62 protein-coding genes and 2 pseudogenes are annotated in these 56,218 nt (G+C 44.9%); 29 read left to right on the top strand and 35 right to left on the bottom strand.

Translation table 11 applies throughout. From position 1 onward, the window contains the following. The first annotated feature begins 608 nt into the window (after positions 1-608). The 4 genes from HPY31_RS21465 to HPY31_RS21450 all read left to right on the top strand — a co-directional run bounded on the left by HPY31_RS21465 (position 609) and on the right by HPY31_RS21450 (position 3,434). Complete coding sequence (locus HPY31_RS21465; RefSeq protein WP_172142379.1) at positions 609-1,325, top strand: peptidylprolyl isomerase; 717 nt, start codon at positions 609-611, stop codon at positions 1,323-1,325. Positions 1,326-1,553: 228 nt separating this feature from the next. Next, positions 1,554-2,177: a cell wall hydrolase gene (locus HPY31_RS21460; protein ID WP_172142378.1), complete on the top strand. Its 624-nt coding sequence runs from the start codon at positions 1,554-1,556 to the stop codon at positions 2,175-2,177. A gap of 382 nt (positions 2,178-2,559) precedes the next feature. After that, the gene (locus HPY31_RS21455; protein ID WP_015891565.1) at positions 2,560-2,871 is read left to right on the top strand and encodes a YfhH family protein; all 312 of its coding nucleotides are present in this window, start codon (positions 2,560-2,562) and stop codon (positions 2,869-2,871) included. A gap of 113 nt (positions 2,872-2,984) precedes the next feature. Next, positions 2,985-3,434: a DUF441 domain-containing protein gene (locus HPY31_RS21450; protein ID WP_142496719.1), complete on the top strand. Its 450-nt coding sequence runs from the start codon at positions 2,985-2,987 to the stop codon at positions 3,432-3,434. On the opposite strand, the gene HPY31_RS21445 is transcribed toward HPY31_RS21450, so the two are convergent. Further along, on the bottom strand, positions 3,435-3,743 hold the full coding sequence (locus HPY31_RS21445) for an iron-sulfur cluster biosynthesis family protein (RefSeq protein ID WP_242466673.1): 309 nt from the start codon (positions 3,741-3,743) through the stop codon (positions 3,435-3,437). A gap of 101 nt (positions 3,744-3,844) precedes the next feature. Here HPY31_RS21445 and HPY31_RS21440 point away from each other — a divergent pair, with 101 nt between their 5' ends. The 3 genes from HPY31_RS21440 to HPY31_RS21430 all read left to right on the top strand — a co-directional run bounded on the left by HPY31_RS21440 (position 3,845) and on the right by HPY31_RS21430 (position 6,072). After that, on the top strand, positions 3,845-3,985 hold the full coding sequence (locus tag HPY31_RS21440; protein ID WP_016743472.1) for a hypothetical protein: 141 nt from the start codon (positions 3,845-3,847) through the stop codon (positions 3,983-3,985). A 65-nt stretch (positions 3,986-4,050) separates the two neighbouring features. Continuing rightward, positions 4,051-5,106 (top strand): DUF2515 family protein, encoded by a 1,056-nt coding sequence (locus tag HPY31_RS21435; protein ID WP_172142376.1) that lies wholly within the window; start codon positions 4,051-4,053, stop codon positions 5,104-5,106. A gap of 21 nt (positions 5,107-5,127) precedes the next feature. Next, positions 5,128-6,072 (top strand): hypothetical protein, encoded by a 945-nt coding sequence (locus HPY31_RS21430; protein WP_172142375.1) that lies wholly within the window; start codon positions 5,128-5,130, stop codon positions 6,070-6,072. Here the strand turns inward: HPY31_RS21430 and HPY31_RS21425 are convergent. The 3 genes from HPY31_RS21425 to HPY31_RS21415 form a co-directional block, all read right to left on the bottom strand. Continuing rightward, the gene (locus HPY31_RS21425; RefSeq protein ID WP_172142374.1) at positions 6,039-6,929 is read right to left on the bottom strand and encodes a sugar phosphate isomerase/epimerase family protein; all 891 of its coding nucleotides are present in this window, start codon (positions 6,927-6,929) and stop codon (positions 6,039-6,041) included. The two genes, HPY31_RS21430 and HPY31_RS21425, sit on opposite strands and share 34 nt — an antisense overlap. Positions 6,930-6,992: 63 nt before the next feature. Then, positions 6,993-7,589 (bottom strand): DUF1444 family protein, encoded by a 597-nt coding sequence (locus HPY31_RS21420; RefSeq protein WP_172142373.1) that lies wholly within the window; start codon positions 7,587-7,589, stop codon positions 6,993-6,995. Between the two features lie 15 nt (positions 7,590-7,604). Beyond that, entirely contained in the window at positions 7,605-8,720 is a 1,116-nt protein-coding gene (locus tag HPY31_RS21415) for a DUF3900 domain-containing protein (RefSeq protein ID WP_172142372.1), read from the bottom strand. Between the two features lie 122 nt (positions 8,721-8,842). Between HPY31_RS21415 and HPY31_RS21410 the strand changes: the two genes are divergently transcribed. Beyond that, on the top strand, positions 8,843-9,673 hold the full coding sequence (locus tag HPY31_RS21410; RefSeq protein WP_253901892.1) for a serine/threonine protein kinase: 831 nt from the start codon (positions 8,843-8,845) through the stop codon (positions 9,671-9,673). A gap of 33 nt (positions 9,674-9,706) precedes the next feature. Here HPY31_RS21410 and HPY31_RS21405 read toward each other — a convergent pair whose 3' ends face one another. From HPY31_RS21405 to HPY31_RS21395, 3 genes are all read right to left on the bottom strand, one after another. Continuing rightward, positions 9,707-9,862, bottom strand: a complete 156-nt coding sequence (locus tag HPY31_RS21405) for a hypothetical protein (protein ID WP_007718860.1) — start codon at positions 9,860-9,862, stop codon at positions 9,707-9,709. A 36-nt stretch (positions 9,863-9,898) separates the two neighbouring features. Then, entirely contained in the window at positions 9,899-11,143 is a 1,245-nt protein-coding gene (locus tag HPY31_RS21400; RefSeq protein WP_172142370.1) for a DEAD/DEAH box helicase, read from the bottom strand. Between the two features lie 151 nt (positions 11,144-11,294). Next, positions 11,295-11,438, bottom strand: a complete 144-nt coding sequence (locus HPY31_RS21395; RefSeq protein WP_016743464.1) for a hypothetical protein — start codon at positions 11,436-11,438, stop codon at positions 11,295-11,297. Positions 11,439-11,572: 134 nt separating this feature from the next. Here HPY31_RS21395 and HPY31_RS21390 point away from each other — a divergent pair, with 134 nt between their 5' ends. Then, positions 11,573-12,643, top strand: a complete 1,071-nt coding sequence (locus HPY31_RS21390) for a phosphodiester glycosidase family protein (protein WP_172142369.1) — start codon at positions 11,573-11,575, stop codon at positions 12,641-12,643. Between the two features lie 37 nt (positions 12,644-12,680). Then, entirely contained in the window at positions 12,681-13,196 is a 516-nt protein-coding gene (locus tag HPY31_RS21385) for a DUF6886 family protein (RefSeq protein WP_172142478.1), read from the top strand. A gap of 44 nt (positions 13,197-13,240) precedes the next feature. Here the strand turns inward: HPY31_RS21385 and HPY31_RS21380 are convergent, their stop codons facing one another. Next, positions 13,241-14,812: an ABC-F family ATP-binding cassette domain-containing protein gene (locus tag HPY31_RS21380; RefSeq protein ID WP_172142368.1), complete on the bottom strand. Its 1,572-nt coding sequence runs from the start codon at positions 14,810-14,812 to the stop codon at positions 13,241-13,243. A 38-nt stretch (positions 14,813-14,850) separates the two neighbouring features. After that, entirely contained in the window at positions 14,851-15,708 is an 858-nt protein-coding gene (locus HPY31_RS21375) for a HEPN domain-containing protein (protein WP_142496709.1), read from the bottom strand. A 234-nt stretch (positions 15,709-15,942) separates the two neighbouring features. Here HPY31_RS21375 and HPY31_RS21370 point away from each other — a divergent pair, with 234 nt between their 5' ends. Beyond that, positions 15,943-16,092 carry a hypothetical protein gene (locus HPY31_RS21370; protein ID WP_015891582.1) on the top strand — a complete coding sequence of 50 codons (150 nt, stop codon included), beginning with the start codon at positions 15,943-15,945 and terminating at the stop codon, positions 16,090-16,092. A 129-nt stretch (positions 16,093-16,221) separates the two neighbouring features. Further along, entirely contained in the window at positions 16,222-16,977 is a 756-nt protein-coding gene (locus HPY31_RS21365; protein WP_172142367.1) for a hypothetical protein, read from the top strand. On the opposite strand, the gene HPY31_RS21360 is transcribed toward HPY31_RS21365, so the two are convergent. From HPY31_RS21360 to pdhA, 5 genes are all read right to left on the bottom strand, one after another. Further along, the gene (locus tag HPY31_RS21360; RefSeq protein ID WP_015891584.1) at positions 16,972-17,133 is read right to left on the bottom strand and encodes an aspartyl-phosphate phosphatase Spo0E family protein; all 162 of its coding nucleotides are present in this window, start codon (positions 17,131-17,133) and stop codon (positions 16,972-16,974) included. The two genes, HPY31_RS21365 and HPY31_RS21360, sit on opposite strands and share 6 nt — an antisense overlap. 122 nt (positions 17,134-17,255) lie before the next feature. After that, the gene (gene lpdA, locus HPY31_RS21355) at positions 17,256-18,665 is read right to left on the bottom strand and encodes a dihydrolipoyl dehydrogenase (protein WP_016743458.1); all 1,410 of its coding nucleotides are present in this window, start codon (positions 18,663-18,665) and stop codon (positions 17,256-17,258) included. Positions 18,666-18,671: 6 nt separating this feature from the next. After that, a complete protein-coding gene (locus tag HPY31_RS21350; RefSeq protein WP_172142366.1) occupies positions 18,672-20,060 on the bottom strand; it encodes a dihydrolipoamide acetyltransferase family protein in 1,389 nt (462 codons plus the stop codon). A 101-nt stretch (positions 20,061-20,161) separates the two neighbouring features. After that, positions 20,162-21,142 carry an alpha-ketoacid dehydrogenase subunit beta gene (locus tag HPY31_RS21345; RefSeq protein ID WP_016743456.1) on the bottom strand — a complete coding sequence of 327 codons (981 nt, stop codon included), beginning with the start codon at positions 21,140-21,142 and terminating at the stop codon, positions 20,162-20,164. Positions 21,143-21,145: 3 nt separating this feature from the next. Next, positions 21,146-22,231 (bottom strand): pyruvate dehydrogenase (acetyl-transferring) E1 component subunit alpha, encoded by a 1,086-nt coding sequence (gene pdhA / locus HPY31_RS21340; protein WP_016743455.1) that lies wholly within the window; start codon positions 22,229-22,231, stop codon positions 21,146-21,148. A gap of 325 nt (positions 22,232-22,556) precedes the next feature. On the opposite strand from pdhA, the gene HPY31_RS21335 reads away from it, so the two are divergent. Further along, positions 22,557-23,291 (top strand): alpha/beta hydrolase, encoded by a 735-nt coding sequence (locus HPY31_RS21335; RefSeq protein WP_172142365.1) that lies wholly within the window; start codon positions 22,557-22,559, stop codon positions 23,289-23,291. Between the two features lie 3 nt (positions 23,292-23,294). Here HPY31_RS21335 and HPY31_RS21330 read toward each other — a convergent pair whose 3' ends face one another. The 3 genes from HPY31_RS21330 to ltaE form a co-directional block, all read right to left on the bottom strand. Then, positions 23,295-23,492: a hypothetical protein gene (locus HPY31_RS21330; protein ID WP_015891590.1), complete on the bottom strand. Its 198-nt coding sequence runs from the start codon at positions 23,490-23,492 to the stop codon at positions 23,295-23,297. 133 nt (positions 23,493-23,625) lie between these two features. Beyond that, a complete protein-coding gene (locus HPY31_RS21325; protein ID WP_172142364.1) occupies positions 23,626-25,269 on the bottom strand; it encodes a peptide ABC transporter substrate-binding protein in 1,644 nt (547 codons plus the stop codon). 231 nt (positions 25,270-25,500) lie between these two features. Then, the gene (gene ltaE, locus HPY31_RS21320; RefSeq protein ID WP_172142363.1) at positions 25,501-26,526 is read right to left on the bottom strand and encodes a low-specificity L-threonine aldolase; all 1,026 of its coding nucleotides are present in this window, start codon (positions 26,524-26,526) and stop codon (positions 25,501-25,503) included. A 124-nt stretch (positions 26,527-26,650) separates the two neighbouring features. Here ltaE and HPY31_RS21315 point away from each other — a divergent pair, with 124 nt between their 5' ends. Next, positions 26,651-26,953 (top strand): HesB/IscA family protein, encoded by a 303-nt coding sequence (locus HPY31_RS21315; protein ID WP_015891593.1) that lies wholly within the window; start codon positions 26,651-26,653, stop codon positions 26,951-26,953. Positions 26,954-27,016: 63 nt separating this feature from the next. Here HPY31_RS21315 and HPY31_RS21310 read toward each other — a convergent pair whose 3' ends face one another. The 4 genes from HPY31_RS21310 to yneA form a co-directional block, all read right to left on the bottom strand. Next, complete coding sequence (locus HPY31_RS21310) at positions 27,017-29,266, bottom strand: HelD family protein (protein ID WP_172142362.1); 2,250 nt, start codon at positions 29,264-29,266, stop codon at positions 27,017-27,019. A gap of 38 nt (positions 29,267-29,304) precedes the next feature. After that, positions 29,305-29,670, bottom strand: a complete 366-nt coding sequence (crcB, locus tag HPY31_RS21305) for a fluoride efflux transporter CrcB (protein ID WP_172142361.1) — start codon at positions 29,668-29,670, stop codon at positions 29,305-29,307. 95 nt (positions 29,671-29,765) lie between these two features. Beyond that, entirely contained in the window at positions 29,766-29,963 is a 198-nt protein-coding gene (locus tag HPY31_RS21300) for a DUF896 domain-containing protein (RefSeq protein ID WP_007718933.1), read from the bottom strand. 76 nt (positions 29,964-30,039) lie between these two features. After that, the gene (gene yneA / locus HPY31_RS21295; RefSeq protein ID WP_172142360.1) at positions 30,040-30,375 is read right to left on the bottom strand and encodes a cell division suppressor protein YneA; all 336 of its coding nucleotides are present in this window, start codon (positions 30,373-30,375) and stop codon (positions 30,040-30,042) included. A 162-nt stretch (positions 30,376-30,537) separates the two neighbouring features. Here yneA and lexA point away from each other — a divergent pair, with 162 nt between their 5' ends. After that, positions 30,538-31,161: a transcriptional repressor LexA gene (lexA, locus tag HPY31_RS21290; protein WP_007718939.1), complete on the top strand. Its 624-nt coding sequence runs from the start codon at positions 30,538-30,540 to the stop codon at positions 31,159-31,161. A 50-nt stretch (positions 31,162-31,211) separates the two neighbouring features. Here the strand turns inward: lexA and HPY31_RS21285 are convergent, their stop codons facing one another. After that, positions 31,212-31,697, bottom strand: a complete 486-nt coding sequence (locus HPY31_RS21285; protein ID WP_172142359.1) for a DUF456 domain-containing protein — start codon at positions 31,695-31,697, stop codon at positions 31,212-31,214. Between the two features lie 108 nt (positions 31,698-31,805). Between HPY31_RS21285 and HPY31_RS21280 the strand changes: the two genes are divergently transcribed. Both HPY31_RS21280 and HPY31_RS21275 read left to right on the top strand, forming a co-directional pair. After that, complete coding sequence (locus HPY31_RS21280) at positions 31,806-32,381, top strand: DUF4269 domain-containing protein (RefSeq protein WP_172142358.1); 576 nt, start codon at positions 31,806-31,808, stop codon at positions 32,379-32,381. 87 nt (positions 32,382-32,468) lie between these two features. Next, complete coding sequence (locus HPY31_RS21275) at positions 32,469-33,149, top strand: hypothetical protein (RefSeq protein WP_172142357.1); 681 nt, start codon at positions 32,469-32,471, stop codon at positions 33,147-33,149. 88 nt (positions 33,150-33,237) lie between these two features. Here HPY31_RS21275 and HPY31_RS21270 read toward each other — a convergent pair whose 3' ends face one another. Next, positions 33,238-33,711: a GNAT family N-acetyltransferase gene (locus HPY31_RS21270; RefSeq protein ID WP_172142356.1), complete on the bottom strand. Its 474-nt coding sequence runs from the start codon at positions 33,709-33,711 to the stop codon at positions 33,238-33,240. A gap of 217 nt (positions 33,712-33,928) precedes the next feature. Then, positions 33,929-35,101 (bottom strand): MFS transporter, encoded by a 1,173-nt coding sequence (locus HPY31_RS21265; protein WP_172142477.1) that lies wholly within the window; start codon positions 35,099-35,101, stop codon positions 33,929-33,931. Positions 35,102-35,441: 340 nt separating this feature from the next. Here HPY31_RS21265 and HPY31_RS21260 point away from each other — a divergent pair, with 340 nt between their 5' ends. Then, the gene (locus tag HPY31_RS21260) at positions 35,442-36,032 is read left to right on the top strand and encodes a TetR/AcrR family transcriptional regulator (RefSeq protein ID WP_172142355.1); all 591 of its coding nucleotides are present in this window, start codon (positions 35,442-35,444) and stop codon (positions 36,030-36,032) included. A 274-nt stretch (positions 36,033-36,306) separates the two neighbouring features. Here the strand turns inward: HPY31_RS21260 and HPY31_RS21255 are convergent, their stop codons facing one another. Further along, positions 36,307-37,197: a GNAT family N-acetyltransferase gene (locus HPY31_RS21255; protein ID WP_172142354.1), complete on the bottom strand. Its 891-nt coding sequence runs from the start codon at positions 37,195-37,197 to the stop codon at positions 36,307-36,309. Positions 37,198-37,892: 695 nt separating this feature from the next. Between HPY31_RS21255 and HPY31_RS21250 the strand changes: the two genes are divergently transcribed. Both HPY31_RS21250 and HPY31_RS21245 read left to right on the top strand, forming a co-directional pair. After that, complete coding sequence (locus HPY31_RS21250; protein WP_007718970.1) at positions 37,893-38,156, top strand: CD3324 family protein; 264 nt, start codon at positions 37,893-37,895, stop codon at positions 38,154-38,156. A 156-nt stretch (positions 38,157-38,312) separates the two neighbouring features. After that, entirely contained in the window at positions 38,313-38,951 is a 639-nt protein-coding gene (locus HPY31_RS21245) for a FusB/FusC family EF-G-binding protein (protein WP_172142353.1), read from the top strand. A 62-nt stretch (positions 38,952-39,013) separates the two neighbouring features. Here HPY31_RS21245 and HPY31_RS21240 read toward each other — a convergent pair whose 3' ends face one another. The 4 genes from HPY31_RS21240 to HPY31_RS21225 form a co-directional block, all read right to left on the bottom strand. After that, complete coding sequence (locus HPY31_RS21240) at positions 39,014-39,529, bottom strand: SRPBCC domain-containing protein (RefSeq protein ID WP_172142352.1); 516 nt, start codon at positions 39,527-39,529, stop codon at positions 39,014-39,016. Between the two features lie 31 nt (positions 39,530-39,560). Beyond that, a complete protein-coding gene (locus HPY31_RS21235) occupies positions 39,561-39,905 on the bottom strand; it encodes an ArsR/SmtB family transcription factor (RefSeq protein WP_172142476.1) in 345 nt (114 codons plus the stop codon). A gap of 170 nt (positions 39,906-40,075) precedes the next feature. Beyond that, the gene (locus tag HPY31_RS21230; RefSeq protein ID WP_172142351.1) at positions 40,076-41,041 is read right to left on the bottom strand and encodes an SDR family NAD(P)-dependent oxidoreductase; all 966 of its coding nucleotides are present in this window, start codon (positions 41,039-41,041) and stop codon (positions 40,076-40,078) included. A 112-nt stretch (positions 41,042-41,153) separates the two neighbouring features. Further along, positions 41,154-41,660 carry a TetR/AcrR family transcriptional regulator gene (locus HPY31_RS21225; RefSeq protein WP_172142350.1) on the bottom strand — a complete coding sequence of 169 codons (507 nt, stop codon included), beginning with the start codon at positions 41,658-41,660 and terminating at the stop codon, positions 41,154-41,156. Positions 41,661-42,324: 664 nt separating this feature from the next. On the opposite strand from HPY31_RS21225, the gene HPY31_RS21220 reads away from it, so the two are divergent. From HPY31_RS21220 to HPY31_RS21210, 3 genes are all read left to right on the top strand, one after another. Further along, complete coding sequence (locus HPY31_RS21220) at positions 42,325-42,462, top strand: hypothetical protein (protein WP_155801098.1); 138 nt, start codon at positions 42,325-42,327, stop codon at positions 42,460-42,462. 742 nt (positions 42,463-43,204) lie between these two features. After that, positions 43,205-43,291: a YjcZ family sporulation protein gene (locus tag HPY31_RS21215; protein ID WP_016743434.1), complete on the top strand. Its 87-nt coding sequence runs from the start codon at positions 43,205-43,207 to the stop codon at positions 43,289-43,291. A 434-nt stretch (positions 43,292-43,725) separates the two neighbouring features. Then, positions 43,726-44,127: a hypothetical protein gene (locus tag HPY31_RS21210; RefSeq protein WP_172142349.1), complete on the top strand. Its 402-nt coding sequence runs from the start codon at positions 43,726-43,728 to the stop codon at positions 44,125-44,127. Positions 44,128-44,240: 113 nt separating this feature from the next. Here HPY31_RS21210 and HPY31_RS21205 read toward each other — a convergent pair whose 3' ends face one another. Further along, positions 44,241-45,188 carry an ABC transporter substrate-binding protein gene (locus tag HPY31_RS21205; RefSeq protein ID WP_172142348.1) on the bottom strand — a complete coding sequence of 316 codons (948 nt, stop codon included), beginning with the start codon at positions 45,186-45,188 and terminating at the stop codon, positions 44,241-44,243. Positions 45,189-45,664: 476 nt separating this feature from the next. Between HPY31_RS21205 and HPY31_RS21200 the strand changes: the two genes are divergently transcribed. Continuing rightward, a complete protein-coding gene (locus tag HPY31_RS21200; protein WP_172142347.1) occupies positions 45,665-46,303 on the top strand; it encodes a flavin reductase family protein in 639 nt (212 codons plus the stop codon). Between the two features lie 507 nt (positions 46,304-46,810). Here the strand turns inward: HPY31_RS21200 and HPY31_RS21195 are convergent. From HPY31_RS21195 to HPY31_RS21185, 3 genes and pseudogenes are all read right to left on the bottom strand, one after another. Beyond that, positions 46,811-47,728: pseudogene (locus HPY31_RS21195) on the bottom strand (SDR family NAD(P)-dependent oxidoreductase). Between the two features lie 70 nt (positions 47,729-47,798). Further along, entirely contained in the window at positions 47,799-48,197 is a 399-nt protein-coding gene (locus tag HPY31_RS21190; protein WP_172142346.1) for a MerR family transcriptional regulator, read from the bottom strand. Between the two features lie 656 nt (positions 48,198-48,853). Continuing rightward, complete coding sequence (locus tag HPY31_RS21185) at positions 48,854-49,231, bottom strand: PH domain-containing protein (RefSeq protein WP_172142345.1); 378 nt, start codon at positions 49,229-49,231, stop codon at positions 48,854-48,856. Positions 49,232-49,514: 283 nt separating this feature from the next. On the opposite strand from HPY31_RS21185, the gene HPY31_RS21180 reads away from it, so the two are divergent. After that, complete coding sequence (locus tag HPY31_RS21180) at positions 49,515-49,955, top strand: hypothetical protein (protein ID WP_172142344.1); 441 nt, start codon at positions 49,515-49,517, stop codon at positions 49,953-49,955. A 235-nt stretch (positions 49,956-50,190) separates the two neighbouring features. Here the strand turns inward: HPY31_RS21180 and HPY31_RS21175 are convergent. Beyond that, positions 50,191-50,434: pseudogene (locus HPY31_RS21175) on the bottom strand (helix-turn-helix domain-containing protein). Between the two features lie 431 nt (positions 50,435-50,865). On the opposite strand from HPY31_RS21175, the gene HPY31_RS21170 reads away from it, so the two are divergent. Both HPY31_RS21170 and HPY31_RS21165 read left to right on the top strand, forming a co-directional pair. Then, positions 50,866-51,030 (top strand): hypothetical protein, encoded by a 165-nt coding sequence (locus HPY31_RS21170; RefSeq protein ID WP_016743420.1) that lies wholly within the window; start codon positions 50,866-50,868, stop codon positions 51,028-51,030. Between the two features lie 715 nt (positions 51,031-51,745). After that, positions 51,746-52,570: a DUF6492 family protein gene (locus HPY31_RS21165; RefSeq protein WP_172142343.1), complete on the top strand. Its 825-nt coding sequence runs from the start codon at positions 51,746-51,748 to the stop codon at positions 52,568-52,570. A gap of 622 nt (positions 52,571-53,192) precedes the next feature. Here HPY31_RS21165 and HPY31_RS21160 read toward each other — a convergent pair. Further along, positions 53,193-53,759, bottom strand: a complete 567-nt coding sequence (locus HPY31_RS21160) for a DUF4062 domain-containing protein (protein ID WP_172142342.1) — start codon at positions 53,757-53,759, stop codon at positions 53,193-53,195. A 617-nt stretch (positions 53,760-54,376) separates the two neighbouring features. On the opposite strand from HPY31_RS21160, the gene HPY31_RS21155 reads away from it, so the two are divergent. Beyond that, positions 54,377-54,691: a hypothetical protein gene (locus tag HPY31_RS21155; protein WP_172142341.1), complete on the top strand. Its 315-nt coding sequence runs from the start codon at positions 54,377-54,379 to the stop codon at positions 54,689-54,691. 140 nt (positions 54,692-54,831) lie between these two features. Next, entirely contained in the window at positions 54,832-55,347 is a 516-nt protein-coding gene (locus tag HPY31_RS21150) for a hypothetical protein (protein ID WP_172142340.1), read from the top strand. The last annotated feature ends 871 nt before the right edge of the window (positions 55,348-56,218 follow it).

Raw genomic sequence — 56,218 nt, 5'->3', positions numbered from 1 at the left:
CCTCTATTCCAGCTGCTGAGTAAAATTAAGAAATCAACACCCTAAAAAGAAAAGCCTCTCCGAAGAGTGGCTTTGCTGATCTAGGGCTGTACAAGTTTGTCCATTTATCAAACGATAAGAGCGTGACATATTTATCACCTCTATGTTGCTTGGCATTAGAGATCGTATGTGCAATATTTAATCCCAAATACCAAATTAGAACCATATTTTCGACTTCATTTCTTCTGCATTTGCTCTCCTTTGTTCTTTGGCAGATTGCTTCATGCAAGTACTGCAATATGGATCTTTGCTAAAATGTCTTAAACGCTGAAAAGTATTCTTTAAAGGTTCAAATCATTGTTGAACTTCTTCAGCAGAGAATATTTGTCCCCTGCCTGTGCATATGTTGGTATTTATGCCCCTGTGGGCATTCTGTTTCTAATTTTGGTTTTTGATTTCTATATTCCTCAGTTAGTAACTTGTACCCATTTTCTCTAAAAAAATTGTATATGTTCTATATCCGTTCTCTTACTCAACATTTACACATCCTTGCCAAAGTTTGACCATACGTATCATTTTATTATAATGTGGTGTGGGGTATAAAACGAGCATCGAAAGGATGAAGATCAATGAAACGCATTTTATTAACAGTAAGTTCAATTTTACTTTCAATAAGCCTACTGGTAGGATGTAGCAACACCGCTGCACCCGAATCTCAATCTCCTGAAGCACAGCCTACTCAACCACAAAAGCCTGCTGACACAACACCAGCACATCCAGCAACTCCAGGAAAATATACTGCTTACCCTGCAATGGCAATTGATCAAAGTAAGAAGTATGAAGCTACGATCAGCACTAACATGGGAGACATAAAAGTTGAATTGTTTGCCAAGGATGCCCCTAAAGCAGTCAATAACTTTGTTTTCCTCGCAAAGGAAAAGTTCTATGACGGCATCAAGTTCCACCGCGTCATCAAAGACTTCATGATTCAAACAGGCGATCCAACAAGTAAGGGCAGCGACGATACTATGGCATCTGGCATGGGTGGTCCTGGTTACACGTTTGAAGACGAATTGAAAAATGGTCATAAATATGAACCAGGAGTGGTTGCCATGGCGAATTCCGGTAAAAACACGAATGGTAGCCAATTCTTCATTGGTTCTGGACCTGACGTGAAAGGATTGGACAACTCTCCGAACTACACGATTTTCGGAAAAGTCACGGGTGGTATGGATATCGTTCAAAAAATTGCCGGAACAAAAGTAAAGAAAAACCCACAAACGGGTGAACCAAGTGTTCCAGAGCAAACGATTACCATTAAATCCATTGCCATTACGGAAAAATAAGAGCAGCCTCAAACTGCACATGAAAGCCACTTTCTCAATGGGAAAGTGGCTTTTTTTATCGAGGAAACCACTGTTTATGAAAACACTTTCACGAACTACTTTGTTTTGTAAATAGTTCTATGGCACCATTTCCCTCTTGAACCACTCCATTAAGATCGATAGACTTGCAAAAGACCTGATTCGCTTCCGCAATCAAAACGCAAAAAGCGAAAAGGAGTGGTTCACACTATGTTGTCACGAGAAGCGCCAACGCGCTTTTTCTTCTTTTTGAACAGTTTTGGATTGATGCTGCTATGCTTATTTGTCACACCGACAAGTGCAATGGCACCACAACCAGTACAAATCCTCCCTGTTCTCGATCGTACAACGTTGCCATCGGAACAAGTTTCGAAGAAGGAAAAGAAACCAATCACATCTGTTACAGCAGGAAAACGCGAGTCTGTGCAGGTTAGTCGTGATAGTCGCCCAAGAGTAGTTCGCAATGGGAAAGTGAAAGTTTCGGAGAGGGATATGGAACTGCTCGCCCGGTTAGTGTATGCGGAAGGCCGGGGAGAACCGTATGAAGGACAGGTAGCGATTGCTGCCGTTGTATTGAATCGGGTTGCTTCAGATGATTTTCCACATACGGTACGGGAGGTTATTTATGCTCCCAATGCATTTTCGCCTGTCCATGACGGCAATTTGACACATAAGTTAAATGATAGTACGAGAAAAGCGGTCCAGGACGCGATGAATGGGAAGGATCCGAGCAACGGTTCCCTGTACTTCTTTAACCCAGATACCGCTACATCCAAGTGGATTTGGTCACGTCCTGTAACGGTTGAGATCGGTAACCATCGTTTTGCTCGTTAACGCGCTACTTACAGAAAAAGATTTAATAATACTTTATTTTTATTTAATTGATGTTTTACTTTTGCTTGCTATGTTGTAGGAGTAAGCACTTTTTCAACGCATTGAGAAAAGGTTCGATTATCTTCTTTGGATGACTTTTTAACGTAAGCATGTTTAGATCGATCATTCAATCTGAGTATGCCTACGCTAATAGCTTTGATTGATTGACTGTTTTGGGTGAGAGCAAACCAGTCATAGAACAATCAGTCGTTCTTTTTCTCAATCGCCCCCAATAATTAGGCATTCCCAACTGGGAGTGCCCCTTTTTTATTCTCAAACCCGTATACAGACATAACACCTTGTCTTTTGCTACAATATACCTGTATGGAAAGGGGGCAGTCCGTTGCGTTTGTACAGTCAAATGACACTCGCAGAGCTGCAGGAGGAAATGGAGCGCCTGCACGTAGAAGCGAAAGAGAAAAAGAAGCTTGGTGATCACTCACAGCTTGCGATCATTACACAAAAGTACTTTATGGCGAAATCGTACTATTTAGGAACAAGTGAGTTCAGAATCGGCAGCAAATACAGCGTGCCTGATTACGATCAGCCATTTACAATCGATTATTTCAACGGCGTCTTTGCTTGGGGACGTTTCCCTGATTCGGACGAGCAGACAGGTTTTCCAGTAGGAATGCTGGAACTATGGTTCGACTAGAAAAAAGAGATCGGCACTCGCACACTTGTGCATGCCGATCTCTTTTTTCTTGCCCGGGCACATGCCACAGCAGATGGATATACTAAGAAAAACGAAAGGGAGCCAACCCGCATATGGACTGGATTTCTATCATCCTTTTGGTACTCCTAGCGCTCGGTGTTATCGGCAACAACGCAACCGTATCCATTGCCGTAGCGATTCTTCTCTTAATGAGGCTCCTGTCATTGGAACGATATTTCCCTCTACTCGAGCAGCACGGATTACAGCTCGGGATTATTATACTGACGATTGGCATTATGACACCGCTGGCAAGCGGCAAGATTAATCCTTCGTCCATCTTGGAGATTTTTACAAATTGGCATTCGTTACTGGCCGTCGCCGTCGGTATGTTTGTGGCTTACCTGGCGGGAAAAGGAACGTACTTGATGTCCCAAAATCCATTGATCGTTACTGGCCTCTTGCTAGGTACAATCGCTGGTGTCACTTTTTTCCGTGGTGTTGCAGTCGGTCCTTTAATTGCAGCAGGAATTCTCGCCTTTATCTTGCAATTTCTCCCGAAGTGATTAACTCCAGCGCTCTTTTAGCTGAAGACCGTAGGCCAAAATTTGTTGTGGTGTAACCATGCGGAAGCCTTGCTGTGCACGGTAATCAATCGTAAGCAGATCAGATCCGATATAGGCAATTGTTTCGCGATCTAGCAGAAACGTCAAAGAATCGACCTGGTAGACTTCATCCTCTGGACCTTGGCTATCCCACCACAGCGCATACTCTACATTCATCCCGCAGCCACCGACTAGCTCACCGTTGATCCGAATGGGCTTATCTGTACTGGCCATGCGTTCTTCGGCCTCTTTTGTCACTTTTACTATCATGTTTGATGCCACCCTTCTCATGATTTTCCAGCATGCTGAATGCATCATCTCTTTCATGATAGCATACAATGCTTGAAAGGCAGCTGAAAGGACGATCATCTATGAACATCTACGAACAAGATGGGATTTTTGTCGCGGAAACGGAGTTCCAATCGGAGCTCGTTGTCATTTTTGCGAATACGTGGGAGGAAGCCAAGGAAAAACTACTCGTTCGGCTTCTCGTACTAGAAATGATTGGTTGAATAAAAAGCGGGTCGCCCAGTGGACCTGCTTTTTTCCATGTGAAAAAACAAGGAGCTACCCATACATGACAGATACGACCGTAACGGAAATTTCCGAGCAACACCTGGTTGCTCACATCAGACAAGCAACAACCAAAGCCAATCGTAACAATGTCACCCGCACACAAGCATACCTCGCCTTTTATCTCGAGCACCAAGAGGTTCACTGGGCGTTATTGGCCCATCTGGTCTCACGAAATGGCGGGTGGAACATGACCGATTTAAAAGGAGAATGGCTCCCGCTTATTATGGACGCACAAGCAATCGAGCCGTTTTTTTGGTTTTTGGAAAGATCCAACTGGCTGATTTTTCACGATGCCTATCCGCAATTGCTTCTGTATGCGGAGATGAAACGAACGGGAACAGATTTAACAAAGCTTTTAGCACCACTTGGTGTTTCAGTCTTTATGCAATCGTATTGGAAAGAGTTCCTCGCAACCAAAGACAGCGCGCGCCTAACACATGCTCTCATCGTCAATGAACAGCAATATATCGAACAACGCGTCGTACAGAAGCCGTTTACACTAAATCGCATTTTCAGTTCGTTTGCATTCGTTGCTCAATCTGCTCTTTCTATGAATCAAGTGCTCATTCCCTATAAAGCGCATTCTACTGATCGCCGGCTTAGTTTGGTCGGGTTACATGTTCATCATTTTCCCGACATCAGAAACCGCATTCAGATCGGAAAAACGTTATATCAGCAATTGTTTGGGGATTCTTTTCGCTTCGAAAAAATGGTCTCCTACTGCTCTCGTATTCCTCATACAGGCTCCCGAGCAGATTATTGGCCGCATTTGTTCACACCTCATCCTACTCCTTCCACCGCAGATGATGAGTACCAACTACGCTTGGATGGACATGAGTTGCTAGAAGGAAGCCCGAAGATATACAGTCCCCGTCTTCAGGATGCATGGGCTGATTATGGACACGATCCGGCAGATGGGGTAGATTGGTTTCGAGATGAAAAATGGCACAAGGTCGTGAAAGAACCCGCTTCACTGCCTTCCATTGACAGTGATTCTTATGTGCGCTCGCTGCAATGGATCGAATACGGAGTCAAACTCGTCTCAGCAATCACGTAGCTTCGAGAGGAGGTCAGCCTCATGGAAAAATGGTTGCAAGAAATGGCATTGGATCAAACAAGTTTTTTGCTATCCTGCCAATTGCCGAGTGGTACCTTTCGCCTTGGCCCCCAACGTGACCAAATCAATCCGTACTTTACTAACCTCGGAATTGTTTCCCTCATCCGTATGAAGGAGGTAGAGGCTGTTCGCGGTCATCTCGATTGGTATTTGCAAAACCTGAATGCGGACGGCTATATCAATGATTTTCGTCTGGAACAGGACAGAGAAGTCGATACTGGCACAAATGATAGCGAGGATAGCTACCACACCACCTATTTTAGCCTGCTAGCAGAATGGATACGAGCAACGGGGCGTATGGACTGGCTGTATGCCAACCACATTGCACTCTTGTCACTTCTCCAAGCAGTGGCCCGTCTTCAACAGAAGGACGGTCTGACCTGGGCGAAGCATTCGTATCGGGTCAAATATTTGATGGACAATTGCGAGGTGGCAAAAGGACTGGCAGATGCTTCGTATTTATTTTCGTTGATCGGAGATGTGGAAGCTGCCGAGGAAGCGGCTTCACGAGCGAGAGCCTGTGAGCTCGGCATCCGTGGAATGTACAGTCGGATTCGCAAGTCGTATGCCATGTATGATCGTACGTATCCCGGCTGGCGAAAATGGTACCCTGACGTCACTTCCCAAGCGTTTCCCATTGTCTACAGCATGACAGATGCCAAAACGGCTTCGCTACTCTACCAAAGGATCACAGACGCTTTCCCGCATTTTGATACGTTTCAGACTGGTGATGTATACCCTTGGATGACGATGGGGGTATGCGCGCAGTTGATGGGTGATAAAACACGGGTGAGAACCATGCTCGTGACAGCTACAGATTTGTACATACACGGTCCCAGGTACCCGTACTGGCTCATTCAAGATGCCGGACGCTATATTGAGTTACTACTTGAAGTGGATTCATGAGGTTCAGATAGGAGGTCCTTTACCCAACGATAGCAACGCTCGAGCTGTTCGTCTGTTACTTGGTCGGAACGATGCTCGAACATGATCTTTACGTGCGGGTTTTCCTTCCGGATGATTGTCAGGTAGTCCTCAATCGGTGCCCACCCCTCTTCTGGTTTCGATTCGGGAAGAACGGGAAAGTGAACGAATTCTACCCCACTCGCGGTCACCTTCATACTTTTCAAATGAATGCTAAACGCATATTTCGTATACGTTTGGATGACCTTGCGCGCATCGAAACACGGGTCGATTTTTTCTTGCAAGAACAATCGGCCCGTATCGAGACAGAGCTTGATCGTTGGATATTTCTGCAGCAAGTCCTCTAAAAATTTTGTCTCATACACATATCGGTTGAGTGCATCGAATTCAAGGACTGGTGTGAAGTGAAACTCCTTGCCTTTCTCAGCCAACCACGCAAACACTTGCTCCCAAACATAGTCTCGCGTATCATGAAAACGCCAAACATTCCAGTCGACACGATCATCCAAAATGACAGGCTTTGGATAGTGGAATAAGACATAGGTTGGCGAAAGGAATGCCATATACGCCAGTTCCCTCTCTATCCTTTCAAACGCCTCTGCTCTCGTCTGATCATGAGCATCCATGAATAGAGCATCCCGCAGCTTGGATTGACCTGCACGCAGCGGAAAATGAACACCGACCGCAAATCCTTTTGCTTGTGATTCGCGCTGCAAAATTCGGATATCCATCTCCGACTCAAATAAGCATGCCTCTATTCCGTAAAAGCCCTCTTTAAAATCTCGTGCGTATTTTGCCTGATCAAAACCTCCGTATTGACCAATCATGAAATTTTTCATTCGAGGGTTTCCTCCGATTTTCCACCGTATAGAAAACGCGGGAAGTCTATCCCCGCGCTTGTTCTACTTTCTTTCAATTTTTGTACCCGAGTCGTGCGTCACTACGAGAAATGGGGTCAATTCCCCTTCCTCCCAATAAAAAGGCAAGACAGAAATCGGCACTTGCCCTTTGGATGCAAAATCATAAGTAAGACGAGCTAACAGATGGGCTCCAGCTTCCCCTGCCATATCCGCCACAATCAGCACATCCTGATGCGGAATCGCGACACCAAGCGAGTCTCCTTGCTTTTTCTGATCCATTTCCGCCAGAAATGAATCCAGCAAAATTCGGCTTGCCGCGTAACCGTCTGTCGGACTAATAAAATGGATGCGCTGGCCCCCTACCTCTTGTGACTTCACTGAAAAGGGGAGCTTTCGCAAGTTTTCCATCGCGTATGAATGAAGCTGCTCGCTCGTCCAGCCTGCTTCCTGCAACACCCTCTTCTCAATCAATGCGTAGCCTTCCCCTTGATCTAGGGCGTACAGGACGTACGTGTCTGCTGTATGTTCCTTCACAACCCACCGCTCCGGGTACTTGTTGATCATCGAGGCATGGCGCAAAACCGGATAAATGTTATGCTCTTGACCGATTACTTTCAGTTGTCGATCCAACTCAATCACTCCCTTCCTCGTTTATTACCAAGGTGGATTATCGTCGTCCTCCGTTGGCGTGCTCATTGGGGTATACGCAACGTTTTGGCTTCGCTCTTCGATTTCTTTCACGATGTCCGTCAATGCCTTTGGCTTTAAAAACTCAACAGGGGACATGCCACGCTCGAATTGTAGCTGCTCGCCTTCTAACAATACCAGGTAACGCCCGTTTACTTTGGCGATATGCAGGTTGGTACCGTAATCGGCCAATAATGTGCGAATCTGCATATGATCCAGCTTGAACTTCAACTCGACCTCTGGTTGGCGATCTGTAATGATTTGCATCGCTTCCATCACAGTCTCATGCTCCCATTTTTCTGCGAGCTCCCGCTTAGGACTTGCGGCAATGAGTTCGATGGCTTCCTCTTCCCGTACCCGCTCTTCGGACGCTTCGGGATACGTATATTCAATGTGCTGTCTCGCCAATGAAATGACTTCTTCAGAAACGATCTGTGTCATCGTTTGCGGATACTCGATAAAACGAAGAAATTCCTCGAAATACCGTGCATGGGAGAACTGATGAATTTTCACGTGATAAGGATCATTCATTCCCGATTCGATCATATACGGATACATCAGCGATTTCATGTTTTTGGCGTTAATCGCCATGCGCACATTCGATATGAGGCTCTTCTCGTCTGTGATGACTGCTGTTTTTTGTTCGAAATCGCATTTTAAAATAAAGACATAGCGCTCATCAATCAGATCGAGCCTCGTCCGCACCACAATCATGACCCCGCCTCTCACCTGAGAGGTTCGCAAATACGACTGAATCAACTCCTGGCAGGGCTCCTTGCTCTCCCCTGGTGTCTCCGCTGCCAACAATCGATTCAAGAGGGCATAGTTGGGGTTCGAGTCCAATGGATGTCCAGGCTCCAGCACAAATTGACCCAGTTTTGTCGGCGTGCCTTCTGTCTTTGGATTCATCTCGACTTTTCTTTTCGCAATTCGGGCGAATTCCCCATCGAGAAAATCTTTCAGCTCGCTTTTCTGATATTCATCATGGCCCAAATAGCGCGTCATCCGCACTTGTTTTATGCCATCCTCTTCTTCAGGCTGTTCCATCAGATAAAAGGATAACCAGTCAATTGTAAAATTCATACCCTTCGCTCCTGTCTGCATGTAACGAACTGATTATAGCAAACCTATTGAAAAAAAGGTCAGCTTTTTCAAATCATGATAAGATGAAGGGAGGAGGGGAAAATCAGACAATGTGGACTCGTATGAAGTCATGGTGGAACGAAAAAATACGCGATAAACCATATCGGCCCGGCCACCTGGCAGGACACTATGAAATAACAAAAGTACTGGGGATGGGAAGCTACGGGATTGCCTATCTCGCAACGCACAACCCTACAGGTAATCAGGTTGTGCTAAAGCAAGTGAAACCAAGCCTGCGTCACACACCAAAAGGAGAAGCCATGCAGGCGTATGAAAAAAAGGTGCTGATGTCCCTCTCGCATCCGCAAATCCCTCGCTGTCTGGATTCCTTTACTTACCGGCAAGACTCGTTTATAGTCATGACTTATCTAGCAGGCCCAACACTCGAAGACATGTTGTTTGATCAAAACATCGTGGCTGATGAGCAAACATGCGCCCAATGGATCCGCCAAATCGGGGAGCTCGTGGCCTACCTCCATAAACAAAATGTGATTCACCGCGACGTACGGATTCCCAACGTCATCTGGAAAGGGGACAAGCCGTACTTGATTGATTTTGGCCTCGCCAGGTTCGTTGGTGATCGACCGACTTACACAGCTGATACCCTGTTTGCCTACCCATCTGAAAAACAATTGAAGCGTGAAGTCGCTCCTTCCAGTGATTTGTATGCATTAGGACATTTCTTTTTATTTTTGCTCTATTCAGGATACGAATCGGAACCAGACGCACCAGAAAAAAGCTGGGAAGAGGAGCTTTCTTTATCTCCTCCGATTCGCATAATGATTCGGCGTTTGTTACAAATGGACGCCCCTTATGAGAGCGTTCAGGACTGGCTAGAAGAGCTAAATCGCTATTTGATCCACTCCCATAAAAAAAGAACAGGGCATCCGTAGACCTCACGGATTCTCCCTGCTCTTCTTCGTCCTTCATTCGGCAATCGGCTCTTGTTTCGCCTGTTCCATCTTTTCCTTCAGTTCCCCTGCTTCCTGGCGTAGCACTTGTCGTTCGTGTTTCGTCAGAACTTCTCCACCAACTGTGCCATTTACCAGCAAATCCTCTTCATATAACCGATCTTTGCGCATGGAAACCTCCTGCAGACAAGTTGTGTGCTTCTTGTCCTACTTTGTTCCAAAGCTGCCCTTCTTATGTGCACGATTTTGATTCCGTTTGGCAGGGCTCGCATTTTTGGCTGGAGCTCCTGACTTTTGTGCTGGCGCGGGCTTTCGTACAGGACGCGGATCTTCCAGCGCTCCGTGGGTCATGAATTTTTCAGCGATAGGCAAGCCTGTTTGCTTGGAAAATTTTTGGACGATGAACTGTTCCTGTGGCGTAACGATCGAAAATACCAGTCCGGCACGTCCCATTCGCCCAGTTCGGCCACTGCGATGAATGTACGTATCCGCATCTGATGCAGGATCATAATGCACAATACATTCCACACCTGGAATATCAATGCCACGTGCCGATACATCCGTCGTAATCAACACGGGGAATGCTCCGTCCCGGAATTGTTGCAGGGTGCGGGCACGCTCTTCTTTCGTAGCATCACGGTGCAAGAGTCTGCACGGCAAATGATGGTAATTGAGCTTCGATACAATCTCGTCCACTTTTTCGATTTGGTTGACAAAAACAATGGAGGAGCGAACATTGACGAGGCGCAGCAAACGCCGGAGAGTATCCACCTTTTTGCGTGGATCGGTGACCAAATACATGTGCGCTACTCCAGCGGCGCCTTCTGGTGCTGCTGCGCGAATAACTGCAGCGTCTTTTGTAAATATCTCAGCCGTATGTACGACTTCCTCTGCGATTGTCGCTGAGAATAACAGTCGTTGCGTATCACGCAGTGTTTTTTTCATAACCTCTTGGACTGGCTTGCCAAAGCCTGCATCCAGCATACGGTCTGCCTCGTCGACAACAACTGTCTTCACTTCATGGACCTTTAGCTTGCGCTGCTCAATCAGCTCCAAGAGCCTTCCTGGTGTTGCTACGATCAATACAGGCTTCTTTTTCAGTTTCTCGATTTGGCGTTTCACATCGACACCGCCAATAATGGACAACACGGCCGTGTCCTTCCCTGGCAGAAGGCTTTCTGCTTCCCGCGCAATCTGAACAACGAGCTCATGCGTCGGTGCAAGCACAATGGCCTGTACATCTTTTTGCTCCATATTGACTTTCGATAAAATCGGCAGTAGATAAGCAAACGTCTTGCCTGTCCCTGTCGGAGACTCCACCAAGGCATCTCGACCAGCCAAAATCAACGGGATGGCTTCACTCTGTACTGGTGTCGGTGTTTCCATTTTTCGCTCTCGCAATATAGTCAACAGCGGTGCGCTAATTTGTAAATCTGCAAACGTGGTGCTCACAAAAACCCTCCTGGCATAAAGTCGTGCATTGGGTAAGCTTACCACACTTTGCAGGTAGAATACAGAGGTAAGCCAGTCCTCGTGAGTCAAGGTCCTTTTCCAGATAAAAAAAATAGGCGAAATCCGCATTGGACTTCGCCTGACCTTCCTTCTACCCGTTATTGGAATCGAAACGGGTTTCCTGCTTCTCACCCTGGTCTTGACGGTCCCGGCTGGTGGTTTGGTTACGTGTCCCTTTTGGACTTTCCATGTACTCCTCTACTTCCTTTTGAAACGCCGCATCATAGTCACGCACACCTATCACCCCCTGCTCTTATTTTGACCAGGCTGATCACATATTATTTTCCTGAAACCTTTTTCCCGGTCATGCGTCTCTTCATATAGGAATGATAACTCTAGTACAATTTGTTAGATGGATGTGAATCATGAATGGAGACGTTGTCTCGGACTCGCTCACGTAAGCGAGCCAACCGCAAAAGACCATGGCGTTGGGTTAAGAAATGGATGCTTGGCACAGCCTTAACCTTTACAACCTTGGCTCTTCTGGGAATTATTTTTTTATTTGGAACGAAAAACGGCGTAGAATTACGCGAGTGGGCGGCAGGTACTTTGCTGACAACCCAGCACGATTACTGGGCCCCTTATACATTTTTACCCGATGAAAAACTGAAAGAACTAAAGGAGCAAATTACACATCCGACCGTTATCAATTCTGAGGATACAGGCTCAGCCATGGCAGGACCTGCTATTCCAAGAGGATCGAATCTGGTAACCGTTACACTTCCCGAGAAACCAAAAGAGCTAATCGAGATCGAGGATATTGAAGTCTCGAAAGGCAGTTATTACTTTAAAGGAAAAGTCATGTACATTAGCGACCCGAGCAGAGTACGGCTCGTCGTCACGAATCGCAAGGACCGTGGAGATTTGCTCGATGAGTTTGTAAAGAAAACAGGAGCCATCGGGATTGTCAATGCGAGTGGATTCGCCGACCCAGACGGCTACGGCAAAGGAGCACGAGCTTACGGCGTCGTCATCCACGACGGAAAGATTTTGCAGAGCTACAACCCGAGAAGCGGAGAAACTGCGTTAGGGCTTACCTATGACGGTAAACTGATTACGGGCAGCTATTCGGCCGAACAACTCGTGAATATGGGCGTGCGTGACGCTGTGAGCTTCCGTCCGCAGTTAATTGTAAACGGGAAAAATATGTTTGAAGGAAAGCCTGCCAAGAGTTGGGGCATTCAACCGCGTACCGCGATTGGACAAAAAGAAGACGGGACGATTGTATTTGCAGTCATTGACGGTCGCCAACCCGGGCATTCCATCGGGGCAAGTATGAACGACATGGCGGAGCTATTGGCTGAGCGAGGTGTGGTTACGGCAATGGCTATGGACGGAGGTTCCAGCTCCATGATGCTGCACAATGGTGAGGCCATCACGAAGACGTCTTCTCCCTATCATCGAGGCCGCTATTTGCCAAATGCGTGGGCAGTTTTTTAGAAAATGGCTAAGGTGATTTTAAGGAGGTTTCAGATTGATGGTCAAATTGTTTCACTATAGTGAAGACCCGGCCATTACGATTTTTCAGCCACGTGCGCACCCCTCTCACCCCGCACTTCCACCGGCTGTATGGGCGATTGATGAAAAACGAGCTCCAATGTATTATTTACCGCGAGATTGCCCGAGGATTTGCTTTTACAAAAAAGCAAATTCTGAACCGGCAGACGTGGAGCGCTTTCTTGGCTTGACGAGCGCCAAAATGGTTATTGCGATCGAAAGCAAATGGTATCCCGCGCTTACACAAACAGCGCTGTATGAATATACCTTCTCTCCAGAATCTTTTTATAGCTGGGACGAAGGTGCAGGCTACTATTTGTCAGAGGAAACTGTTTTGCCACTAGACGTAAGGCCATTAGGTGACCTCGTACACTGTCTTAGCCAATCGGATATTGAATTGCGAATTACCCCTTCGTTGATGCCGCTCCGAGATTCATTGCTACAAAGCAGTCTGCACTTTTCCATGATCCGTATGCGGAATGCGTCGCTCACATAAAAAAACAGGCAGTCTCACCCGATGGTGGCTGCCTGTTTTTGCTTTTACAATTTAATTGGTGTTTTTGCCTGCTCCAAGCTCCATTTCTCAACATCCCACGTCTGTGTAACCCAATCCTCATAAAATTCAGGTTCGTGGCATACGAGAAGGACAGTCCCCTTGAACTCCTTCAAGGAGCGTTTGAGCTCTTCCTTGGCGACGACATCCAAGTGGTTCGTCGGCTCGTCAAATACCAGCCAGTTGCTTTCGCGTTGCAGTAATTTACAGAGACGAACTTTTGCTTGCTCGCCCCCGGACAGAGCGTTCATGTTACGATTAATATGCTCATTTTTCAAGCCACAACGTGCCAGCGCTCCGCGAACCTCATGGTTATTCATGGAAGGGAATTCATTCCATACATCATCAAGTGCAGTAATTGGCTTCGCCTTAACTTCTTGCTCGAAGTAAGCAGGATGGAGGAAATCACCTTTCTCCAGCTTTCCACCCAGCGGAGGAATCACACCCAGCAACGTTTTCAGCAGAGTAGACTTACCGACACCGTTCATGCCGACAATCGCTACTTTTTCACCGCGCTCCAGCTTCACACTAAGCTTTGGCAGCAATGCATGCGAATATCCGATCTCCAGGTTTTCAGCCTCGATGACAAAACGGCTACTTGCCCGGGATTCCTTAAAGATAAACGAAGGTTTCGCAGCCGTCTCCGGCTTGTCGATGCGATCCATTTTATCGAGCTGCTTTTGACGGCTCTTCGCGCGGCCGGTAGTAGACGCACGTGCCTTATTGCGCGCAATAAAGTCTTCCATTTTAGCGATTTCTTCCTGCTGCTTCTCAAATGCGTCAAAGTGCTGACTGCGTTTTGTCTCAGACTGTGCCAGGAAGGATTCGTAGTTCCCTGTGTAGCGATTCAACTTGGTAAATTCCAAATGATAAATCACATTCACGACTTCGTTCATGAAGGACGTGTCATGGGAAATCAGCATGAAAGCGTAAGGATATTCCTTCAAGTAGTTTTTCAGCCACACGATATGCTCTTCGTCCAAGTAGTTTGTCGGCTCATCCAGCAACAGAACAGTTGGTTTTTCCAGCAGCAATTTTGCCAAAAGAACCTTGGTACGCTGACCACCGGAGAGGGATGCAACATCGCGCTCCAAACCGATTGCACTCAAACCCAAAGCGTTGGCGATTTCATCTACTTTTGCATCGATCAAATAAAAGCCGCTCGTTTCCAGCTTGTCTTGAATTTCGCCCATGCGCTCCAGCAATTCTTCCAGTTCCTCTGGAGATGCCTCAGCCATCTTTTCACCAATCGTCATCAGTTCAGCCTCTTGCTCCAACAACGGCAGGAAGGCATCCTTGAGTACGTCACGAATCGTTTTACCAGCTTGCAGCTTGGTATGCTGGTCCAAATACCCGTATTCGATTTTGGGCATCCATTCAATGCGACCGTTATCAGGCAAGTTTTGACCTGTCAAAATCCCCATCATCGTTGATTTTCCGGTACCATTTGCGCCTACGAGTCCTACACGGTCATTCGGTTGCAAACGGAAAGATACATCGCGAAACAAAACACGGTCCCCAAAACCATGGGACAAATTCTCTACAATCAAAACACTCATGCTCTATTCTTCCTCCTGATCTGTTTCCTCTATGAGGCTTACAACAAAATTCTTTCAAAAAAAGTAGGAGCGTACCTTGCCACATAAGATTCGCCTGTAAATGCCAATTCGTCCAGCCTGACACGCATATCCTGAAGGTTGATGCTTTCCCCGGCGATATTCAAAATCGCGGCTCTTGTCATCGCCCTCAGAATCGTGACTTCTTTTGCCAGCTTGTCACCAAACAGCTTTCCGCTGTGCACAATCTCTGAGCGATGATTGTACGATTTTTTTACAAACTGTGCAATCTGTTCACGCTGCAAAGCAGTTTCTCCAAAATAGTACGCCATTCGGACACGCAATTTATAGGTAATCTCGCCTTTTTTGCCATCGGGAACGAATAAAGATTCTAATGCAATCCACAGATCCAACAACTGATCCTCGTAGTTTTTCTTCTCCAGTGAGAGCGCATAGCGACGAAAAGCAAGGGATGGCAGCTTCTGTTCCACTAATGAAGTAAAAATACCCGCTGTTTCATCATCAAATGAGTACTTGTCACCATCAAGCGATCGCTTTAAATACGTAATACCATACATATTGCCATTGACGGTGATGATGTAAGGAATCGAACAAGTCCCCGTTGTGCACGCTAGATTCAGCTTATTTTCGATTTCTTCAATCCAAACCCGATCATCCGTTACTTTCATCTCTTCGTGATCCCCAACTAAAAATAAACTGCTGGGATCTACACGCAAATCAAAGGTTCGCTTGTTCTCGTCCATCTCATTGCGTAAAAAACGAGATGCGATCTCATATGGCCTCTTCGCGCCAGATATGAGCGTGTACGAATTAGGCAAATCGATCCGAACGGGCTGTGCTGTTGTTGAATTGAATACGGGGGCGATTAAGACTGGCATAGTTCTCGCTCCTTCCAGACCAGCAGAGCTCGTTTATTGTTTACATAATAAATATTATGTTCTATAAACAGTATCGTGCCATTCTGTAATTTTGACAACATATCAATTCCTTCTAAATGTGGACATGCTTCCTTACCATACCTGTTTGCAACAACCTCATTATAGAATACCAGCATTTCCTATGATTCGTCATCATGTGTTTACGCCAAACTAGGTAAAGAAGGAGTTGATTTTATGGAAAAGGACCATATTCTAGATGAAAATCCGCATCAAACTTACAATAATGTAGCCCGCCCGCTAGAACAGACTGGCGAACCCCAGCCCGGCTCGAAAAAAGTGAAGCAGCAAAATCATTCTCGCTCCATTCAAACACGAGAAGGATAAGGAATGGCACCTGGCTCCATAGCAGTCAGGTGCCTCTACCCTTCCTTTTTTTTACATCAAAAATGATTGAATTGTCCCACAAGGATGCACTATGATAAATTTAGTATCCTTGATGGAGGTTAAGTGAAGATGATCACCATTCCACTTCCGGGCAACCATAGCCCTCTTTCCAATTTGATCAGCTATAGTGTTTCTCCGCTGTACGAGATGGCTGCTAGTTTGTATACACTTGCCCAAGAGACACCTCCCGAGCGATTTGCGTATTGGACGGAAGAAAAAGTAGAGCAGTTTGAGTCTGCCCGTCTTTTAAAAGAATGGGGCTATTTTGTCCCCCTCTTTCGATATGGGATCCCTGACTCTTTTGACCCCTTACATACAAAAGGTGTAATGGCTGTCGATGATCAATATGAGTACTTCGTAACACTTCCCACCGATCATTTTGTGCGTAGTATAAAACCGATCTTGGAGGAGTGGATATTGCATCATGATGCGCCTGTAGTTGCCTTCGATTTAGAAGAAGATGCTGATTATGTGAAAGGCCGTTTCAGCCTATTCGTTTCATCTTATTGGCAGCTATTTTTTGAGGCGAATTGGGAGGCGATTGCTCCAAAATTTGTTCGTGAAGCGGAACGGATTTATTACTCTTTACAAGGAATTAAATCCCTTACTACCTATCTGCAATCCATTTCTCCCACCATTGCCTATGATACAGAAACTCATCGGCTTACCTGTCCGAGTACTGGTCCTAGCTATGATGCGCAGCACCTGATTTTATATCCTAGCTATTATTATGCCCAAGAACCCACGCTTACGAAAAAGGGCTGGAATGCCCATTTGCTTTATTCCATCTCAGAAGTACCCACTCAACCAAAAACGCCCTCATGAAGGGCGTTTTTCATGTTGCATATGTGCGACAATTAATTTATCTAATTGTTGGCTGATTCTCACGATTTCAGGGTCAAGAAAATTGTAACCTGCATCTTTTGCTGCGCGCTCTAGTTTTAATCGCAAGTCATCAATCATCCGACTCGTAATTTCCATGCTGCAGACCTCCACCTAACGTTGTCTCCCACTATTTTACATTATTTATGATCAGGTGGAAAGGGGAAGATGTGGAAGAAAAAGCCTTGCACCCATTCCCGGCACAAGGCTTTTCCGACTTCTTATTTCATGACGTGGATCGGACGACCCAGAGCCAATTCAGCAGCTTCCATTGTTACTTCACCCAGTGTTGGATGTGCGTGGATGGTCAGCTCGATGTCTTCGAGTGTTGCACCCATTTCAATCGCCAATCCGATCTCTGCGATGATGTTGGATGCTTCTGGACCAACGATTTGTGCACCCAATACGAGATTCGTTTCTTTTTCTGCAATCAGCTTCACATAACCTTCGCCTGCATTTACAGACAGAGCGCGACCGTTTGCTGCGAATGGGAAACGACCTACAATGTAGTCGATGCCTTTTTCTTTTGCTTCTTTCTCATTGATTCCAACGCTTGCGATTTCTGGATCGCAGAATACAACCGCTGGAATCGCCTTGTAGTCAACTTCAGCAGGATGGCCAGCAATCGCCTCAGCAGCAACTTTACCTTCGTAGGAAGCTTTGTGAGCCAATGCAGGACCTGCTACGATATCCCCAATCGCGTACACGTTAGGAATGCTCGTGCGTCCTTGCTTGTCGACAACGATCAGCCCACGGTCAGTCATGTTCATGCCGATATCGCGAATACCGAGTTCATCTGTATTCGGACGACGTCCAACAGTAACGAGTACGTATTCCGCCTCGATTTTTTGTTGCTCGCCTTTTACTTCTGCAGTTACGATCACGCCGTTTTCTGTCTCTTCCATTCCTTGTGCCAATGCTTTTGTATGAATGGTAACGTCGAGCTTTTTCAGCTTGCGTTCCACCAAACGTGGCATGTCTGGCTCAAACCCTGGCAAGATTTGATCGGAACCTTCCAAAATCGTAACTTTTGTACCAAACTTCGCGAACACAGTACCAAGCTCGATACCGATGTATCCGCCGCCGATTACCACAAGGCTCTTCGGCAATTCAGTCAAGGACAGCGCTTCAGTAGAAGACATTACGCGTTTGCCAAACGGGAATGCAGGCAACTCGATTGGACGCGAACCAGTAGCAATGATGCAATGCTGGAAGCGATAACGGTTGACATCATAACCGTGGAATACACGTACTTCATTTTCACTGACGAACAGCGCTTCACCAGGGATTACCTGGATTTTGTGGCCTTTGAAGAGGGAGCCTACGCCACCAGTCAGTTGCTTCACGATGCCGCTCTTCCACTCTTGTACTTTAGCAAAATCCACTTTTACATTTTCCATGGTGATACCCATGGATTCTGTATGTTGTGTGTGCTCATATGTGTGTGCAGCGTGGATCATCGCTTTGGAAGGGATGCAACCTACGTTCAGGCACACGCCACCCAGCTCAGCTTTTTCCACGACAGCTACTGTTTTACCAAGTTGAGCTGCACGAATCGCTGCAACATATCCACCTGGACCAGCACCGATTACGAGTACGTCAACCTCTGTAGTAAATTCACCTACTACCATTGTCTCTTATCCCTCCATGACGAGCAGCGTTGGGTTTTCGAGGAGCTGCTTCACGTAGTTGACGAAACGCTGTGCAGGTTCGCCATCAACCAAGCGGTGGTCAAAGCTCAAGGACAGGTGCAACATTTGACCTACCGCGATTTCTCCATTTTTCACAACCGGTTTTTCGCTAATGCGGCCAACACCCAGAATAGCTACTTCTGGATAGTTAATGATCGGCGTGAAGAACATACCACCCGCAGAACCGATGTTTGTGATGCTGAAAGTAGAACCTTTCAGCTCGTCAGCAGTCGCTTTGCGGTCGCGTGCTTTCTTCGCCAGCTCGCCGATTTCGCCTGCGATTTGGAAGATAGATTTGCTGTCAGCGGATTTCACAACTGGAACAAGCAAGCCTTCTTCTGTCGAGGTAGCAATACCGATGTTATAGTATTTTTTAAAGATGATTTCTTGTTTTTCATCGTCGATAGAAGCGTTGAGTTCTGGGAATTTCTTCAGACCAGCTACAACTGCTTTCACGATCATAGGCAGGTAAGTCAGCTTCACACCACGCTCTTCAGCAAGTGGCTTCGCATCTTTACGCATAGCGACAAGCGCTGTAACATCCACTTCGTCGAAGATCGTTACGTGTGGTGCTGTGTAAGCAGATTTCACCATTGCTTTGGCGATTGCTTTACGCATACCTTTCAGCGGAACGCGCTCTTCCAGCTCGCCTGCTTGAGGTGTGTGGTGAACAGTTGGAGCCGCTGCTGCTTGTGCTACACCTGTTGCAGCTGCAGGAGCCTCAGTTGCTACTGGAGCTGCCACTGCTTGTGCAGCTGGTGCTGCTGCTCCGCCAGATACGAAGCGATCTACGTCTTCGCGTGTGATGCGACCCAATTTGCCTGTACCAGGTACGTTAGCCAATTGAACGCCTTTTTCGCGAGCGTATTTACGAACGGAAGGTGTAGCCAACACATGCTTACGGTCAATTGGTGCCGCTACTGCTGTTGCAGTTGCTTGTGCCATTGGCGTTTCCAGAGTTTGGTTCGCATTTGCACTCACTTGGGAACCGATGTCGCAGCCTGGCTCCATTTTGTCTGCAGCTTGAGGCGCTGGTGCCGCTTCAGCAGCGTGGGAATCGCCATGACCATGGTCTGGCAGGTTCGGAATTTCTCCTTCTACGTCAAACTCGATCAGTGGATCGCCGACTACGGAAACCGTACCCTCAGTTACTTTCAGCTCAATAACTTTCCCTTTAACAGGCGATGGTACTTCTACAACCGCCTTGTCATTTTGTACTTCCATGATGACTTGGTCTTCTTCTACGGAATCTCCGGGCTGTACGTGCCATTTGACGATTTCGCCTTCATGGATACCCTCACCGAGCTCCGGGAGTCTGAATGTAAAACGACTCACAGTATCTCCTCCTTATAACACTTCGCCATAGTAGTAAGCCTATATTTCCCAAAAGAAGGCGGAAAGCTTTCAACTTTTCCGCCATTATGTCCGTTTCTCAATTAAAAATCGAGGACTTGAGTCAGACCATCTACTACGCGTTTTACGTCAGGCAGCCATACATCTTCTGCTTGTGCAAACGGGTAAACGGTATCTGGTGCTGTAATACGCAGTACTGGTGCTTCGAGGTGCAGGATCGCACGCTCGTTGATTTGCGTAATGATTTCTGCCGCAACACCAGACGTTTTTTGTGCTTCTTGAACCACAATCGCACGATTTGTTTTCTTCACAGAAGCTACGATTGTATCGATATCGAGTGGGCTGATGGTGCGCAGGTCGATTACTTCTACCTTTGCTCCACGCGCTTTCTCGATTTCTTCTGCTGCTTTCAGGCTGGTATGCACCATCGCACCATAGGTGATGATGGTAACATCGCTACCTTCTTTTACTACGTTTGCTTTGCCGAGTGGAATCGTGTACTCGCCTTCTGGAACTTCTTGACGGAAGGAACGGTACAGCTTCATGTGCTCGAGGAATACAACTGGATCGTTGTCGCGAATCGCGGAGATCAACAGTCCTTTTGCATCATACGGGTTGGAAGGGATAACCACTTTCAGACCCGGAGTTTGCAGCATCAAGCCTTCCAAAGAATCAGCATGCAGCTCAGGCGTTTTCACACCACCACCAAATGGGGAGCGGAATGTAACTGGGCTCGTGAAGCGACCGCCGGAACGGTAACGCATACGAGTAGCTTGCGATGCAATAGCATCGAACGTTTCAAATACGAAACCAAAGAACTGAATTTCTGCTACTGGACGGAAGCCGTTTACGGAAAGACCAACAGCCAAACCGCCGATTCCGGACTCAGCGAGTGGCGTATCGAAAACGCGTTTCTCTCCGAACTCAGCTTGCAGACCTTCTGTTGCACGGAACACCCCGCCGTTGTTACCTACGTCTTCACCGAAGACAAGAACGGTTTCATCGCGTTTCAGCTCTACGCGCATTGCATCCGTAATGGCTTGAACCATTGTCATTTGTGCCATGGCTTATTTCGACTCCTTCGCCAGGAATTCTGCCTTTTGCTCTTCGAGTGCAGGCGGCAGTGTCTCAAACATTACATCGATCAGTTCGGAAACTTTCATCTTAGGCGTTTCGTCCGCTTTTTTGATTGCGTCCGCAACAGCTGCTTTCGCTTCTTCGATGACAGCTTCTTCGTCTTTTTCGCTCCAGAGGCCTTTTGCTTCGAGGAACTTGCGGAAACGGATCAGTGGATCGCGCAGTTCCCACTCGCTTTGCTCTTCACCTGTACGGTAACGAGTTGGGTCGTCACCAGCCATGGTATGAGGACCATAGCGGTACGTCATTGCTTCGATCAGAGTCGCACCTTCGCCATTCACGCCGCGCTCTTTTGCTTGTTGAACCGCGTAGTAAACCGCGAGAATGTCCATACCGTCAATGCGTTCGCTAGCAATACCAGCCGCTACTGCTTTGACTGCGATATTTTCAGAAGCCGTTTGTTTTTCGAACGGCAGGGAGATCGCATAACCGTTGTTTTGGGAGAAGAAGATAACAGGCAGCTTGTATACACCTGCAAAGTTCATACCCTCGTAGAAGTCACCTTGGGAAGTTGCACCGTCACCGAAGTAGTTGATTGCCACTTTCTTTTCACCGCGCAGCTTGTAACCCATTGCAACACCTGTTGCTTGTGTACATTGAGCCGCGATGATGATTTGTGGCATCAATACGTTTACACCCTCAGGAATTTTGCCACCCTCGATGTGTCCGCGGGAGTACAGGAATGCCTTGTGCATAGGGTAGCCATGCCATACCATTTGTGGAATATCACGGTAGCTAGGCAGGACAAAGTCTTCTTTGGAAAGAGCAGCCTCGGAACCGATCATGCTTGCTTCTTGACCAGCTACTGGTGCATAGAAACCAAGACGACCTTGGCGGTTCAAGCTGATTGCGCGTTGGTCCCATACGCGGGTAAATACCATTTTACGCATCAGTTCACGCAATTCATCATCGGAGAGCTTAGGCATCAAGTCAGGACGAACAACCGTACCATCCGGGGCAAGAATTTGCAGCGGGGCGTTGTTCTCTGTTTGTTCAACAGCAGTGGATACGCTCATCACATTCACCTCGTCACTAGAATAAGGGACATCCTTTTCCGCGTTGCCCTTTGTCATCTATCTGAGCATCTGCTCGATAAGCGACGAATGCCATTCGCGGCGGAAGTGACCCTGATAAAATCCAGAAGAAAGTTGCATGGTGCAAGAAAGGGCTTACAGCGCCGTTTGCAACACCCTGTTATATTGCAGTCAAAATACCTGTTTAATGTGTTACAGTATTGATATTACAGGGTTTATTTCCTCTCTGTTATCATTTACTATATAAGCTGTATCAGTTTTTTTCAAGGCTAAGTTTTTTATTTGAGCAATCAGGGAGTGTGAATCGATGTCTGATTATGTAAAGCGAACCATCATGAAAGAAGAAGTGCCTAGCATCCACGTGGACACTCCCCGCTCGGTCAAAGTATACCTACCGCCGGGGTACAATGAGCTTCTTTCTTACCCTGTTGTGTATTGCCAGGATGGGAACGACTTTTTTACGATGGGACGAATCGCGACCATCTCTAATCAATTGATTCTGGAGGAAGGTATCGAACCCTACATCGTCGTCGGTGTCTCCGTCGATCGCAACAAGCGCACGAGCGAGTATTCTCCATCGGGGTCGAGAAATGCAGCCTATCAGCGCTTTTTCACCGAAGCTCTGATTCCTTACATAGAGGAGCGTTATCCTGTGCGCCGTGATCCTGGTTCACGTATACTGGCAGGAGATTCTTTGGGTGGAACTGTTTCTTTGCATCTCGCATTGGAACGTCCCGATCTCTTTCCACAAGTACTCGCGTTGTCCGGGGCGTTTTTCCAAACAACACTCGATCCACTTTTGGATCAGGATAGTCTATCTTGGCTGCGAATCTGGATGGTCGTTGGCCTCGATGAGACCGCTGTAGAAACTAGCACGGGTACTTTCGATTTCGTGCACTGGAATCGCGAGGCAAAACAGATTCTTACGGCCAAACAAGCAACCTTGTCCTATCGAGAAAAACCAGGGAATCACGTCTGGGGTTTGTGGCAAAAAGAGTTGCCTGACGCCTTGCGCTATTTCTTCCCACCTCCCCGTCTGTAACCATTACGAGCCATTGATTTCTTTGATGTCCTCGTATCCGTAGTACCGGCCATCCACCAGGAAAATGCCTTGGTGGTTGGCTTTTTCAATTTCGCCCGCAACCTGATTGGCGTCGTTTAGGACGATGTTGACAATCTTGCTCTCGTCCCGTTTCATTTGATTGAGAATGCGTTCTCGCTCTTTAGCCGAGATCATATCCATCCCTCTTTTCCCCTATGTTGGATAGCTATAGTATTTCATTGGCGGCTCTGAATTACACACAAGTGAGTTAGCCGAATGGAACCAAAAAAAGCCTCGCCGCTCTCCAAGTTTCCGGATACGGCAAGACTCTTTTTTATTGTTCGATAGTTGTATATTTAAAATCCCTACCTCCAAACGGGTTGATCAAAAATCCTTTGACTTTGTCATTTTTTATATACGGTCTTGCGCCATAATACACAGGGGCAATCGGCATTTCCTCCATTAAAATGGTCTCCGCCTCACGCATGATCGCATTACGCTTCGTCGAATCTTTTTCCAAGTAGCTTTGGACGATTAACTCCCGGTATCTGTCGTTTTCCCAAGCAGCGTCGTTCGTCCCCACCGTTTTGTCCTTGAAAATTTCCAGGAAATTGATGGGGTCGTTAAAATCAGCACCCCAATTTCGGTAGGCAAACTGATAGTTTTTGGAGCGCTTGTTTTGTAAAAATACTTTTTCCTCCAAGCCACTGATTTTTACATCAACACCCAAGCTTCTTTTCCATTGATCTTGAAGCACTTCAGCCAGCTTTTTCTGACGATCGTCACCTGAACCATACGTGAATGTCACGGTAGGCATCGTCGAGAGCCCCAGCTCCTTTAACCCTTCAGCCAATAACTGTTTCGCCTTCTCTACATCCTCTTGAAAATAGTCATTTCCGCTAAGTTGCATGGAGGGCGGAACCCATGCAAAAGCCGCAGGTACCCCTGACTGCACAATTCCGTCTACCAAAGGCTGCCGTTGGATCGAATACGAGAAGGCTTGTCGAATCTTTTTATTCGTAAATGGGGACACGGTTGTATTAAAGGTAACGGCAACTGTGTTCGGATACGGAGCCATTACGATTTTTCCTTCGTCCTGCAAGGCGGGAATCACGTCGACGGGCAGCACGTAGCTTGGATGCCCTCCCCAATCCAAATCACCAGAATCAAACAACGCTTGAGCTGTGTTGGTATCGGTAATCATGCTCCAGACGATTTTGTCGAGTTTCACAGCATCTTTGTCATGATAATTCTCGTTTTTCACAAGAACCAATTTGTTTTTATGCTCCCACAGCTCCATTTTGAATGGGCCGTTGCCTACGTAGTTGTCTGGAGACGCTGCCCAATCCGGATGTGCCTCCAAGGTCTTTTTATGTAAAGGAAACAATGTCGGGAAAGCCGTCAATTCATAAAAAAACGGAGCTGGCGAATTGAGCTTGACCTCTAATGTAAAATCATCTAATGCTTTAACCCCTACACCTTCATGCGATCCTTTCCCTGTGTTAAACTCCTCTGCCCCTTTAATGAAATAAAGCATATAGGCATATTCGGACGCTGTCTTCGGGTCGAGATTTCTTTTCCAGGCGAACTCAAAGTCATGGGCGGTTACCGAATCTCCGTTGCTCCATAACGCATTCGTTTTTAATTTGAATGTGTACGTCGTCAAATCCTCGGATACCGTATAACTGTCGGCAATTGCGTTAGCTATTTTCCCATCTGGTCCATAGCGAGTCAGTCCTTCAAAACAGGCAGTAATGACATCAAAGGAGGTACCATCGGAAGCAAGTCCGGGATCTGCTGTCGGAGGCTCTCCGCCGTCTGCGTTCCAATTCAAAACCATCTCTTTTCCCGTTGGCTGCGCTGTTTGAGATGCCTGATCATTCGGTTTGTTCGTTACCCCCGTTTCACTTGTACTACATCCTGTTAAAACTTGAAGCAGCAAGAAACAGCTCAAAATGAAGCTCTTCCTCTTTCTCATCGAGACCATCCCCCTTGATTCGATTCCATACACCGGTAAGTACTTTCGCTTTATCACACTACCATGATAACGCAGGTGTAGACGAAACAAATCAGACGGTATGGCGAAAAACTGATCGCGTATAGACGTTTATTTTGTACAAATTGTCTAATTATTTAGAATTAAATATTACAACAAAGCAAAAAGCCAGTCCTTCTTTTCGACTGGCTACAAGTGGTTGAAACAAAACGATTACACCGTTACCAATAATTCCTCTACTGCTTCCACAACGGTCTTGATACATTGATCGCTAATGTGTCGATGCGTCGTAAAGCGAATGACATACTCGTCAAAATCGACCGCGAGCACTCCTTTTTCCTCCAAACGTTCCAAGAAGGCGACAGCTGTCTGTCCAATCGAGCCCGTATTCACCAGCACGATATTCGTCTCGACTTGCTCCACCTGAAGCGATAGCTGGCGCAAGCCTTTTGCCAATTGCTGTGCCCGTTCATGGTCTCCTGCCAACCGTTCGGTCATTTGTGTCAGAGCAATGATGCCCGGCGCTGCCAAATATCCGGCCTGACGTAACCCGCCACCTAATTTTTTTCTCCACCATCTCGCTTCTTCGATAAACGCACGATCACCAGCCAAAATGGAACCAACTGGAGCACTCAGGCCCTTGGACAAGCAAATCTGAACGGTATCGGCAAAAGCACTTAGCTCACTGACTGCAACCCCTTGTGCCACAGCCGCATTGAAGAGGCGAGCACCGTCTAAATGAACGGGAATCCCGTGTTTTTGCGCGCTATCATAGACGCTCTTCATTTGCGCAACAGAGATTACCGCCCCGCCCGCGCGATTATGTGTATTTTCGAGACAGATCAATTTTGTCCGAGGAAAATGGATATTGTTGCCCCGAATTGCTCTCTCTACCTCTTCTGCACGCAGAGCACCGCGTTCGCCAACTAGCGTCCGTGTTTGCACGCCAGCCAATGCCGACATTGCGCCGCCTTCATAGTAAAAAATGTGTGAATCCGCTTCCGCAATGACTTCATCTCCGTTGACACAATGCGTCAAAACTGCGACCTGATTACCTTGCGTGCCACTTGTTACAAACAGGGCAGCTTCCTTTCCGAGTATTTCAGCTGCGATCGCTTCCAAACGATTGACAGTTGGGTCCTCCCGGTAAACATCATCCCCAACCTCTGCTTCCGCCATTGCCCGAAGCATCTCCTCGGTTGGCCTTGTAACGGTATCACTGCGCAAATCGATTTTCATAGATGACTCTCCTTCCACCCTGTTGTCATTCTCTAGACATATCGTAACACTTTCAACATTGCATCCTGATTTCCCTCTTGCTAAGATGGAGGGGTAACTTATATACAGTTAGGGGATTTGACCTGTGAAACTAAAAATCACTCGTAACGCTGCCAAGCAATTGGCTCCAATCATCGAGCAAGAAGAAGACAAAGAGTTGAAACTGCGCGTTTATATTACACACGCTCACGGTGACCATGCACATTACGGACTCGCTCTGGACAAGCCAACAGAAGAAGATGTAGTGATCTCCACAGATAAAGAGATCGATGTGATCGTGAAAAAGGATGAGCCATTGCTGGATGGCGTCGTCATTGATTACCTCTTCTTGCCACAAGAAGGTTTTGTGATTACGAATCCTTCTAAAGGTAACACAGGCGACCACTAAGCATGATACAGATAAACCCTCTGCTTTTGTACAGGCAGAGGGTTTTCTTTGATGAGTCGATTCTTATTCGTCAGTAGCCATGGTGTACAGCACTGCCGGTAAATCTTTTAGCAACGGTGAAGAAACGTCATCAGCCTGTGTCATAACAAGCCGATGGACTGGACGTGTCATCGCGACATACAACAGTTTTGCATCCCATTCATTATTTTGATAAGCGTCCACATCCAGCAAAATGACCACATCGAACTGCAAGCCTTTTGTTAAAAAAGCAGGCATGACGGTTACGCCACCCGGAAATTGGTTATCCTTGCTGCCTAACAGAGTCAGATCAGCTATCTTGTCTTGCAGGCCTTTATGTGCTTTTTTACTCGCTTGGATCGTTTTCGCTACGATTGCAATCGTTTTGAAGCCTTCCGACTGGTAGTCTGCCACACGCGAAGAGATGTCCTCCCACAGTTGCGCTCGTGAACGAGCCTTGACCATGATTGGTTTTTCACCATGACGCAAAACCGGTTTTGCCAATACCGTCTCGGGCAATTCAATTTGCCGCAACACTTCATTGGCACAGCGCATAATCTCAATTGTCGAACGATAGCTTTGCGACAACGTATAATAGGAAGGAAACAGCTGTGCAAATATCCCCTTCGTCAACTCTTCCCAGGCATGAATTCCCCTGTAGCTATGAATGCCTTGCGCAATATCTCCCACGATCGTGAGCGAGTTTCGCTTGGTTGCCAATGCAATGACAGCTATTTCTAACGCACTCAAGTCTTGTGCTTCATCCACGACCGTATGATCAAAATGCTCCGCCTTATTCATTCCTTCCACAATATGCTGCAAGTATAGCAATGGCGCGATATCTTCGGGCTCTAATCGCTCCTCTGCAAACAGCGCAGCACTTGACTCAGTCACATCACGAATAACTTCGTCTGAAATGTCAGCAGGTGCGAGTTTGCGCAGCAATTCCTTGTCAGCAATCAGCTCGCGATAAGCTGCGAAGATTTCCAGTCTTGGAAACGAAGTCAGGTACGTATCCAGGATTTGCTCCAGCATTTTCTCGAATTTGTACAAGCCTTCTTTATCCAAATCGACTTTTCGTTCTCGTAAATGGGCAAATAATTGCTTGTTCATTTCTTGCTTCAAATGCTTGCGAAGCGCTTCTACCCGTCGATGATACGGCATATTGGCGAATTGCTCCAGGAAGCATTGGCGAATAAAATCACCTGGAATGGAAAAGACTTGCTTTGTTTTGTTGTATAAAAAGCTTAGTTTCTTAAAAGGGATTCTCGTTTCGACGATATGCCGAATGTATTGCTCCAGCGCCTCCCGACAAGCGAGCGATCCTTTGAAGCGAAGCCTGTTTCGCGTCATTTCTTGCTGGCGCTCATCCTGTCCCTCTTCGAAGAACAATTGAAGAGGCTTATCAGGACTCACGATTCTCCATCCTTTTGGCAGCAGAGGCTTCACAAGACGCGCTGCCCAATCTACAAAGGTAGACTGTTGAACGTCTTCGACTCCCAGCTCAGGTAAAACCTCGGATATATAGGTAAGAAACATCCGGTTTGGTGCAAACACCATGAATTTTTTGGACATCATGGAATCCTGGAAGTTATAAATCAAATAGGAGAGTCGGTGCAGGGCAATGGTCGTTTTTCCGCTCCCCGCGACGCCTTGCACGACAATCGGCCGTTCTTTTTCCGCCCGAATAATATCATTTTGCTCGGATTGAATGGTAGCGACGATGTCTTTTAGCCTGCTATCGTTCGCCTGATTCAGATTGGCTGCCAAAAATTCATCGATGAAGCCCTCCTGCAAAAACTCGTCAGGATGTCCCATTTCGCGGTTAATCGTTTCCTTTACCGCTCCATCATAGATGCCGACGATCTTTCCGTCTTCAATTGCAAAATTACGCTTTAATCGAACTTCACCACGAACGATCTCGCGCCCCATCCGATAAAACGCGTCTTTGCTCTCACCGGAATAATAAAGACTGGCGATAGGCGCACGCCAATCCACGACGACAGAATCAAATGTATCGCTGCGTACAATTCCCCGTTTTCCTATGTAGACCTGATCCAGCTCGTAGATTTCATCCTTCAAGAAGTCCACTCTGCCGAAATAAGGCTTCTCTCGCCCCTGATCTTCCAGGTAGCGCAAATCCTTTGCCTTTTTAGAGTTAACGACCTGTTTCACATAGTCATCAGTTGCCTCGCGAATTTCATTGCGAATCTGCTCCATTTCTTCATCAATAGCTGAAATGGTTTCATCCAGCTTTTTTTGTTCCAACTCATAATCACGATGCTGTGTACTCACCTTCATTCCCCCTCACATGTATCGTGTCTTTGAACGTATCAGGCCCATTGCCTGGCCAGCCATATTCCAACAGCACATGAAAGTAGACCGACTCCCAAACTGAGAAGGGCATATAAAGTGCCCCGCAACAGATGTCCTTCTCCCCAAAAAGTGACCACTTCCAAGGAGAAGCTAGAGAAAGTCGTAAATCCTCCCATGACACCCGTTGCAAATAAGAGATAGAGTGTTGGAGATAAAATGCCCCGTTCTTTCCCTAGCACGAACAAGATGCCAATGATCAAGGATCCACAAACATTGACGATCCAGGTTCCCCACGGCCATTCCGGCTGATTTGCGAGTAAAGACAATAGGTAGCGCACTAGAGAGCCAACTGCTCCGCCAACCGCCACAGCTATCCACGCCATCGCTTTCCCCCCTGGCAATCAAAGCGTTATGTATGTCACAGAAAAAGACACCCTAGCGTCAAGCGAGGATGTCTGTCGTATCAGTAATTGTTATCTTACTGTTTTGGCTTATTTTCTTCAAGGTCTTCCACATAACGGATGGAATCCAAATTTGCTCTCAGTGAAAGCTTAACGGCGTCAATGTACTTTTGGCGCAATGCTTTTTGCTCGAGCTTTTCCTCTTCGGTTAAACCTTCTTCGCGAGATTTTTTGACCAATTCATTAATGCGTTTAATTTCTGCGTCAGATACCACTGCTGGTTCCTCCCACTCTGTAGTAGTGCCGCTTCATTATACCATATTCGAATAATCCCGCAAGACAGCCGAACACTTACGGCATATCAGGCATGATCAGAGTCTGACCCGGGTAAATCCAGTTGCTATCCAAACCGTTCGCTTCCTTGATTTCTATGATATAGTCACGCACATCCGTATGCTGATCTGAGTAGCGAACGGCTAACGACCATAGACTATCTCCGGATTGTACGATTACTTCTATGCCTTGTGGCTCGTCCATTGGCGAAGCAGCAAACACTAGTTCGGTCAATAAGTAAAAAAAGAGAGTAAATGTAATAAGAAACAAGAGTGCTTGACCTCTCGTGATACCAAAACGAACACGACGTTCTTCTTTCTTCTCAAAACGATTACGTACTGTCGATGAATTCATGATAATGGCCTCCTTACAAACATACGTTCTGTTCTCTTGTAAGCTCATCATAAATGAGAACATATGTTCATGTCAACAACGAAACGAACTTATGTTTGTCGAACGCAAGCTCCCATGGTATAATATAGGAAAATATGTTCGAGGAATCAGGGGTGTCTTTCTATGTCAAAATTATCGAGTAGACAACAAGCCATCATCGAGTTCATACGAAAGGAAGTTCGTGATAAAGGATATCCGCCTTCTGTACGTGAAATTGGAGAGGCTGTCGGACTCGCTTCCAGCTCAACAGTACATGGTCATTTGGCACGCTTAGAGAAAAAAGGCCTCATTCGTCGAGATCCTACCAAACCTCGCGCCATCGAATTGCTTTCAGATGAAGATCGTTTTCAAGACAATTTCGAAGACTCTGTCGTCCGTGTGCCAGTAATCGGAAAAGTAACAGCTGGACAGCCCATTACAGCCATTGAGGATGTGGAAGAATACTTCCCACTTCCAGACAATATCGTGACTTCCGACAAGGTCTACATGCTGCGCGTCTCCGGGAATAGTATGATTGATGCTGGGATTCTCGACGGAGACTACGTCATTGTTCGCCAACAGCACGTAGCGAACAACGGTGACATTGTCGTAGCCATGACAGAAGAAGATGAAGCGACCGTCAAAAGATTTTTCAAAGAAAAGAACCACTTCCGTCTCCAACCGGAAAATGCCACGATGGAACCGATCATTCTGGAGCATGTCACCATTCTCGGTAAAGTCATTGGTGTCTATCGCCTCATTCACTAGTTTCCACGTAAAAAAGGACAGCCTCGGCTGTCCCTTTTGTTTTCTATATGTTATCTGGCGATAAAAAACCAGATGATCATCGTAACTTGCAAGATGACTTTTACGACCGCACTGCCCAAAAATCCAATTAGTGAGCCTACTCCCGCTTTCACTGCTCGCTCCATCGATTGCTTCTGCACCATCAACTCTACGAGAACGACGAATACGAACGGCAAGATCAGCATACCAAACGGTGGGAAGACGAAAATCCCGAGGATAATTCCGGCGGCTGCAGCTATAGACGACCACTTGGACCCCCCGTACTTTTTCACGAAGTACATGTTCGTCAGCAAGTCAGCACCGTAAAGCAGAATGCTTAGAACGACCATTCCCCACCAAAAGGATGTCGGCAATCCCGCTCCCGGATCTGCAATAAAAAAGTGATAGAGCAAAAAGCCCGCCCACAGCAAGATCGTATCAGGTAAAACGGGTAAAAAAATTCCTGCGATGCTTAACAGGAACAATAACACAACCACGACCCACAAAAGTATTTCCATCCACTACACTCCCTTCATTTAGGTATACGAGTGACTACCAATTTCGTTGCGCACTTATTCACTTTTGTCTACACTATTTTAAAAGAAAGTAGACATGGGGGTAGTTTCATGAAAAATTGGCATGATCTCTCTTACTTGAGCAGAGGAACGATGCGCCAAAAAGCGGCGTGGGAAGCGATTCAACAGACGCATATCCTGGAAGTACTAGCCGATTACCGTCCAGTGCTTGCCGGAACCATCCCATTGGACATTGATGTTGAGCAAAGCGATCTGGATATTATTTGCGAGAGTCATGATCTGAATCAGTTTGAGCAGGTTGTTCGTAAAGCGTTTGGCTGCTTAACCAGCTTTGAAGTGACACAACTCGATCTAAAAGGGATTCCCACGTGCGTTATTTCGTTTTTCACAGCTAGCTTTTGGTTTGAATTGTTTGCTCAACCAGTTGCAGTCGAAAAGCAAAATGCTTATCGTCATATGGACATCGAAGCACGATTGTTAGATATAGGGGGCTTGGATGCTTGTATACATATCAGGGCTCTGAAGCAAGACGGACTCAAAACAGAGCCTGCATTTGCTCGATACTTTCATATTCCGGGTGATGATCCGTATGAGGCCTTGTTGCAATTGGAGTCGTTGACCGAACAGGAATTACGCCAAAGAGTTCAGCTCCTACGAAAGGATTAATCTGCTAGCAGATCTATCAACTTCCTGGAATCATAAGGGGTAAACAGCGACTGGTGTTGCAACTGATCATTAAGGAGGACATCCTATATGGATTGGCTGATAGAGATACCGTTCCCCTCTGGAGAGATTCGGGTAGAAACAAGCGTCGACATCTCATTTAGGAGATTCGAGTCAAGTGGGCTTCAGGAGCCTCCAGATTTTATCCATGATATCGTCCTACAATGGGTCATCGCCCCTTTTGTTGTTCATGAGCATACTGCTTATCGGATTCCGGCCCACAACGATCCCGAAATAGAAGAGTATGCTTCCGTCAATTTCACAAGCCTGTTTACGAAAGTACGGGGAATATGCACAAATGGAAAGATGGAGGAAATCAGGCTGGAGGACTTAAAGCCGAATATAAAGAGTTCTTTTATCGAATCGGTCATACATACAAGTAAGATTGATCCTCTGGTAAGCGATTTTTACCTACAGAGAAAATGTGAGCGTAGTAATCGCCTAAACGTAAAGCTGTTCCAAATAGACAGGGATTCCTTTATCAAGCAGACTACCTACCTTCCCCAACCGGATCACAAAAGGCTCTGGGACTTTATTAGTAGACCATTCAAAACGAGTGACGAGGTCTCTATATCCCCCATGAACTGGGTGCTCAGTGACAACCTGCTAGAATCCCCCTTTCTCCTATTTCTCTCACGTTATGCAAGTGAGGTTGTTTTAACGGTGAACGAAAAAGATCAGAATGTTACTATGGTTTCATTTAAAGAGTAATCAGGGCACTCAGCTGGCCGACGTAACCAGCTTCCTGTTCTCGAGATTACCGACTTTTTGTTTTTTTGTATTCAGCTTTCGTCTCTTGTTAGCATAAACTTTTCTTCATTCTAAAATTCATTAGCTTAGTGCTTTTGCGTTCAACAATTTGCGATTTTACTACGATGTACCCTTTTCTTTCAAAAAAGGGTCTAGCGGTAATACTCGAATCGGTTTCTATTTCGATTAGACCTAATTTTTTGGCTTCAGATTCAAGTGTATCTACCAATGCTGAAGCAATTCCTTGCCCCTGACGCTCTTTATGAACAAATAATCTATCCAGGTAACCTTGTAAACTCATGTCAGAAAAGCCCACGATATAACCATTCATTTCAGCAACATAGGAAATATTACTCGTTAGAGCTTTCAACCAGACCTCTTTCCTCTGCGTCAAATCCGCGAGGGAAGCCCAAGCATTTACTTGTTCTAGCGTGTAGTCTTGCTTATTTATGGTATGTACGGTCTCATAAAATAAAGGGATGATCTGGTCAATATCCGTCTCATGAAATCTTCGAAGTAGCATTAAAACTCCCCCTATAGTATAACGTGGCTACCGAATCATGCCGGTAGCCGCGTCTCGTTTGTTTATTGTAGCATCGTTCCCCCGATAGTTTACGTTCATTTATTCATATGGATATGTATTTTTCGTTGCCTTAACAACCACACCGCATTGTTGCGTTCAACGATTGGGAGGCAGTTCATTTGCGGTCTGCTTTTTTGTGAAGAACTGAAAGATCCCCTTACTCCACTGATTGAGCCACCGCATGCCGTGAAGCTATTCTGGATAATACAAACACAGCAATGATGGCGATGAGTACGCCGAGTACGCCGAACCAGGTAATGGATGCTAAAGAAATACGGTTAACGATCAGCCCGCCCATTCCTGCTCCGACAGCCATGGCAAGCTGCATCATGGAACTGTTCAAGCTCAGCATGACGCCCGTGGATTCAGGAACAAGCGAAACTAGGTTGAATTGCTGCGCGGGAGCGGATGACCAAGCGGCAAAAGACCAGAGGATCAAAATGGCGAATACGGCAATGATCGACTGCCCAACTAAGGATAGCAAAATCAACGAAATGACGTGAAGTACCATTCCAGAAACGAGCGTGTATTTGATGCCCTGTTTATCCGCACTGTAGCCGCCGACTTTCGAGCCAATCAAACTGGCAATGCCGAACACGAACAGAGCTGCGCTGATCAATGATTCATGTAAATGAGTTACTTCTAGCAGAAAAGGGGATAAGTACGTATAAACGAGGGAATATCCTCCCAACCAGAAAAAAGTAATCGCTAAAGCAACCAAAACCTGAGGTTTTTTTAACAAAGCAAATTGTTTGATCAGAGGGACAGGCTTGTCGCCCTGCATACGTGGTATAACTGCTGCAATGACAAGCATGGCCAAGCCCCCGACAATCGCGATGGCCAGAAATACCGCTTTCCAGCCAAAAGCAGAGGCTACCATTCTGCCCAGCGGGACGCCGATGATGAGCGATGCGGTAATGCCCATGGTGACGTTCGCGATGGCGCTGGCCTGCTTACCTGGCGGAGCGATTTTGGCGGCGATACTGAGCGCGTTAACTGTGACCACCCCGGCGCCTAACGCCGTAATGATTCTCGCGGTAATGAAGAAACCAAAGTCGGACCATATAAATGTCAGCAGGTTTGCGGCAATAAAGAGGCCCAGCGAATAAAGCAGGAGTTTAAGCCGGTCCATTTTGGCCGTCAGCGCCATCAAGATAGGAGTGCCTACCGCATAGGCCAGGGAATAAACCGTAATGAGCTGACCTGCTGCCGCAACGTTCGTTCCCAATGTTTCTGCAATTCGGTCTAATATTCCGGAAACGATGTAATTGGATGTTCCAACTAAAAAGCTGATCAAGGCTAGAACGTAAACTTTCCAAGTGCTCTTCATCATTCACTCTCCTGATGTGTTTAATATCACTACGAAAAAACGCCACGGCTGCATGTCAGCAGCTGATGAAACCAGCGCGGAGCTTGCCGTAATGTTTCGTTCTATTCCTCCCGCGAAATCTTGATCTCGGGATCATAGTTACAAACCGACATGGTTCTCTCCTCCTTTTGAAAAAACGGCATTCAGCATTTGAGTCAATACAACACCAGTTGTTTGAACAACACTTGTTGTATTTGTATGCTATAATAGCAACCGAATGGTACGCAATCAGCAATAACCATAAACCGTTGTATAGACAACACCATTTCTATAATGTCGTTTTACTGGGGAGATCTTAACCATGACCATTAAAAAGAATGAAGCTGATCCTCGTGTGATACGTACACGGCGACTCCTTCAAGACGCTTTTGCTTCATTAATTCAAGAAAAAGACTTTGAATCGATAACCGTTAGGGATATTGCAGAGCGGGCTACTGTTAACAGAGCAACTTTTTATGCGCACTTTGTAGATAAATTCGAAATTCTTGAGGCCAGACTAATGGAATCATTTATGACAATCATGAATCGTAGAATAAGCGGTCACGAAGTATTGAATGAAGAAACAATTCAGAGTATTTTTCTCGGGGTATGCGAATTTCACGAGGGTCTAAGCACTATGTGCAAAAGAAGAAATACATCGCTTGTATCTGTATTCGAAATTAAAATAAAGGAAAAAATTCAAACGATACTTCTTTCCTTTATAGACAAAGACAGGATGCTATCGACTCCAAACCAGCAATTCTTAATAAATACAGCTTCTATCATGTTAAGTTGGGGGATGTATGGGGCAGCTTACGTTTGGAACAATGAGGGGCGTTTAATAAGTGCGGAGTCATTCGTTAAACAGTCTTTGCCCTTAGTAATGAACGGTGCCAAAGAACTGCTGGGATAGGTCCTTTTGTTGTGTATCACAATGAATCTTCCCGCCATTCTTGCGTGCTGTACGACGATCTGGCCTCAATCTGTTGATCATCCTTCACGATCGTGGACTTCCACAGCATCTTTGTTGGTGGATTAAAAAACTACCAGTCTTTATAAACTGGTAGCACATAACTCATATATTGAGATAATCACATTTGCTTATTTTGTAGCTGCTCTTCTCATCGGCAGCCCACGATGACACGAAGCTATTTTACCGTTTCACCTACTTTGTCATTTCAAACCTTTTATGCGTGGGAGGTAAGCGGAAAACGAAAATGTTCTGTCTCCATTTTTAACGAGGGGCGAACAAATAAGACATCATCGGTCGTTGTCATCCATGCAGATTGGATCTTTTCATTCTCACTATCTGGCATGAAGTGAAAATGAATGATCGATGTCTCAGTGGTTATCAAATGAGAAATGACCGTTTCTATATCCACTGGTTTTTTACTTACAACATCAAATACATGCAGTTGGTCATCTTCTCGTTCAAATAAGACAATCACATCCGCCTCTTTGACATAATAGATCGCATCCCGAAAAACAAGCAAAAAGTAAAACATCAACAGATGCTCGCTATCCCTGATGCCTAGTCTCGATGAAACGGGGATTCTTTTGGCAGCAAATTCCTTCATAATATCAAAATCAGCCTCATTATCAACATCCAGCTTACGCAAGACCGATTTTTGTTCCACTTGCTTTTTCAAATCGGTTGCCAATAAACGAAAACTACTTTCAAGTACTCTCTCAAATCCAAACTTCGGATAAAAATCGAGCACGGTATCATTGGCATACAAATATATAAAATCGTATTCCTGCTCGCATATTTCAAGAATATGGTTCATCAATTTCGCTGCCAGCCCCTGGTTGCGATAGGCAGGATGCGTCATGACCGTTCCGATTTGAAGTGCCTTGTAGTCTTTTCCATTGGATGCCACGATCATCTTACTGGCAGAAGCGTTCGCAATAACCTGATCCCCATCCAAATAGGAATAGCAGACATAGTTGTCATTCCAAAAGCCCTTGTTATCCCATTCTCTAAAATCGAGCTGAAAGATCTGCTTGGCGAGGTCATTAAAGCTTTCCTTGTATGTTTCGATATGCTTGTAGTCGCTAATCAATCGATATTCGCGCATATAAAAACCTCCCATTCTATTTTTTGTGCGTTTTGTCATCATCCATTCCTTTTTCGCAATCCCTTCTTTCCAAATAAAAAAGACCACAAGAAGAATTCTCTTCTCATGGTCAAATTTATCGTTGTGATGAAGATACCTATCCCGAACTGAATAGATATCATGCACAAACGTGAGATTTGTTTGAATGAGATATATGCCTTCTAATCGCTTTTGAAAAAAGGTATAAAAAAGAAACCAAGGGCACGCCCTTCATTTAACCTTTTCCCATATAAAATTCATTCGAATTTTACTTAGCGATTATCAGTTTCGTCATACTCAATCAAAACCTCTTTTCACATTCGATACCATTACTATATTTGACTTTCAAAAGGTTGTAAATGAGCATTCAAAATCCACGAACATTTTTGTAAGTATCGTTATACAAAAAAGTCATTTTCTTATATAATTCAAATACCCCCTTTTCAAAAAGGGGGCACCGTTTTCAAAATGGACCTCGAGGGGGGTGTACTAATGGCGAATGCTCTCAATTTGCCACATACCGCAGCGGCTCATGCAAAGCCTAGAAATAGTGAGGCGATACTTTGCATGAGGTGGTCTTCCGTTTAAACGAATCATCGCCTTCATTTGCGTATCTCATTTCCTATTTCTTGGCTTTGCCCCTTATTTGCCTATCTATAAATAAGGAGCGAGCAGAAATGAAATGTGTAAAAGCAAATTTAATCCTTCCTGAATCGTTACTCGCGGAAATTCAAAAGTACGTGCAAGGAGAAACCATTTATATTCCGAAGACAAAAGTAACCCATCAAAAATGGGGGACGCGCACTGGCGGAAGAAAACTCCTGGATGAGCGGAATACAGCTATTAAAAGCAGTTTTCGGGCTGGGACGGCTATTTCTCAGTTAGCGGAGGAATACTTTTTGTCTACAGAGACGATTAAAAAAATCGTGTATACCAAATAGACGTTTATAAAGCACTGAAACCTTTCCATTAGGTTGTCAGTGCTTTTTTATGGCGAGTTTTTTTTGGAAATGTCCTTTCCCTTTCTCCTCTCCTGCAAACACGCTAAAGTTAAAGGAGAACCCACCTTACAAGACAGAAACAGGAGGAACCGCAACATGGAACCTTTTATCCATACACATCAATATCACTTCATTAAATCACGCGTTCAAGCAATCATGAACGCCTATGCGACCAGTACAGATGTCAACGTGATTCGTGCTCGTAAAGAAATCGCTCATGAAGAAGTCTTTCAATTGTTCCCAAACCTAACGGAAGAACAAAAAGAGATTTTGCATCCGATTGACTCGATAAAAGAAAAGGCAGAAGGAAAGCAGTTTTTGAATCAGCTTACACCGTTTGTAATTCCATTCCCTGCTATCACAGAGTCTTCCATTAAGAAGCTCTTTCCAAAAGTAAAGAAGCTGAAAGTCTCGAATTTAGCTGAGATCGATTTTTCAGAAATCTCTTATCTGAGCTGGCTAGACACTGCAACGGAAAAGAAATTTATTGTTGCTTACCACGAAGGAAAACTGATTGGCCTACACGGACAGTTTACAAACGTTAACAAAAAAGGCGTTTGTGCGCTCTGTAATCGCTTTGAGGAGATCGGCATGTTCGTCCTTGAAGCCAAAGGTTCCGGGGATGGAACGTATTTGAAAAAAGGAAACTACATTTGCCAAGACAGCGTGACGTGCAATCAAAATATCATTTCGCTGGATAAGCTGAACGATTTTATTGGGCTGATGGTGAAATAAATCTGCTACTAAAAAAGAATAAGCCGCCGGGTCTTCCTACTAGGCGGCCTTTCCTATTTCGCTTACTTGATCTCGTTCAGACTCTCTTCCAAACGATCCCACGTTTGGGTGATGCCCTCCAGCATGCCCATGTCCATGACAGTTTTGAGAGCTTCCGCAGATACGTACTCTGAACGGCTGACCAGCTTCGTCTTGCCACCCAAATCGATGAATTCCATCATAACCTCTGTCGAAGGCATCGTATCGTTTGTGTTGCCTTCTGCATCTGAAAAGTAATCGGTATAGATGATTTTCTCGGGCTCAACTATTTCCTTATAAACACCTTTGCCCCACGATTCCATGCCGTAAAAATCTCCTTGATTCTTATCGACGCACTTCATGCAGTAATGCCAAACACCACCTGGACGGAAATCAACATGACAAACCGGAAGTTCCCAGCCTTTCGGTCCCCACCAGCGCTTGAGATGCTCAGACTCCTTAAACATCTGGAACACGAGATCTCTGGGCGCGTCGAATACACGCTCCAGTACCAGCACTCTCTCGTTCTCTACCCTTGAAACCATTGCGTTTCTTGACATAGTAATTCCTCCTCATTCATTTGAATGAACCTCAAGTTTTTTCCTTGTTTTGCAGTTCCCGCAAATAGTCTTCCAGGTTATCGAATCTTTCTTCCATCACACGCTGGAATGACCTCACCCAAGAATCCAGCGCGCGGAAGGGCTCGGGCCTGAGTTTGTAAAATCGGCGGTTGGCTTCGGCCTTCACATCCACGATCCCATTGTCGCTAAGCACCTTCAAATGCTTCGAGGCTTGGGGCTGGCGAAGCCCCAGTTGGTCAGCGATTTCCCCTACTGTCAGAGGACCGTCGCGCAAAAGTTCGACGATTTTCATACGATTTGGTTCAGCCAAAGCACTCAGCGTCGCCATGTCCATGCCCGGATTCATCCCTGACATGTCACTCACCTCGTTACATGATGAATTCTACGTTCATCTCATCCCCTTCAGCCTTATTGTGGTCGTTTTGTTAGATAAAATATACACCAAAGGGAATATTCCTGTAAAGGAATATTTAAAGATTTTTCAGATCGTTTGTTAGTGATTAATCAATCACTAATGTTTATCATTTAGTTCATGGATGCACGATTCTGCAAATGCTGGATCGTTGCCGTTATCCCCTCCTCGAAATTCGTCGCTGGAATCGGTCCAATAAGACGTTTATATTTTTCTCCACTAAGAATCAACGGTTTTTCAGTTAAGTACAGCATCTCGACAACCTCCTTCATCACCGGGACGAACATACCCAACAAAGACAAACCAATTTTCCCAAGCGGAATGACCGGTTTCACGGTGCCACTTGCTTTTTGGGCAATTCGAACGATGTCTCGACCAGAAATGAGGCCTCCCCCTGGAATGTGCCAGTTTTGTCCATAAGCAAACTCGCGGCTGGCCAACTCTACAATCATCTTCGCCGCATCCGGCAAATAAACAAACTCGCGAGGAACATGCATATTCCCAATGAAAAGCCCTGGTTTTCCAGCCGCAATTGCCTCAAGTGTGGACCCCAAATACGATGCTTGATTAGCAGTGGGTCCATAATAATCCGGTAATCTGACAATCATCGTTCGTGCACGATCCCAGCGACTGCTAAACAGCATCTGTTCAAATGCCAACCTGATTTTTCCTTTCTTCGTATGCGGTTGCTTTGGATGCTCCTCCGTCACTGATTCCATTTGCTTTCTCCCGTATGGATAAATGCCGTCTACTGCAACAACCTTCAACTCCCTCTTGTTGGCGGCTTCCATGATCGCTTCGCCAAGTGGAATCAGCTTACTCACCATCTCGTGATAAGGGACGTTTGCACAATGGAAGAGTACATCCGCTCCTTTCGATGCTGCTACGATGTCTTGAGACCGGAATGCATCCCCGACGGCCAGTGACAAATGTCCTGGATTCCCCAGCTCTGACGCCATTTGCTCTAGCTTTTGTCGAGAACGCCCAAAAGCAATCGTTTCAATACCTCGATTGATGAGCTCTTCCAAAATTGCCGCTCCAGTTCCGCCTGTTGCCCCGACTACAATCGCTTTTTTCATTCGGATCATCTCCACTTGTTTTATTTTGTGATTGATCAATCACTAACTAAGTTGAACTATAACGCTTTAGTTAGTGATTAGTCAATAACTAACTATGGCAATTTTTTCTGCGCTACACCTCCATCAATTCCGGCATGTCCAAAGCCGCTGAAATATTACACAGCATTCCTCTTGCCAGAAAAATAAGCGTTCTCTCTTCCGGATTCGCGATGCCCGCTTTGCGAAAAGCTGTTAAGACAATCTGACGAACCTCCCGAAATGCTTCCCGCATTGCCTCACGAATCAAAGGCTCTTGAATCGTCTGGGCCTGCATTTGAAGCAGTATTTCATTTTGATGGGAAGACAAAATCTTTTCATATGTCTTGATTAAATCTGTTTCCAATTGCTCTTTGGATGCGGATTCTACAACGAGACGGAAAGAGTCGATGATCCGCTCCCATGACGCCTCTAATGCTGCCAGTAACAAAGCTTCCTTCGATGCAAAAAACTTGAAAATATACGGCTGAGAAATCTTTGCACGCTCTGCAACCTGCGCAGTTGTTGCCCGGAAATATCCGATTTCAGCAAAGACTTCAATGGCAGCAGATATAATTTCCGTTTTTCGATTGACTGACGTCATTTCTAGATCGTCTCCCTTTTAGTGATTCATCAATAATACCTGATTATACGTCAGTTTATGGTTGGTTTCAAATGACTTGCAACACTCCCATACAGGCTTGCCACGAACTTCGCGATTGACGATGGGCCAGAATGACTGGAATACTGGTTGCCTTTTCTTCACCTTCTTGCTTCACTTACTATCGCGATCTTTGCAGGGAATCTTGTATTTGGTAGCTGACATGGGGTCTTGGAGTATGATCATGATTAGATGCCGACTCAAGTGAGAGATGAACGATATATTTACATTGCCGCAGATTATCATTTTCCGAATTTTCCATATTTTATATTTTAAATTGAGTTTTTGTGTGTTATTATTAAAACGAAAGTTATATTTTTCCATTTAAGGAGGTGAATAACAATGTTGAAGAAATTACTTCAAAAAATGGGTGCTAATTCAATCATTCCATGCCCTCGGGGGTGCATACCAGCAGGTAAAAATTGCCTGTGTGCCAACTAATGTTAGATAGTAAATAATGGCCGTCCCAACAGCTATGTGCGTGGCAGAGGGATGGTCTTTTCGCGTCAACTTTTCTAGCTCACCAGCTACTCGATTTATTTGCGAAACATATGTTGTTCCCGGTCGTATACTTTTTGAAAAATGAAACTTGTGAGGGGAAAGATTTATGAAAAAAATTGCTCTGTTTGGTATTGCTGCTGCATTATTTCTATCGCTTTCATTTCCTAGTGTTAGCAGCGCAAAAGAACAACGTATACCTTGTGAAGTTGACGGGTATTGCGGATGGCCAACCTATAGCGTTTAACGCCAATCAATCCAATGAAAACTGAGATGAAACTTGGAAAGAAAACCATTCAAATGACAAGCGATATTGGCGACAAAGGTGCTAAGGGATCTATAAAAGGTTTGTAATTTCTACATTGTATTATGAATCAAACATCATCCACCGACTGTTATACTATCGGTATGATGTTTTTCTTTTTCTCATTTGTTCACTCACGACCTTCTTCTAAGCGAGTAATATGGTTTTCATTACGTAGATAGCAGGGAGAAGAAAGTATCAAAAGTCTTTTGAAAATGATGATTGGTCTAGCGATATTCCAGTAACCATTTCAACCTGGGGCACGATCCTATTCTCTATTAGTTATCTCGTTTCTACGGTAGTAGCTGTAAGCTCTCATCTATGTCAGGTTACACACACATAACCTCCTGTCTATTCCTACACTTTTGTGGGGACTTTCTATTGCTCAAGAACACATCGACCGTATACAGCTTTCAAATAAAATTCCTGTTATTATGATCACTTACCCTCGACAAAATCGTACCAAGAAGGCTGTCCCAAATGCCATAAATATGCCTAGGGAATAGCCTTTTTTTGTCGTATATCCCCTGTTAATTTAACTTTTTTGAACGGTTGGACATGACAGGTAACCGTTTGTTATATGCCCAAATTTTCCGCCTACTGTGATATCGCCCTTACATAGCTCCGCAATTTGCATAGCTTGAGTTTGAGGTTCATCCTCATACTTTTCAAAGGGGTGATATCGATGGGATTCTTTGACGACAATTTTGCTTTGGTCTTGGTTCTTTTCGTTTTATTAACAATTGTTGCTTGCAGTTGTGATGAGTGCTAATAACTGTCCAATGTTATGGGCGGCTAAGCTGCCCTCTTCCTCCCTCTTCGAAATCATTGAGCTTTGAGCCCTTCTTTGTCCAATCCTCCCACGGTACGCTTTCGTAGAAAGAGGATTAGTATTATGGAGAGGAAAGTTGAGGACACCCTTCAGACGACAAAACCTACGATTTCAACAAAAGAGCCGCCCGGTTCTTTTCCGAGCGGCTTAGCGTCTTCATGTCAGGAGTCTAACAACTTGCGACTACATACTTCCAGAGTATTATATATTTTACGCTCTTCACTCGCGACTTGCTTTGCATCTGTCATTGTCATCAATTGAAAGGTTAAGTTACAAGATGTGAATATTTACCTCTTTATTAAAATTCAGTATAATTATCTTTGGTTTATGTATTTAGAATCTGGTCAGAATTGATCAAAAGGAGTGTTCTAGGTATGAAAAAACAGCTTCTCTCTATTTCGCTGTTCGCTTTACTCCTCTCTGGCGCACCAGCATATGCTTCCGCTTCTACCAGTGCTCACGTACAAAGTGAACCAAACACAGTCTCCGTTGAGCAACAACAAGCACAATCATTCACCAAATATTACTACCTTACTCCTGGGCAGTTAAGTCCAAAAGAAGCGATTTATCTAAAGAAAGGGCAGGAGCTCCGTATCCGTGCAAATGGTAGCTTTGCTAATTACACCGTTTATAATGCTCAAAATAAACAGATTTGGAGCGGTACGACAGGTATCATTATTAAGGCTGATGAGGACGGGTATCGCTACGTACAATTTCAAGCGCCGTATTCTTATCAGGATCAAAATGTAATCGTAGCTACTTATACGATTCAGTAAAGCATGAATAGATTTTAGCCCGTCTTGATAGTGAAGACGGGCTTTATAACGTTTTGCATCACACTTCGTAGTGATCCGCATTCATCGCCCTATCTTTTGTGTCGATCACATGGTTATTGCTTTTTCAGCAACATACTACCAATCTCTTCTAGGAGCATTTCCTTTCCAATTGGGCCAAAGGCTTTGGTATTGAATGTTTCATTGGTAACCTCATAGAGATGGCCTTGTTGAACTGCCTTGTTGCTTTTCCATACTGGACTATTCTTCAGTTCTGCGTAAACATCGTCCGCTTTCCCGCCGAAATTGACGAGGAACAAATGGTCTGCATGAAAATTCGTCAGTCCTTCTAGCTCGATCATTTCCATTGTTTTATCTGTAGGTGTTCCCGCTACCGGCTTCAGGCCGAGGTCAGTGAATAAAATATCTGCATATCCATAGTTCCCGTACACGCGGAACAATTTTGGCGTTACGGCCAGGAACATAAAGGTCTCGTCGCCATACGCTTGCTTGAGTTGCTCGCGCATTCCTTTCGTCTTTTCGTCATACCCAGCCAACCATTTGTTCACGTCCTCTTCTTGTCCAAATAGGCGACCGATTTCTTTAAACTTATCGCGCCATTTGTCCATGTCTGTCTCCAGAACGACAGTCGGCGCGATTTTGGACAGCTGCTCGTACATCTTTTGCTGGCGATTATTCATAATAATTAGATCTGGCTTTGTTTCTACCACAGCTTCTAGATTGATGGAGTCATCCCACATCCAGCCAACTGGTTTTACATCTGCCAGCTTGTCCGCTACGTGGGACATGATTTTTGTCTTGTATGTATTGGCCGTAGCAACAGGCTTGTGTCCCAAAATGAGAAGCTCCTCCGCTGCTCCCGATACGTCAGCAATTCTCTTTGGTTCCGCTGGGATCGTCACTTCCCCCATCAGGTGCTTGACTACGCGTGTCTCAGGCTTTTTCGTTGCTTCCGAAGCCGTTTGGCTGCTTCCACACCCCGCCGTTACGGCAGTGACTACTGCGACCAAGCAGGCCAGTACGATTTGTGTTCCTTTTTTCATGTGCTCATTTCTCCTCGTCACGAGATGTTTGGTGTGAGATATTATTTGATAATGATTATCATTATAAGTGACAGAGTAGATAATCACATATTTGAGCTCTTGTGTCAATGATTTTTATATTTTTTTTGTATATATAAAAAAAGAGCTTTCCTATTGTCTCTCGACTTTTAGGACAGCCCCCTTTCTAACCTAAGGCCAAATTGATGCATAAAAAGCATGTTGCGGATTGGGAATTTCTCGGCATACTTTTGCTTTTTAACGTCATCAAAGTAATACTACTTTGGTTCTTAGTTGCCAGCGTGCTTCATGTACCTCCCCGATTTTACCATCTCCCCCTTCTCTTGAATAATTTGGATAAAGTTCAATCGAAATGAAACAGCAAAATAACGAAACGAATACTGATTATAATTTGAACTAGGTCTCTTATCTGAGACAGGTATGAAAACCTTTCTTTTCATAGTGGAGGGAACGCGATTATGCATAAGGTAGTTGAGCCAAAAATTCTTTACTTTGGGACGCCAGTTGTACTCATCAGCACATTAAATGAAGACAATTCTGTCAATCTGGCACCTATGTCTTCTGCATGGTGGCTGAATCAATCATGCATGCTTGGAATGAGTAGTTCCTCTCAAACCGTTGCCAATTTGTTGCGCGAGCGTGAATGTGTTTTAAATCTTCCTTCGTCTGATCTAGCTCATGCGGTAGACCGTCTAGCTCTCCTTACTGGGCGAAATCCTGTCCCGGAGCGTAAGGCTAATGTGGGATACCGCTTTGAGGCGGATAAATTTGGAACGTCTAGGCTCACCCCCCAAGATTCGGACCTGATTCGGCCCCCACGCGTTGCTGAGTGTCCAGTTCAATTAGAGGCAATCGTAGAGCAGGTCCATAATTTTGAACTGCCCAGCTCTTTAAAAGCTATTGAAGTGAAGATAATACGCGTTCATATTGATGAACGAATCCTAATGACTGGCGAGAAGGACTACATCGATCCGGAGAAGTGGAGCCCACTGATTATGAACTTCTGCGAATTTTTTGGCCTTAGCCCCAAGGTGCACCCGTCAAGATTAGCCCCAGTTTTTGGCCCTTCTCCAGGTTCCATTAGTAAATCGAATTAAACATCATTGGATGCTTTTGAGCGCCCTTTCTTTTTGAATATTTTTACCACAAGTTGGCATTGGAAAAATACAGTTGAACTTCATCAGATGAAGCGGAACGTTTTGGCCTAGGAATTGGAATTGTAGCGTATAACCCCTGTCCACATAGACTAGCGTTTCAAGAACTCATCAGTATTCTCCCTGATAGAAAGAAAATCCGTCTCTTTAAAATAGGGACGGGTTTCAATTTCTTGATGGTTGGATGGCTTTCTTATCAGTTCACTGAGCCAAAGCAAATTGAAAAATACACGATTACTGCCCGGGCCTTTTACTTTAAGAAAAGATTATGTAGCATTCAGTAAAATTCAATCGTATGAAGTGATGGAGTATACCGAATAACACGACGAGGCACCTCCTATCTAACAGAAGGTGCCTCAAGTTTTTGAAGACGCTGACAAAAAAAAGAGTGAAGTCGACAATACTGATGAGCGAAGCAAAGCTTCTTACAGTGTCTCAATGTCGAATAGCTCACATGGTAAAACTAACTCCGGTGAGTTCTTCACTCAAGGACCAGAGTCGCTTGGCAGCCTGCTCGTCTGCAGCCCATGGGCATACGCCGGGTACTCCTGGCTTCCCGCCATCAATCGGAACCAAAGGGGCAATATCGATATTTTGGCAATAAACGCCGCCTTTTCCGAGTTGGTTGCTAACAGCGCACCAGACGATCGTCGCTGCTCCTTCCGGTACGGTTTTGCGTTCCTCCGTCAACTCGCTAAACGCCCGCCGTCCCTGTATGTCGATCACCCCAGAAGCGCTTAATTCTTCATTGGACAAATGACGGGAGAGTTCGGTGACGGTGGTACCGGGGTGTGCGGAGAACGCGCGTACATGGTGTGGCTTGCCCCGCTTATCCAGTTCTAGTGCGAATAGGGCGTTTGCCGTCTTTGATTGCCCATACGCCTCCCATTTGTTGTAAGCGCGGTGTAGATAATTCGGATCTTCGAAATGGATGTTACCTAGTCTATGACCGCCTGAAGAAACGGTAACGACTCGAGCGCCGTTTGCTCGTTTCAGAGCTGGCCAAAGCCGTGATGTCAGTTGAAAGTATCCCAAATGATTGGTGGCAAACTGAAGTTCATATCCTCTGCGATCGTGCTGTTCAGGTATAGCCATGATCCCTGCACAGTTCACGAGAATATGAAGGGGACGGCCCGATTCTACAAATTGGTGCGAAAATGCATCGATTGAGTCCGGATCGGTAAGATCAAATTCGCCTAGTTCCGCTTAAGGAACGGCCTCCATTGCGACTTTGGCTTTGTCCAGCGAACGGGCAGGAACGATTATTTGGGCACCTGCCTTCGCGAGTACCGTCGATACCTCCAAGCCAATACCAGAATATCCGCCAGTCACAATGGCAACCTTACCAGCCAAATTTACTCCTTGCATGATTTCTTCGGCAGTCGTACGTGGTCCGTAACCGGTGTGCAGCGGTTGTTGCGTTATCCGTTGGTTTGCTTCAATCGTCATCATCTTTTTCCTCCTTTTGATGCCCATCCTTGATTTCTTGAAAATGCTTGAGCTTGTATCGAATGATTTCAGCGGTCGCGTTTAATTCGGATATGCGTTGCTCGATCGCCTCCCGGTGCGCGTCCAACAACGCATAACAGTGCGCATCGTCTTTTAGTGAGTAGTGCTCTACGTACTCTTTGATTTTCTTGAGTGGCATGTCAGTTCTTCTGAGATGGTTCAAAAAACGGATACGACCGATATCTCCCTCGACGTACATTCGTTTTTGTCCGCCGCCTCTCGTCGGCGAAGCAAGCAGCCCGATTTTCTCGTAATAACGAAGGGTATCCGTAGAAAGCCCTGTCTGCTCTGCAACTTCGGAAATCGAATACGTCCGTTCGTCGTTCATGAGTGCCTCCTTGCTTGCTCAACTTTTTCTAGCTTTATTACCTTACTCCTTGGAGTAAGCTCCAAGTCAAGGTCTTCCTTGCTCTTTTTCTTATGGGGAATTAAGGACGGAACTAGAGATCGATACGTGAAGACAACCCTACCATTTGGAAATAGGATGGATGGGCATGTTCCTTGGATTTCATCAAAATGCAGCGGCAAGCAGCAACGTTTACCATCGCCTTCATTTTAAAAAACTGTACAAAAATAGCTGCTCAGACAGACTATTTTGTACAGCATGATACTTATGTACAGATTCAATTTTCCTTCTCATGTATGGTATTTATGATGTGCAAATTTTTTTATAGAGATGCTTTAAGTTCGAAAAGTAAAGGACGTCGGATAACGGTTTATCTATCTGTTCGAGCAGCTTCGTAGGTCACTTCGATAAAAAAAAGCCCCCAACTGCTTTAAGCAAATTGGGGGTTACAAGAAGTAATACGTGAATAAAAAAGTAGTCTTCAATATAGTAGGATATCAGCTCTATATTTACTACAAGTATATATTAGTATGCATACCTTCTCTTGCCAAAAAAATAACGCGGACTCATCAGCAGAGATTAAATCGATTCATTCCAGGGGCAGTCCCATTTGAATGAGGACTTCTAATCAAACGAAATTAACCCAAAATGTACTCGGCCAACACGCTCTGTATCTCGTAAATATTCAAGTTCTTGTTAAATTGTTTTTGGATCGGTACTGCACTTCCAGAAACCCAAATTTTCAATTCCGCATCCAAGTCAAAATTTCCAGCTGTTTCAATGCTAAAATGATGAATATTTTTATAAGGAATGGAATGGTACTCGATCTTTCTGCCAGTAATACCTTGCTTATCAACTAGTATTAACCGCTTGTTGGTGAAGATGAACATATCACGAATTAATTTGTACGCCTTTTCTATTCTCTCATTGTTCGCTAAGATTTGAGCATACTCCTTTTGAACCTCTGCAATGTTAACTTCCGAAGCATTACCCATTAGACCATCTAATAAACCCACATTAACGTCCCCCTATTCAACTAATTGATAAATCATATTCTCCACACAGTTTAAAATTCCTACCAAAGTAGTTACTTTTTCCTCAAGGGGAGTGATTACCTTGAAATTCAGGATATAGAAGCCTTTGCTGTTAGACTCCCGAAATATTGTGTTAAATCACTCGAAAAGTGGAATGGTTCAGTCACTTTCTTGTGTCACAAGGTATTTCGCACCGAAAAATATTGTGAGTATTTGGTTTTATTTGTAATATTTAGTAGAATATAAAAATTAGGAGATGATAGAATTGAAATGGTTTGGTAAAGTTGCTTTAGTTACACTACTTTCTGCTTCCGTTTTTCTACCATCAGAAACATTTGCTGCCGGCTCCCAGCAGTCTTCGACCAAAGAAGCAGCACCTGCTGCGACTGAAACAAAAGTATTAGGTTTTGAGCAAGGAACTAGAGGATATTCTGACTCTGCTTATTTTTATATTAATTCTCCTACTGTTCTTACTGTTAAGGTGACTCAAAGTGGAATAAATGTTGATAATCCGTTAGTAGAGTACGCGATATATAGACAAGACGGAACTGATTATAACCCGAATTTTGGATATTTTCTGTTTCCTGGGTCAGGTTCATTTAGTTTTCAAAGTACGAAAGTGTTACCAATAGGTCAATATTATATTAGAGTTAAGAACAATGGAGCCGGGAAAGTTCGTGGAACTGTGTCAGTCATCACTCCATAAATTCCCTTTCTTATTTGATGGAGGCTTTCTACTGAAGGCCTCCTTTTCATTTTATGGTGTATTTCACCCTTTTTCTCTTTGGTTCATGTTCTTTTTCTTTACTAGATGGGCATCCATAGCTTGCTTTTTAATATGCTTGTGTTGTTCGTCTGTGATATCAGGATTCTCGTAAATATTGCCGACAACTTCGTAGCTTGCCAGCTTTCCCTGAATAGGGAGGCTGGGTGGACTAGGATCAAATCTCTAGCTCACCAAGTCTAACGAGTTCGACTACTGTCTGAGATCGACCTTTGACACCTAATTTTTGCATGACATTACTAATGTGATTGCGCACAGTCTTTTCGCTGATGAAGAGTTGTCCGGCAATCTCTTTGGTTGTCTTGTCTTGGACCAAGAGTTTCAAACACTTCTCTTTCGCGATTCGTTAACAACGGCTTGGTTTGGTCGCTACCGTCCAATTTGCCTATAAGGCTCGTCATGCCAATTTTGTCTTGAAGCATTAATCTTTACCTCTTTATGGGGTATTTTTTATGATTTCTCGCTACGAAGGAATTCTTCCTCACCCATGTTTTTTATTGGAATCACTATTAACAGGAACGCAAATAAAAAGCCCTCTCGGAGAGACGTCCTAATTTGGACGTCTTTTTGAGGTGCCTTAGACCATCAAAACATTGCTTCCTAGCACTTCGTGTTCGTTTTCTCTGTCGTTGTCAATCATTGTCTGAATACAATCTTTGCTGTTGACAGGCAATTCGGGCATACTTTGACTTTCAAAGGGCGCTTATTCTCGTTTCAAGAGCTAAGTTCAAATAGGCACGAATTAAAATGGTTGATAGATCAATATTTTACAAAAACTTGAAATTGAGTTACGCTATTATTATTAGAACTTTCTGTAAAGGAGGTGATACTTATGAAAAAGCTTTTTGCTTTTGCCCTAGCAGTCGTTATGGTAATGTCAGTCTCTACGGCTGCTTTTGCATACAGTAAACCAAATTGTAGTAGCAGTGGCGGCGGTGGCGGCAGTTGGGGTGGTGGTGGAAAAAAACCCCTTGAACACCATTGTACACCATATTAATCCCAGATAATTTCAGTAAGCCTCCAATTTGGGGGCTTTATTCAATTACCGTTTTGTTACATACTAATATGGTGATGCAATACAACCTTGGATAAACACTTACGCTGAACCAATATCTGTTGAAAACGTTCTACTAATGACCGAAATGGTGAAATCGGCCGTACTAGTAAACTCTGGTACAGAAACTATAGATACATTACCTAACCGTAACTACTCACCCGAAGTGCCGTTCAAATCGAACGGCTATTTTACTTTATACAACGAATGTTAAAATGTGAATGAATCGATCCCCGGTATGAATTTGTATAGAGCTTTCATGGTCAAAGACCATTTCTATCGACTTACAATCTATCCTCCTCCAAATGCCTTTTGCCAATTTCTTAGGATTTCGTCGCGGCCATCACAACCCTCCTGTTTTTCTGCCCGCTCCATCTATTCCGGTCTACCTTCAAAGTAACGCATTTACCCAGTCAGTATTCTCCGAGTCGGATCGAGCTGCCATTGTTGAAGGTCAACGATTTCGACGAGAAAGAGTGAGTGAGGAGAGTTTCTCAATGACTCGAGAAGGCAGACAAACACACAATTTGAAGGATTTCCATATCTGTCTTATTCACCCTAAGGGAGAAAATCATATCCTATCTGGAAAGTCGGACACTTTGGCCAACCTGCTCTGGCACCTATGCTTGAAACCGCCTAGCGAAAAGGAGTTGAGAAATTGACACGTTCAGCGAAAAGCACCTTCAATAGCTCTATTAAAATTGATGTCCTGATCCCCGCTATTGAGAAAGACCTCGGCACTCTTCCCTATGTCATTGACAGCATCCGTAAGCAAGTGAAGCATCCTCTCGGTAAGATCATGGTTGTATCGCCACCAAGCAAACGAATTCAAGCCCTCTGCCGGCGTAAAAACTGCACCTTCATCAATGAAAGACGCGTCCTATCAATTACAAAAAAAGACATTCACTACCAGACCAAACGCACCAATCGCTCAGGTTGGCTGCTCCAACAATTGTTGAAGCTGGCGGGAGGAAACTTGACCAAGCAAAGGTATTATCTTGTGATTGACGCCGACACCATTCTCATCCGACCTCATGTCTTTCTCGTCAATGGGAAAACCGTTTTTTACTGCCGTAACTGGAGTCGTCCCGAGTATTTTCGTACCTATAGGAAATTAATGGGGGCTAAACCAACCGCTTCGCGCTCTTTCGTTGCCCACTATATGCTGTTCGACAAATCGAAGCTCTCCCGACTGAAGTCTAAAATTGAAGCTAGGCACAAGACTAGATGGTACTGGGCGATTATCAAGAAGACTAACAAACAGAGTTATGCGGGCTTCTCCGAGTTCGAAACTTATGGTAACTTCGTGAAAGCTCACTACCCCGGTCATCTGGTTGTAAGAAGTTCCCTTAACAAAAGCTTATCTTCAAAACCAGCATCACTTACTCGCAAACGAACCATCAGACTGGCTCAGAAATACAGGTCCATCTCCTTTCATAAACGCGGCTGGTATATCCGGAAGAAGAAGAGTGTGAGAAAATGAAGCGCTGATGTGTATGCCCACTTCTCAAAGAAAATTGAGATAGATATCATGGACAAGTTTGAAAGCAACAAGGAAAGTATGTACTCTGAAAATTGCCCACCAAACGGTTTCAAAACTCCATGAAAACCGCATAAAATCAGCATTTGTGAATTGTCAGTGAGCTTTACATGTAAAAATGCCCGATATAATGCTGCTTAGAGCCCTTCAACTTTTGGAGGGCTCTTCTCTTCATTTCGTATTTCTAAAATGATTGGAGAAACGTGGAGTGCCGACGGAATGGACAGCTCCTATTGTAGCTGCCATTTCAGCTGGTAAGTCGTTTCGATTGCAAGTTCCCTCTAATCACCAGAGGAATTCTTGCCTGTTTTATTTTCATAGCCATTCGAGTCACAGCAATCACCTTTTTTCAGAATGATACCTGCTTTTATAATGTGCGAAAAGACGTCCAATTGTTGGGTTTAAGTTTTCTTAGGGGGATGGAGGTACCTGCAAGAGTTAGGGAAGTTTAAGTTTGCCAGGCAGAAGTCACGCTGGCTAGGAGCATTCAAGGTTCGTTCTTTGTCATAACATGAGAATATTAATGGAAGTCGGAAGAAAGGGACTGGTTGTGCCAGCCCCTCTTTCATTTCTTTTTTTCCAACTCCGCCTTTAATCTTGCATTCTCTTCCAACAGCTTTTGAACGTCCGGGACATCCTTGCCGGAAAACCAGCCATACAAATCGTCTCTTGCTGCATACTCTGGCAATTGATCACGAAGTACCATTTTAATGTGCCGTACTTCTTCAACATAGTAGATAGGAATTTGTTCCATGACCGATTGCTTAAACTCTTGAAATTTCTGATAATATTCAATTGCTGCGAAGTCGTAAGGCTTTTGTCTTAATGCCTCATCTGTGACAACAAAAGCAAATCTAGGTTTGCCCGCTTCTCCGGCATACTCATATTCCCATTGCGTATAGCTCTTGGATTCATCAGGAAGTGTTAAACCATAGAATCCTCCGAGAATCAGGATATAAACATCGGACTCGTCGATCCATCTCTTCCTAATTTTCATTGGACTTTCCTTGAAAAATTGCTCGACTCCAGCAGGGATATGACCGGCTTGGAGTACGGCTTCAACTGCGGTATGTCTTTCCTCAATAAGATCGTAGTAAGTAGACGATATGTATATTTGTAATTTTTTTCTCATAAGCCCACCCAAATTAAAGAATTCGTATAAATAGAATCTACCACTCACTCACTTTATTTGTCAAAATTGACTGGGGATTTCATGGCGGCAAGCTTGCGCCAGACGGCAACTAATGAGGTTTATTCGTGCAGAGAAGGAATGGACAAAGAAAGATCAAATTCCGCGATATATGCAACTGTGCTTGAGTCTCCATGCTATTCTCCTCCCCCAAGTTCAAACCTAAAGATGACTCAATTCGATGTTGGATTGGTTCACAGGCTTGCTGACCAAATGGAGGGTCTTGCTTCAAATATTAAAAAACATGTAAACACCCCAAATGAACTAGCGAGGACATAAAACAGATGAAGAGTATCCTCGATGGTTTTCAATCGCTAACCAATTCGTCTGAAAATAGTGGAACCTATCCAATTGCAGATAACGATGTAAGATAAGGCACTAGATTATAAAGGTAGTTTGAAGCCTAACCTATTTCATCTTTTATTCGAAAGAAACTCATCTCCAACTCTATCAGCGGCTAAAAACGCTCCGCTTGTAGACTCTATTACTTTGCCTCAATCCGGGAGCTACCACCAAGCACTCTGGCGTTGTCCTTCGAAGAACTAAAAAGGGTAGCAAGGTTGATTGAAGAGAACTCGAAGTCCAAGCCCCTGGCAGCATTGCTTAGCAGCTTTTCTTTTTATCATGGCTTATCTCCTGGTCAGATATCAAAAATCAAACTGTCTGATGTTGAATTCGGTTGTAAAAAGATAACCGTCTCCGGACGTCCTCCCGTTTTTATGTCTGACCAGGAGTTTGATACTTTAGAACAATATCTTGTGGAAAGATCGAATATAAAATCTATAATCACACGAACGTATTTAGTGGTTAGAAAGATCCGTGTCAAAGGTTTATATGAAGATAAACCAGTTATTGATGACAACCTGAAAGGCTAAAGAAGATGAAGACCAAGGTTCGGATAGATGTATGTCCAATTCAGGTGTAATTAAAGGTAAAATTGTATCCCTGTCCGTTTCATCTTCGTTGCAATTTTTATTTATATATACTGACACTACTTTTGAAGAGGAGATGAATAATGGCACATCACAAGAATGATCATCCGTGCTGGATGGATGCTATTACTACGGGCGTTTTTCAGGTACCGGCAAATAACCCTGGAGGTACAAACGAAGTTATTAACGTGGTACTTGAAAATCCAAGTTCAAAAACTCTTACCGTATATTGGGTATTTGAGGCTTCAGATATTGTAGATTACGGCATTAATTCACCGGTAGCCACTTCTGCCCCATTTAAAATCGTAGTTGCCCCGCATAGTACTCAAATGCACGCTTTAAGCGCTCAATCCCCAGGATCACTCGCTGATTTTCTCTTCCGCTTTATTTTTTGGGGAGACATAGATCTTGAAGAGAAAAAGAACAAACTCAGCATTGAAATACTTGCGGGCACCTCCACAAGCAGTTCACTTACGTCAGCGAAACTATCTTCCGGCGACGCATCCGTACTTTTCAGACACGAGAACTTTTTGGAAACAAAATTTAAAAAGGATGCTGACAGAGTACCATTGCAAGGTAATTCAATAACGATTCTATGAACTTAACAACACGGGGTAATAACAGCTACTGGAAATGAGCGGGCTAGCATATAATGAATAGAGGAATTGCAGCAGAAAAATTCGCCTGGGCTTTTCCATGGGATTTATGCCGTTTTAAGAAGAAAATTACCTTTCCTTAATTGGGATCCTATCTTAAAACAGATCAATAGAAGAAAATCCTTCCACTAAGTTTCTGGAAGGATTTTTGGCATGCGTAGCTTTAGTATATCATCGAGTTTTAAGGAATTTAGAGATTAACATTGACAAGAGACATCATGACTTCTTAAGCTTGAAACCCTTTACTTTCCACCATGCCGAAGATATATGCTATTGGCTGCCTTACCCCCTCTAATAATGGCCTCCTCTAATACTACAGCTGCCGTTGTGCCAATAGCGGTTACCGCGCTATCCCCCGTTAGTTCACTAGTGTCGGTACCAGTGGCAAGACAAAAGATGGTGTCGCCGTCGGCTTTTGTGTGGATGGGCGAGATGGCCACGTGCCATTCCATCATGGGCAAGTGTAGCCACACGGCCAGTCTCTGCTTTGGTCAATCGCCCAGTTGTCGCTATCACGGCAATGGTGGTGTTCCTGCTCCCACTGGTTCCCGGGGGTACCGGAAAGCTTCATCCATGTAGACGAGTGTAAGCCAGTCTAATAAATGGTATGTTAGCCACTATAAACATGTGAATAGGCATATACCACCGAAATCCATCGGCGAAATATCATGTGTATTTCGAGTTTATTTCTCGGTCATGAGACACAAAAAAGCTCTTCTCACTGAGAAGGGTTTCAGACTGAAGAGAAACCCCCTTTTGGGGATTTCTTTTTGGTATTGTTCCAGCACGAAGTGCTGAAAAAAAGGATAGCCTA

Origin of the sequence: Brevibacillus sp. HB1.3 (genome assembly GCF_013186635.1) — a bacterium.
Classification (GTDB): domain Bacteria; phylum Bacillota; class Bacilli; order Brevibacillales; family Brevibacillaceae; genus Brevibacillus; species Brevibacillus brevis_D.
The sequence above is the reverse complement of the archived record's forward strand: the minus strand, read 5'-3'. Positions and strand labels throughout refer to the sequence as shown.

Excerpts from the sequence above, each read along its gene's own strand:
- HPY31_RS21450 (WP_142496719.1), top strand. The coding sequence starts at position 2,985 with ATGGACTGGATTTCTATCATCCTTTTGGTACTCCTAGCGCTCGGTGTT.
- HPY31_RS21465 (WP_172142379.1), top strand. The coding sequence starts at position 609 with ATGAAACGCATTTTATTAACAGTAAGTTCAATTTTACTTTCAATAAGC.
- HPY31_RS21190 (WP_172142346.1), bottom strand. The coding sequence starts at position 48,197 with ATGAACGACGAACGGACGTATTCGATTTCCGAAGTTGCAGAGCAGACA.
- HPY31_RS21235 (WP_172142476.1), bottom strand. The coding sequence starts at position 39,905 with ATGTCAGGGATGAATCCGGGCATGGACATGGCGACGCTGAGTGCTTTG.
- HPY31_RS21445 (WP_242466673.1), bottom strand. The coding sequence starts at position 3,743 with ATGATAGTAAAAGTGACAAAAGAGGCCGAAGAACGCATGGCCAGTACA.
- HPY31_RS21210 (WP_172142349.1), top strand. The coding sequence starts at position 43,726 with ATGAAAAAACAGCTTCTCTCTATTTCGCTGTTCGCTTTACTCCTCTCT.
- HPY31_RS21225 (WP_172142350.1), bottom strand. The coding sequence starts at position 41,660 with ATGACGTCAGTCAATCGAAAAACGGAAATTATATCTGCTGCCATTGAA.
- HPY31_RS21270 (WP_172142356.1), bottom strand. The coding sequence starts at position 33,711 with ATGCTACTTCGAAGATTTCATGAGACGGATATTGACCAGATCATCCCT.
- HPY31_RS21370 (WP_015891582.1), top strand. The coding sequence starts at position 15,943 with ATGGAAAAGGACCATATTCTAGATGAAAATCCGCATCAAACTTACAAT.
- HPY31_RS21460 (WP_172142378.1), top strand. The coding sequence starts at position 1,554 with ATGTTGTCACGAGAAGCGCCAACGCGCTTTTTCTTCTTTTTGAACAGT.
- HPY31_RS21230 (WP_172142351.1), bottom strand. The coding sequence starts at position 41,041 with ATGAAAAAAGCGATTGTAGTCGGGGCAACAGGCGGAACTGGAGCGGCA.
- HPY31_RS21425 (WP_172142374.1), bottom strand. The coding sequence starts at position 6,929 with ATGAAAAATTTCATGATTGGTCAATACGGAGGTTTTGATCAGGCAAAA.
- yneA (WP_172142360.1), bottom strand. The coding sequence starts at position 30,375 with ATGAATTCATCGACAGTACGTAATCGTTTTGAGAAGAAAGAAGAACGT.
- lpdA (WP_016743458.1), bottom strand. The coding sequence starts at position 18,665 with ATGGTAGTAGGTGAATTTACTACAGAGGTTGACGTACTCGTAATCGGT.
- HPY31_RS21170 (WP_016743420.1), top strand. The coding sequence starts at position 50,866 with ATGAAAAAGCTTTTTGCTTTTGCCCTAGCAGTCGTTATGGTAATGTCA.
- HPY31_RS21160 (WP_172142342.1), bottom strand. The coding sequence starts at position 53,759 with ATGAGAAAAAAATTACAAATATACATATCGTCTACTTACTACGATCTT.
- HPY31_RS21280 (WP_172142358.1), top strand. The coding sequence starts at position 31,806 with ATGAAAAATTGGCATGATCTCTCTTACTTGAGCAGAGGAACGATGCGC.
- HPY31_RS21390 (WP_172142369.1), top strand. The coding sequence starts at position 11,573 with ATGGAGACGTTGTCTCGGACTCGCTCACGTAAGCGAGCCAACCGCAAA.
- HPY31_RS21285 (WP_172142359.1), bottom strand. The coding sequence starts at position 31,697 with ATGGAAATACTTTTGTGGGTCGTGGTTGTGTTATTGTTCCTGTTAAGC.
- HPY31_RS21260 (WP_172142355.1), top strand. The coding sequence starts at position 35,442 with ATGACCATTAAAAAGAATGAAGCTGATCCTCGTGTGATACGTACACGG.
- HPY31_RS21205 (WP_172142348.1), bottom strand. The coding sequence starts at position 45,188 with ATGAAAAAAGGAACACAAATCGTACTGGCCTGCTTGGTCGCAGTAGTC.
- HPY31_RS21380 (WP_172142368.1), bottom strand. The coding sequence starts at position 14,812 with ATGAGTGTTTTGATTGTAGAGAATTTGTCCCATGGTTTTGGGGACCGT.
- HPY31_RS21255 (WP_172142354.1), bottom strand. The coding sequence starts at position 37,197 with ATGCGCGAATATCGATTGATTAGCGACTACAAGCATATCGAAACATAC.
- HPY31_RS21375 (WP_142496709.1), bottom strand. The coding sequence starts at position 15,708 with ATGCCAGTCTTAATCGCCCCCGTATTCAATTCAACAACAGCACAGCCC.
- HPY31_RS21245 (WP_172142353.1), top strand. The coding sequence starts at position 38,313 with ATGGAACCTTTTATCCATACACATCAATATCACTTCATTAAATCACGC.
- HPY31_RS21250 (WP_007718970.1), top strand. The coding sequence starts at position 37,893 with ATGAAATGTGTAAAAGCAAATTTAATCCTTCCTGAATCGTTACTCGCG.
- HPY31_RS21265 (WP_172142477.1), bottom strand. The coding sequence starts at position 35,101 with ATGAAGAGCACTTGGAAAGTTTACGTTCTAGCCTTGATCAGCTTTTTA.
- HPY31_RS21360 (WP_015891584.1), bottom strand. The coding sequence starts at position 17,133 with ATGGAAATTACGAGTCGGATGATTGATGACTTGCGATTAAAACTAGAG.
- HPY31_RS21415 (WP_172142372.1), bottom strand. The coding sequence starts at position 8,720 with ATGAATTTTACAATTGACTGGTTATCCTTTTATCTGATGGAACAGCCT.
- HPY31_RS21240 (WP_172142352.1), bottom strand. The coding sequence starts at position 39,529 with ATGTCAAGAAACGCAATGGTTTCAAGGGTAGAGAACGAGAGAGTGCTG.
- HPY31_RS21330 (WP_015891590.1), bottom strand. The coding sequence starts at position 23,492 with ATGGATATGATCTCGGCTAAAGAGCGAGAACGCATTCTCAATCAAATG.
- HPY31_RS21430 (WP_172142375.1), top strand. The coding sequence starts at position 5,128 with ATGGAAAAATGGTTGCAAGAAATGGCATTGGATCAAACAAGTTTTTTG.
- HPY31_RS21215 (WP_016743434.1), top strand. The coding sequence starts at position 43,205 with ATGGGATTCTTTGACGACAATTTTGCTTTGGTCTTGGTTCTTTTCGTT.
- HPY31_RS21150 (WP_172142340.1), top strand. The coding sequence starts at position 54,832 with ATGGCACATCACAAGAATGATCATCCGTGCTGGATGGATGCTATTACT.
- HPY31_RS21405 (WP_007718860.1), bottom strand. The coding sequence starts at position 9,862 with ATGCGCAAAGATCGGTTATATGAAGAGGATTTGCTGGTAAATGGCACA.
- HPY31_RS21335 (WP_172142365.1), top strand. The coding sequence starts at position 22,557 with ATGTCTGATTATGTAAAGCGAACCATCATGAAAGAAGAAGTGCCTAGC.
- HPY31_RS21410 (WP_253901892.1), top strand. The coding sequence starts at position 8,843 with ATGAAGTCATGGTGGAACGAAAAAATACGCGATAAACCATATCGGCCC.
- HPY31_RS21200 (WP_172142347.1), top strand. The coding sequence starts at position 45,665 with ATGCATAAGGTAGTTGAGCCAAAAATTCTTTACTTTGGGACGCCAGTT.
- HPY31_RS21275 (WP_172142357.1), top strand. The coding sequence starts at position 32,469 with ATGGATTGGCTGATAGAGATACCGTTCCCCTCTGGAGAGATTCGGGTA.
- pdhA (WP_016743455.1), bottom strand. The coding sequence starts at position 22,231 with ATGAGCGTATCCACTGCTGTTGAACAAACAGAGAACAACGCCCCGCTG.
- lexA (WP_007718939.1), top strand. The coding sequence starts at position 30,538 with ATGTCAAAATTATCGAGTAGACAACAAGCCATCATCGAGTTCATACGA.
- HPY31_RS21365 (WP_172142367.1), top strand. The coding sequence starts at position 16,222 with ATGATCACCATTCCACTTCCGGGCAACCATAGCCCTCTTTCCAATTTG.
- HPY31_RS21325 (WP_172142364.1), bottom strand. The coding sequence starts at position 25,269 with ATGAGAAAGAGGAAGAGCTTCATTTTGAGCTGTTTCTTGCTGCTTCAA.
- ltaE (WP_172142363.1), bottom strand. The coding sequence starts at position 26,526 with ATGAAAATCGATTTGCGCAGTGATACCGTTACAAGGCCAACCGAGGAG.
- HPY31_RS21385 (WP_172142478.1), top strand. The coding sequence starts at position 12,681 with ATGGTCAAATTGTTTCACTATAGTGAAGACCCGGCCATTACGATTTTT.
- HPY31_RS21220 (WP_155801098.1), top strand. The coding sequence starts at position 42,325 with ATGAAAAAAATTGCTCTGTTTGGTATTGCTGCTGCATTATTTCTATCG.
- crcB (WP_172142361.1), bottom strand. The coding sequence starts at position 29,670 with ATGGCGTGGATAGCTGTGGCGGTTGGCGGAGCAGTTGGCTCTCTAGTG.
- HPY31_RS21345 (WP_016743456.1), bottom strand. The coding sequence starts at position 21,142 with ATGGCACAAATGACAATGGTTCAAGCCATTACGGATGCAATGCGCGTA.
- HPY31_RS21435 (WP_172142376.1), top strand. The coding sequence starts at position 4,051 with ATGACAGATACGACCGTAACGGAAATTTCCGAGCAACACCTGGTTGCT.
- HPY31_RS21440 (WP_016743472.1), top strand. The coding sequence starts at position 3,845 with ATGAACATCTACGAACAAGATGGGATTTTTGTCGCGGAAACGGAGTTC.